This is a genomic window from Actinoplanes sp. NPDC049316 (assembly GCF_040677315.1).
In the GTDB taxonomy this organism is placed as follows: Bacteria; Actinomycetota; Actinomycetes; order Mycobacteriales; family Micromonosporaceae; genus Actinoplanes.
Genome location: NZ_JBFAQM010000019.1, coordinates 112,917 through 153,912, shown reverse-complemented (window position 1 = coordinate 153,912; position 40,996 = coordinate 112,917). Strand labels below are relative to the sequence as shown.

Annotated in this window: 36 protein-coding genes, 1 tRNA gene, 2 rRNA genes and 1 pseudogene (1 of these 40 running past the window's edge); 20 read left to right on the top strand and 20 right to left on the bottom strand. The window is 69.4% G+C overall.

The window, feature by feature from the left end; genetic code table 11:
- From AB0K03_RS26500 to AB0K03_RS26490, 3 genes are all read left to right on the top strand, one after another.
- Nucleotides 1-96 (top strand): 23S ribosomal RNA (locus tag AB0K03_RS26500); the annotation flags it as partial.
- A 130-nt stretch (nt 97-226) separates the two neighbouring features.
- Nucleotides 227-343, top strand: a 5S ribosomal RNA gene (rrf, locus tag AB0K03_RS26495).
- Between the two features lie 685 nt (nt 344-1,028).
- The gene (locus AB0K03_RS26490) at nt 1,029-1,412 is read left to right on the top strand and encodes a hypothetical protein (RefSeq protein WP_364689651.1); all 384 of its coding nucleotides are present in this window, start codon (nt 1,029-1,031) and stop codon (nt 1,410-1,412) included.
- Nucleotides 1,413-1,424: 12 nt separating this feature from the next.
- Here the strand turns inward: AB0K03_RS26490 and AB0K03_RS26485 are convergent, their stop codons facing one another.
- From AB0K03_RS26485 to AB0K03_RS26450, 8 genes are all read right to left on the bottom strand, one after another.
- A complete protein-coding gene (locus AB0K03_RS26485) occupies nt 1,425-2,819 on the bottom strand; it encodes an FAD-linked oxidase C-terminal domain-containing protein (protein WP_364689649.1) in 1,395 nt (464 codons plus the stop codon).
- A 77-nt stretch (nt 2,820-2,896) separates the two neighbouring features.
- The gene (locus AB0K03_RS26480) at nt 2,897-3,286 is read right to left on the bottom strand and encodes a hypothetical protein (RefSeq protein WP_364689647.1); all 390 of its coding nucleotides are present in this window, start codon (nt 3,284-3,286) and stop codon (nt 2,897-2,899) included.
- 194 nt (nt 3,287-3,480) lie between these two features.
- Nucleotides 3,481-4,080 carry an NADPH-dependent FMN reductase gene (locus tag AB0K03_RS26475; RefSeq protein ID WP_364689644.1) on the bottom strand — a complete coding sequence of 200 codons (600 nt, stop codon included), beginning with the start codon at nt 4,078-4,080 and terminating at the stop codon, nt 3,481-3,483.
- A gap of 48 nt (nt 4,081-4,128) precedes the next feature.
- Nucleotides 4,129-4,698, bottom strand: a complete 570-nt coding sequence (locus AB0K03_RS26470) for a hypothetical protein (protein WP_364689641.1) — start codon at nt 4,696-4,698, stop codon at nt 4,129-4,131.
- A 115-nt stretch (nt 4,699-4,813) separates the two neighbouring features.
- Nucleotides 4,814-7,210 carry a SpoIIE family protein phosphatase gene (locus tag AB0K03_RS26465; protein ID WP_364689638.1) on the bottom strand — a complete coding sequence of 799 codons (2,397 nt, stop codon included), beginning with the start codon at nt 7,208-7,210 and terminating at the stop codon, nt 4,814-4,816.
- Between the two features lie 125 nt (nt 7,211-7,335).
- Entirely contained in the window at nt 7,336-7,887 is a 552-nt protein-coding gene (locus AB0K03_RS26460; protein ID WP_364689635.1) for a DUF6461 domain-containing protein, read from the bottom strand.
- 25 nt (nt 7,888-7,912) lie between these two features.
- Nucleotides 7,913-9,163: a NucA/NucB deoxyribonuclease domain-containing protein gene (locus tag AB0K03_RS26455; protein ID WP_364689633.1), complete on the bottom strand. Its 1,251-nt coding sequence runs from the start codon at nt 9,161-9,163 to the stop codon at nt 7,913-7,915.
- 128 nt (nt 9,164-9,291) lie between these two features.
- Entirely contained in the window at nt 9,292-9,936 is a 645-nt protein-coding gene (locus tag AB0K03_RS26450) for a hypothetical protein (protein ID WP_364689631.1), read from the bottom strand.
- A 145-nt stretch (nt 9,937-10,081) separates the two neighbouring features.
- Here AB0K03_RS26450 and AB0K03_RS26445 point away from each other — a divergent pair, with 145 nt between their 5' ends.
- Nucleotides 10,082-10,387 (top strand): hypothetical protein, encoded by a 306-nt coding sequence (locus AB0K03_RS26445; RefSeq protein WP_364689628.1) that lies wholly within the window; start codon nt 10,082-10,084, stop codon nt 10,385-10,387.
- Between the two features lie 112 nt (nt 10,388-10,499).
- Nucleotides 10,500-12,983: a hypothetical protein gene (locus tag AB0K03_RS26440; protein WP_364689626.1), complete on the top strand. Its 2,484-nt coding sequence runs from the start codon at nt 10,500-10,502 to the stop codon at nt 12,981-12,983.
- Nucleotides 12,984-13,064: 81 nt separating this feature from the next.
- Here the strand turns inward: AB0K03_RS26440 and AB0K03_RS26435 are convergent, their stop codons facing one another.
- Nucleotides 13,065-15,053, bottom strand: a complete 1,989-nt coding sequence (locus tag AB0K03_RS26435; protein ID WP_364689623.1) for a hypothetical protein — start codon at nt 15,051-15,053, stop codon at nt 13,065-13,067.
- A gap of 242 nt (nt 15,054-15,295) precedes the next feature.
- Here AB0K03_RS26435 and AB0K03_RS26430 point away from each other — a divergent pair, with 242 nt between their 5' ends.
- The 3 genes from AB0K03_RS26430 to AB0K03_RS26420 all read left to right on the top strand — a co-directional run bounded on the left by AB0K03_RS26430 (nt 15,296) and on the right by AB0K03_RS26420 (nt 17,771).
- On the top strand, nt 15,296-15,568 hold the full coding sequence (locus tag AB0K03_RS26430) for a hypothetical protein (protein WP_364689620.1): 273 nt from the start codon (nt 15,296-15,298) through the stop codon (nt 15,566-15,568).
- A 96-nt stretch (nt 15,569-15,664) separates the two neighbouring features.
- A complete protein-coding gene (locus AB0K03_RS26425; protein ID WP_364689617.1) occupies nt 15,665-17,056 on the top strand; it encodes an Ig-like domain-containing protein in 1,392 nt (463 codons plus the stop codon).
- A 523-nt stretch (nt 17,057-17,579) separates the two neighbouring features.
- Nucleotides 17,580-17,771, top strand: a complete 192-nt coding sequence (locus tag AB0K03_RS26420; RefSeq protein ID WP_364689614.1) for a hypothetical protein — start codon at nt 17,580-17,582, stop codon at nt 17,769-17,771.
- Between the two features lie 71 nt (nt 17,772-17,842).
- Here the strand turns inward: AB0K03_RS26420 and AB0K03_RS26415 are convergent.
- A pseudogene (locus AB0K03_RS26415) lies at nt 17,843-18,088 on the bottom strand (hypothetical protein); the annotation flags it as partial.
- A 356-nt stretch (nt 18,089-18,444) separates the two neighbouring features.
- On the opposite strand from AB0K03_RS26415, the gene AB0K03_RS26410 reads away from it, so the two are divergent.
- The 4 genes from AB0K03_RS26410 to AB0K03_RS26395 all read left to right on the top strand — a co-directional run bounded on the left by AB0K03_RS26410 (nt 18,445) and on the right by AB0K03_RS26395 (nt 21,803).
- Nucleotides 18,445-19,857, top strand: a complete 1,413-nt coding sequence (locus AB0K03_RS26410) for a hypothetical protein (protein WP_364689612.1) — start codon at nt 18,445-18,447, stop codon at nt 19,855-19,857.
- Nucleotides 19,858-19,966: 109 nt separating this feature from the next.
- Entirely contained in the window at nt 19,967-20,164 is a 198-nt protein-coding gene (locus AB0K03_RS26405) for a hypothetical protein (RefSeq protein ID WP_364689609.1), read from the top strand.
- A gap of 22 nt (nt 20,165-20,186) precedes the next feature.
- On the top strand, nt 20,187-20,795 hold the full coding sequence (locus AB0K03_RS26400; protein WP_364689606.1) for a hypothetical protein: 609 nt from the start codon (nt 20,187-20,189) through the stop codon (nt 20,793-20,795).
- Between the two features lie 378 nt (nt 20,796-21,173).
- The gene (locus AB0K03_RS26395) at nt 21,174-21,803 is read left to right on the top strand and encodes a hypothetical protein (protein WP_364689603.1); all 630 of its coding nucleotides are present in this window, start codon (nt 21,174-21,176) and stop codon (nt 21,801-21,803) included.
- Nucleotides 21,804-22,053: 250 nt separating this feature from the next.
- On the opposite strand, the gene AB0K03_RS26390 is transcribed toward AB0K03_RS26395, so the two are convergent.
- The 5 genes from AB0K03_RS26390 to AB0K03_RS26370 form a co-directional block, all read right to left on the bottom strand.
- Nucleotides 22,054-22,473 carry a hypothetical protein gene (locus AB0K03_RS26390; protein ID WP_364689601.1) on the bottom strand — a complete coding sequence of 140 codons (420 nt, stop codon included), beginning with the start codon at nt 22,471-22,473 and terminating at the stop codon, nt 22,054-22,056.
- Nucleotides 22,474-22,867: 394 nt separating this feature from the next.
- Nucleotides 22,868-23,182, bottom strand: a complete 315-nt coding sequence (locus AB0K03_RS26385) for a hypothetical protein (RefSeq protein ID WP_364689598.1) — start codon at nt 23,180-23,182, stop codon at nt 22,868-22,870.
- Between the two features lie 32 nt (nt 23,183-23,214).
- Nucleotides 23,215-26,838: a phage tail protein gene (locus AB0K03_RS26380; protein WP_364689595.1), complete on the bottom strand. Its 3,624-nt coding sequence runs from the start codon at nt 26,836-26,838 to the stop codon at nt 23,215-23,217.
- A gap of 47 nt (nt 26,839-26,885) precedes the next feature.
- Complete coding sequence (locus tag AB0K03_RS26375; RefSeq protein ID WP_364689592.1) at nt 26,886-27,464, bottom strand: hypothetical protein; 579 nt, start codon at nt 27,462-27,464, stop codon at nt 26,886-26,888.
- 297 nt (nt 27,465-27,761) lie between these two features.
- A complete protein-coding gene (locus AB0K03_RS26370) occupies nt 27,762-29,801 on the bottom strand; it encodes a trypsin-like serine protease (protein WP_364689589.1) in 2,040 nt (679 codons plus the stop codon).
- A 671-nt stretch (nt 29,802-30,472) separates the two neighbouring features.
- Here AB0K03_RS26370 and AB0K03_RS26365 point away from each other — a divergent pair.
- A tRNA-Lys gene (locus AB0K03_RS26365) sits at nt 30,473-30,544 on the top strand.
- Here the strand turns inward: AB0K03_RS26365 and AB0K03_RS26360 are convergent.
- The 4 genes from AB0K03_RS26360 to AB0K03_RS26345 form a co-directional block, all read right to left on the bottom strand.
- Nucleotides 30,519-32,123 carry a recombinase family protein gene (locus AB0K03_RS26360; protein ID WP_364689586.1) on the bottom strand — a complete coding sequence of 535 codons (1,605 nt, stop codon included), beginning with the start codon at nt 32,121-32,123 and terminating at the stop codon, nt 30,519-30,521. The genes AB0K03_RS26365 and AB0K03_RS26360 overlap by 26 nt on opposite strands.
- 61 nt (nt 32,124-32,184) lie before the next feature.
- A complete protein-coding gene (locus AB0K03_RS26355; RefSeq protein WP_364689583.1) occupies nt 32,185-32,385 on the bottom strand; it encodes a hypothetical protein in 201 nt (66 codons plus the stop codon).
- Nucleotides 32,386-32,445: 60 nt separating this feature from the next.
- Nucleotides 32,446-32,823 (bottom strand): hypothetical protein, encoded by a 378-nt coding sequence (locus AB0K03_RS26350; protein ID WP_364689580.1) that lies wholly within the window; start codon nt 32,821-32,823, stop codon nt 32,446-32,448.
- Nucleotides 32,820-33,533 carry a hypothetical protein gene (locus AB0K03_RS26345; RefSeq protein WP_364689577.1) on the bottom strand — a complete coding sequence of 238 codons (714 nt, stop codon included), beginning with the start codon at nt 33,531-33,533 and terminating at the stop codon, nt 32,820-32,822. The genes AB0K03_RS26350 and AB0K03_RS26345 overlap by 4 nt, the downstream gene beginning before the upstream one ends.
- A gap of 433 nt (nt 33,534-33,966) precedes the next feature.
- On the opposite strand from AB0K03_RS26345, the gene AB0K03_RS26340 reads away from it, so the two are divergent.
- Nucleotides 33,967-34,821 carry a hypothetical protein gene (locus tag AB0K03_RS26340; protein ID WP_364689574.1) on the top strand — a complete coding sequence of 285 codons (855 nt, stop codon included), beginning with the start codon at nt 33,967-33,969 and terminating at the stop codon, nt 34,819-34,821.
- A gap of 62 nt (nt 34,822-34,883) precedes the next feature.
- Here AB0K03_RS26340 and AB0K03_RS26335 read toward each other — a convergent pair whose 3' ends face one another.
- Nucleotides 34,884-35,225 (bottom strand): hypothetical protein, encoded by a 342-nt coding sequence (locus AB0K03_RS26335; RefSeq protein ID WP_364689571.1) that lies wholly within the window; start codon nt 35,223-35,225, stop codon nt 34,884-34,886.
- Nucleotides 35,226-36,024: 799 nt separating this feature from the next.
- Here AB0K03_RS26335 and AB0K03_RS26330 point away from each other — a divergent pair.
- The 6 genes from AB0K03_RS26330 to AB0K03_RS26305 all read left to right on the top strand — a co-directional run.
- Nucleotides 36,025-36,780 (top strand): helix-turn-helix domain-containing protein, encoded by a 756-nt coding sequence (locus AB0K03_RS26330; protein ID WP_364689568.1) that lies wholly within the window; start codon nt 36,025-36,027, stop codon nt 36,778-36,780.
- A 225-nt stretch (nt 36,781-37,005) separates the two neighbouring features.
- Nucleotides 37,006-37,344: a pilin gene (locus AB0K03_RS26325; protein ID WP_203706102.1), complete on the top strand. Its 339-nt coding sequence runs from the start codon at nt 37,006-37,008 to the stop codon at nt 37,342-37,344.
- Between the two features lie 2 nt (nt 37,345-37,346).
- Nucleotides 37,347-38,606 (top strand): conjugal transfer protein TrbL family protein, encoded by a 1,260-nt coding sequence (locus AB0K03_RS26320; RefSeq protein WP_364689565.1) that lies wholly within the window; start codon nt 37,347-37,349, stop codon nt 38,604-38,606.
- A complete protein-coding gene (locus AB0K03_RS26315) occupies nt 38,603-38,797 on the top strand; it encodes a hypothetical protein (RefSeq protein ID WP_364689562.1) in 195 nt (64 codons plus the stop codon). The genes AB0K03_RS26320 and AB0K03_RS26315 overlap by 4 nt, the downstream gene beginning before the upstream one ends.
- Complete coding sequence (locus AB0K03_RS26310; RefSeq protein ID WP_364689560.1) at nt 38,787-39,713, top strand: PrgI family protein; 927 nt, start codon at nt 38,787-38,789, stop codon at nt 39,711-39,713. Before AB0K03_RS26315 ends, AB0K03_RS26310 begins: the two co-directional genes overlap by 11 nt.
- Before the next feature lie 101 nt (nt 39,714-39,814).
- On the top strand, nt 39,815-40,996 hold the 5' portion of the coding sequence (locus AB0K03_RS26305; protein ID WP_364689655.1) for a helicase HerA domain-containing protein. It continues 504 nt past the right edge of the window; only the first 1,182 of its 1,686 coding nucleotides appear in the window; it begins with the start codon at nt 39,815-39,817; its stop codon lies beyond the right edge, outside the window.

Below are 40,996 nucleotides of genomic sequence, written 5' to 3'. Positions count from 1 at the left end.
AAGGCTCCCAGCTAGACGACTGGGTTGATAGGCCGGAGATGTAAGCCAGGTAACTGGTTCAGTCGACCGGTACTAATAGGCCGAGGGCTTAACCATATTAAACTTTATGCTCGATATGCGTCCACTGTGTGATTCACAGCAAACAACCACCCCCCACATCGACGGGCCCGGCAGGTATGGCGGGCTGGTGTGGGCTTGGAGTGTTGGTTGTGCCGCTGATAGGTGTTTCGGTGGTTATAGCGGAGGGGAAACGCCCGGTCTCATTCCGAACCCGGAAGCTAAGCCCTCCAGCGCCGATGGTACTGCACTCGGGAGGGTGTGGGAGAGTAGGACGCCGCCGGACTCAACGTGAGGTGACGCCCGCCCGAACTTCGGTTCGGGCGGGCGTTACTGCTATATACGCGCGATGTTTGTTTGTGGCCGGCCCGGTGACGGGACCGGCCACTTTTGCGTTTCGGGGGAGGACCAGATTCGCGACGGGATCGCGCGCCCGTGCCGGCGGTGACGGGCACGGCCGCCTGGGACAGTTTGGGGCCCGCTGGGGCCCGCTGGGGGCCTCGGGTGGGCGGCTTGGGTGCGGCGGTGCGTGTCGTGTAGGGCGTTGTGGGGGCGGGTAATGGGCGGGCATGGATGTCCGGGTACTGCGGGTGGCGGCGTTGGTCGCTGTCCTCGTGGTGGGCGGGTGTTCCATGGCCGACGACGGTGGACGGGACCACAATCCGGCTCATCGTCCTGGGTATGTGCTGCCCGGGGACGGTGTTGCTCCCACGCCTGCGCGGTCCGGCCCGAGTGAGCTCGACCATGTTGTTCGGGGTGGGGACGGGTACGGCGTACGGGACGCTGTGTTCGAGCTGGTGGACGGGGCGGACGTCGTTCGGGTCAGCGTTGCGGACCTTGGCGGGCCGCTGTTCCATGTGGCCACGCCGGCGGAGTCGAAGGTTGTGCCGGCCGTACGGGTTGACGGGGACAGTGTGGTGGCTGGGCTGCGGGACAGTGGGCAGGCCGGGCCCGCTGAGGTGACTGTTCGGTTGGCTCGGGACGTACGGTGGCGGGTTCGGCTGGCCGGCGGGGCGAGTGCCGAGAGCGTCGATCTCACCGGCGGGTTGCGCGGTGGGGATGTCGAGCTCGTCGGGGGTACGAGCCGGGCCGAGGTTTCGCTTCCCGCTGCTGCCGGGACGCAGATGGTCACGATGACCGGCGGGGCCAGCAAGATGGTGGTGCACGTGGCGGGTACGGGGCCGGTGCGGGTGGCAGCTCGGAACGGTGCGGGCAATGTGACCATCGACGGCGTGACGCATTCCGGGGTGGCCGGTGGGACGGTTTTTGCGCCGCTGGGCTGGGAGACGGCGACGGACCGGTACGACATCGATGCCGCCGGCGGGGTGTCCGAGCTCAGTGTGACCCGGGACTGACGCGAGGCCCCGTCAGGTGTCGGGGGTTCCGGTTACTTTGCCGGGGTTGAAAAGGTTCAGCGGGTCCAGGGTGTGCTTGAGGGCCTGCTGCATGGCGAGGACCGCCGGTTCCTGCTCCTGACGCATACCGCCCCGCTTCAACAGGCCCACCCCGTGTTCGCCGGTGACCGTGCCGCCCAGGGCGATCGCCTCGGTGAGGATCTCGTCGAACGCCGACTGGGCTGCCGTACGGGCTCCGTCGTCGTTCGGTGGGGTGCGGATCAGGGGGTGGAGGTTGCCGTCGCCGGCGTGGGCGATCGTTGCGATGGCCAGCCCGTGGTGGGTGGCGATCTGTTCGATGCGGGCGAGCATGTGGGGGACTTTGGAGCGGGGAACGCAGACGTCCTCCGTGAGGACCGGGCCGAGTCGTTCCATCGCGGGGTAGGCGAGCCGTCTGGCCGCGAACAGGGCCTCGGCTTCGAAGTCGTCGGTGGACTGTTCCGCCCATTCGGCGCCCGCGTCGCGGAAGACGGTGGCCAGGGTTGCGGCTTCGTGGTCGCCGGCTGCGCCCGGGGTGTCGATCTGGGCGAGCAGGAGGGCCTCCGCCGTCGCCGACAGGCCCAGGTGTTTCCAGTCCTCGACCGCCTGCAGGCAGGCCCGGTCGAGCAGCTCCAGGGCGGTGGGCAGCAGACCCCGGCGGGTGGCCGCGGCCACGGCGTCGCCGGCGGCCACGACGCTGGGGAAGGCTCCGACGACCGTACGGGGGGTGCCGGCGCGGGCCGGGCGCAGGCGCAGGGTGATCTCGGTGACGACGCCGAGCGTTCCTTCGGAGCCGACGAGCAGTCCGACGAGGTCGTAGCCGGCCACGCCCTTGGTGGTGCGGTGGCCGACGCGGACCGCCGTACCGTATTCGCCGGCCGGGCCGCCCACGACGGCCTGCAACGCGAGCACGTAGTCGCGGGTGACGCCGTACTTGAGGCAGCAGAGGCCGCCGGCGTTCGTGGCCACGTTGCCGCCGATCGTCGACCAGGGCGCGCTGGCCGGGTCCGGCGGGTACCAGAGGCCGTGCTCGGCCACGGCCGCCTTGAGGTCGTCGTTGACCACGCCGGGCTGGACCACCGCGATCATGTTCTCGGCGTCGATCTCGAGGATCCGGTTCATCTTGGACAGATCGAGGACCACGCAGCCGTCGACGGCGTTCGCTCCCCCGGAGAGGCCCGTGCCGGCGCCGCGGGGGACGACGGGAATGCCTCGGGCGGCGCACTCCGCGACGATCGCCTGGACCTCCTCGGTCGTGCGCGGACGCGCCGCGGCGGCCGGCGCGCCGACGGGGGCCCATTCGGCGTCGTCGTGGCTGAGGGACGCGAGGACGTCCGCGTCGGTGACGAAGTCGAGGTGGGGGAGGGCCGCCGTCAGGGAGGAGGGCATGCCCCGACAGTACGGCCCGGCGGGGTCAGGCGCTCATGAACTGCTTCGTCGACAGCGCGCGAGCGGTGATGCGGACGTCACCGATCCAGCAGGAAGCGTTCCGGGGAGACGTTCAGGCTGCAGGTGGGTTCGAGCGGGGACCAGCCACTGGACTTGCCGGCGTCCCCGCTGCAGCCCTCCCAGCTCAGCACGCCCATCCAGGCGTGGTCGCCCTCGAACGGGTCGGGCAGCTTGAGGAACGCCTCGATGGTGTAGCCGTTCTCGAACCGCATGCTGTTGAGGGCGGCGTCCGGGGCGATGTGCAGGATGGCGCCGCGGCCGGGGTTCTTGCCGCCGTCGAAGCGGAGGCCGGCGTGGGCGGGCTGGGCCACGTGGTGGTCCGTCGACCTGGTCAGCACGTTCTGAGCGCTGTTCGCCAGCAGCCGTACCTGAAGGTTGTGGTTCTTGCCGCTCAGGTCTCGCACCACCGAGCCGTCGGTGACCGTTTGGCCGGGGCGTCGAAGCGCCAGTAGGCGACGGTGTGGCGGTCGACGACCGCGGCGGGCGGCCGGGGCGCGGGCAGCGCGGGTGGGTCGATGGCGGCGAAGCGCCGACCGAACTCGATCGCGAGGCTGAACCGGTCGGCGGGGCCGGTGAGCTCGTTCCTCGCCGTGATGACCGCTCAGGTGTCGCGCCGGCGCAGCACCATCGGGTAGAGGCTCGACTGCGCCTGCCATGTCGGGGCGGCCTGCGGTGGCGGGATGGTGAGGATGCGGGCGAGGGCCTGGAGCATGTCCAGCAGCGCCATGTGCAGCCGCGGGTCCGCGACGAGGCCGTCGGCGCCGGCCGCCTCCGGGCCGAGCGGCACCCGGATGCAGGCGGCCCGCAGCAGCCGGGACCTGCCGTGGTCGAGAACCGTTTCGAGGGTCGTACGCGCGCCGTCGTCCTGCGCCGGCGGTGACACCGACAGCCAGGCGGTGGGTTTGCCGTTCAGGTCGCCGCCCTCGATCAACCAGTCGAGCAGGTTCTTCAGCGCGCCGGGGAGCGATCCGGCGTACTGCGGGGTGCTGAACAGCAGGGCGTCCGCGGCCGCGGCGTGCCGGCGCAGCTCGGTCACGTCCGGCGGGTCCTGGTCGCCCGGCACGAACGCCGGCAGCGTCCGCAGGCCCTCGAACAGGGTGGCGGAGATCCCCGCGGGGGCGAAGCGGGCGGCCGTACGCAGGGCGGCGGTGTGCAGAGACGTCTCGCGGGTGCTGCCGGAGATCAGCAGGATGCGGGTCATGGCGGCGAGACTACGGCCCGCCGGTCACCCCGGGATGCGCTCGAGGTCTCAGCGGGCGTTCTCGTAGCGGGTCCGAGCTGGGATCCCGGTGTCCGGAACTGCTCCGGGCGGCCACGGCGTGCCGTACAGCTCGGCGCTCAGGACCACGGTCGTCCACGGGATCCACGGGCCGCGCAGCATCAGCGGCTGGGCGCCCTGGAAGTAGAGGTTCACCGACCAGTCCAGCGGGTTGGGCTGGATGAGGATCAGTGACCGGAACTCGTACGCCCGCTCGGTGTCCTCGTCGCCGAGCACCAGCCGCTGGCTCGTGATCGTGGCGACCTGCCGGCCCTGGAAGCGCCAGCCGGCGCGGGCCTCCCTGCTGCTGCCGGTGAAGAAGAAGCCGCCGCTGGCGAAGATGCTGCTGGAGTAGTCCACATCGGTCGAGAAGTACGCGGAGACGTCGGCGGGGAAGGCGCCGTACTGCTTCTCGCCGGCGTCGAGCCGGAGCGTCGGCGTGACCGGCGCGGGGTGGCCTCCGCGCTGGACGAAACGGGCGAGCAGGGCCATCGACCGCCAGCCCGCGTCCGTCTGTTCCTCGGTGTACCGCCAGGTCTGCTGAGACGGAATGCCTGTCACGGTCCGAGCCTGGCACGCGGCAGGTGCAGCGGCCACGGAGTTCGCCCGGCCGTGAAGTGAATTGTCCGTAGCGGGGAGTTACCTCGGCCGAAAGTCCCGGTCGCACCCCCCAGCCCTAGGCGGAGCGGGGCAGGCGGAACCAGACGCGTTTGCCCCCGGCGGGCAGCGGGTCCGTTCCCCAGGCCGTGGCGAGACGCTCGATGATGTGCAGGCCGCGGCCGTTCTCGCTGTCCGGGGCCGGTGACCGCTTGCGCGGCGCCTGATAGCTGGTGTCGCTGACCGCGATGCGCAGGTCGGTGTCCAGGCTCAGCTCCACGACGACGTCGCCGACGGTGTGCTGGATCGCGTTGGTGATGACCTCGTCGAGCAGCAGCAGGGCGTCGCCGCTGACCGGCTCCTGCCGCCACGCGGCCAGCAGGTCACCGGCGAAACGGCGCGCGGCCGGTGCGCTGATCGCCTCGCCGCGGAACCGTCGCCGGGCCGTACGGGGCAGCGCCGCCGGGGTGTCGTTCGTCAGGCACAGCAGGGCCACGTCGTCGCTGCGCGGCTGCGGCCCGACGCGGCTGGACAGCACGTGGTCGAGCACAGCCTCCGGCTCGAGGCTCGGAGCCGCCTGCAGGGCGGCGCGCAGCTCGTCGAAGCCCTGGTCGATGGGGTGCCGGCGGTCCTCGACCAGCCCGTCGGTGTAGAGCAGGAGGGTCGCCTCGGACGGCAGAAGGAACGTCGTGTCCTGGTAGACGGCGTTGCGCGAGACGCCCAGCGGCAGGCCGCCGCGCAACTCGAGGACCGTCGTGCCCGCGGTCGTGCGCAGCATCGGTGGCAGGTGACCGGCGAGGACCGCGGTGACTGTGCCCTCGCGGCGGTGCAGCTCGAGGTAACAGCACGTGGCGATGGCGTCGAGATGCAGGTCGAGCAGCAGCTGGTTGGCGTGGTGCATGACCGCGGTGGGGGTGTGCCGTTCGGTCGCGTACGCGCGCAGGGCGTTGCGCACCTGGCCCATGGTCGCGGCCGCCGCGGTGCTGTGCCCCGCCACGTCGCCGATCACCACGGCCACGACGTCGTCGCCGAGCGCGATGACGTCGTACCAGTCGCCGCCGACGTCGACGCCGTGCGTCCACGGCAGGTACCGGGCGGCGTGGCGCAACCCGGGGATCTGCGGCAGGACCGAGGGCAGCAGGGCCTGCTGCAGGGCGGCCGCCATGGACGTACGGGCCTCGAACAGCAGGGCCCGTTGTAGCGCTTGAGCGCTCAGCCCGGCCAGAACCATCAGGGTGTCGCGTTCCTCGGGGTCGAACGTCCGCGGCTCGGTGTACCCGACGATCAGGGTGCCCAGGACCTCGCCCGCGACCGCGAGCGGCAGGAACGCCCAGGCCTGCCGGCCGCCCGCGGGAACCGCTGCGGCCGGGTCGGGCTGCGCGGCCCGGAACTCGGTCAGGGAGGTGAGGTACTGCGGGGCGCCCGTACGCGCCACGGCCGTCGCCGGGTACGGGTGGCTCATCGCCAGCACGAGGAGGCGTTCGACGACGTCCGGCTCGTACCCGGCGTGGTAGTGCAGGCGCAGGTTGTCGTCGTGCCGGAGCAGCAGCGCGAGGCCCTGACCGCCGGCCGAGGGGCGCAGCACCGAGCCGATGGCCGCGTACACCTCGGCGGTGGTGCTGGCCGCCACGAGGGCCGTGGTGACGGTCTGCAGGGTGGTCGCGCGGGCCGCGGCCTGCTCGGCCCGGGCGACGCTGCGGGTCAGCTGGCGCTGCTGGTCGATCAGGTTGGTGATCTCGCGGAAGGACACGGCGATGTGGTCGGGGCCGGCCCGGGCGATGCTGAGCTCCCACACCTGGCCGACCTCGGGGTACGCCATCTGCTCGCGCCACGGCTCACCGCCGGTCACCACGCCGCGGTAGCGATCGATGAGGCCGTTGTCCCAGCTCTCCGGCGAGACGACGCTGAGCGGCCGGCCGATGACGTCCTGCACGGCGTGGCCGGCGAGCTTGGCGCCGAGCTGGTTGACGTACTCGCAGACGAAGTCGACGATCGTGCCGGCGTCGTCCCGGACCGCCCGCAGCAGCGTGAAGCCGTCGAAGGCGGCGTCGAGCACCTCGTAGAGCCGGGTCCCGGCGGCGGACGGCGGGGTCACGGTGACCTGGCGCAGGTCGACGAAGCGGACGCCGATGCCGTCGCCGTACGGTGCGACCCGGAGCTCGAAATGCCCGGAGACGCTGTGCCGGTCGTGATAGACGGTGTGGGTGGCCGGCCGCCGGGTCTCCACCACCTCGCAGTACAGGGGGAGGGTGCCATCGTGGACGGTCTCCGGCCAGAGCCGGCGGTAGCGGCCGCCGATCAACTCCTCGCGCGGCCGGCCGGACAGGCGGCAGCCCGCCTCGTTGATGTAGACGATCTCGAAGTCGACGATCCGGCCGTGCTCACGGACGGCCCGGGCCAGCACCCAGCCCTGCGGGTCGGCGTCCAGCATCGCCAGGAGTTCCGCCCCCGGCAGCGTCCCGGCGTCCGCCGTCACCGGCCCACCTCCTCGCCCCCGGCGGTGTCATCATGCCCCTCCCCCAGTACACACGTCACTCCCACGAACCGGGGCTCTCTTGACCGAACGGCAAGGAGGAGAACGATGTCCGCGGGGTGCAGCGGCTAGCGGCGGACGGCCGGCTCGTTCAGGGTGCTCCAGGCGGTGGCGAGAGGGCCCTCGAGGGTGTCCCGGTCCAGGTCGACGCCGGCTTCGTCGCCCACCACGGCCAGCGCCGCAACGATCGCGGGATGCTTGCCGGCGAGCGCCGCGATCCGGGGGTGCAGGCTTGCCCCGGCGCGGGGGGCCGTGCCGGGCTCGAACATCTCGACCTTCCGGCCGTCCACGACGTCGCGCACGATGACCATGCCGTCGCCGCTCTTGGTGACCTGCAGAAGACGCGTGTCCTGCGACAGCCGCGCGATCGCGGGTGCGCGATTGGCGATGGGCGCACGGTCCTCGAAGCAGAACGTCCAAGGCCCGCGATCCCCGAGGCGGAGCAGCGCCCCCCGCTCGCTGATCGGATGGGCCTGCTCAGCCTCGGCCAGGGTCATCACGGCCGTCGACCCGGCCCCCAGCGCGGCGGCCACCGCCGCCGGTTCACGATCCCGGACGAAGGAGAGGCAGAAGCCCGGATAGCGCTCCTGCCCCGCCCACGCCCATCGCTCGATGTCCATTTCGGTAGCGTATCGGCGCTGTTCGTCAGTTGACGACGGTCACCGTGTACGGGTCCAGATCGAGGACCCGCTGCGCCTGGGTGAATCGGCCCAGCTCGCCGCCGGCGCCCTCGTTCTCGCCCAGCGGCACGTGCCCGCGTACGCACTTCTCCGTCCCGGTGACCGGCTTGTTGGGGTTGGCCTCGTAGATCTGCCACTGCCCGTCCTCGAACAGCGGCACGATGTCGGCGCACAGGCCGCCGGGGGTGCCACCCTCGTAGGTCTTGGCGAACGGATACTCGTCGCACGAGTCGTCGACCACGATCTCGTCCGGGAACGGCACGAAACTGGAGTCACAGGTGCTGCGCCGGTTGGCCTCCGCCAGCGAGTCGCTCGCGAGCCGGCGCAACGGTGTCTCGGCGCCCCAGCCGTCCGGCAGCGCGACCTGCGCCCAGTAGTAGGTGACGGCGGCTGCCCCGTACAGGCTGAGCGACACCTCCAGGTCCGGCCGTGCACCCGGATAGACGCAGCCCGCGAAGTTGCCGACCGCGTTGTCGCACCGGATGTCGATGACTCCGTCCCACGACACGTTCGGCTGGGCGGGAACGGCATTGGGCACCGTGACGTACGCGTCGTACTTCGTGCGGGTGTTCGCCACGGCGCCCTTCGCGAGGGTCTCGCTGTAGTTCACCGTGCCGGACGCCGACTGCCCACGGCTGAGCAGTTTCGCCCCCGTCCACGGCGACGCCTTCGTCATGACGCAGCCCGCCGTACACGAAGCGGTGAGGCTGACCGCGACCTGGGTGACCTGACCGGTGACATTGGACAGCGTCACGGTGGTCTGCTCCTCGAACGCCGACGAGGTCGCGCTGAGCGTGATGCTGTGCACCATGCTCAGCGTGCCGGTCCCGATCACCGCGCCCTTGTCGTTGACCAGCGTCCCGGTGACCGCCGTCTTGAGGCACGACCCGAACCGGTGGTACCGCATCTCCACCGGTCCGGTCACCGCGCAGGTCGCGGCGTCGCGGGTCGACATCCGGTCGTCGTCGCGGAAGGCCGCGGGGTCGGACCGTACGCAGAACTTCGTCTTCCCGCGTGCTGCCGTGCATCTTTCACCGGAGCCCGAGGGCACCGGGGTGGTGCTTTCCTGGGCAGGCCGTGCGGCCGTCACGCCGACGGTGCCGACAAGCCTGCCGTGGTCATGGCCGGGCGCAGCCGAGGCGGCCGGCGTCCACATGCCCGTGCTCGCCGCGACGACGGCGGCGCAGACCGCGAGTGTCGTGATGCGTCGTCTCACCAGTGGAGTCCTTTCGCAGCTCGTCGAAAGCGCGCAGGAGCTCTGGGGTGAAAGTGCTGGAGCCCCCGCTCGGCGGTCACCCTAGCATTGGCATACATCGATTCGCAGCCCCGCCTGGAACGGTCGGTTCAGCGGTGCAGGACTCCGCACGCGGCCGGATCGGTCGCCTCGGCGGGCAGCTTCGGATCCAGGTCGCTCTTCCCGGCGCCGAAGTCGTACGCGCCGTTGTGGTTGTGGTCCACACCGTGGATGACCAGGACGGCGTCGCCGGCGCGGATGCCCTTGGCGGTGTCCCTGTCCGTCGTGACGTGCCGGTGGTAGTGCGCCCTGCCGTGCGGCGCGGCGGGGAACCGGTCGACGGCCAGCGCGCTGGCCGGGCTGGTGTCACCCTTGGTCGTCAGCGACACGGCCACCGGGCCGTACGCGGGTACGCCTTCGAGGGTGGTGAGGCGGAGGTCGCTGTTGGTGTCGTCGAAGAGGTTCGGACACTCGTGACGGGCCTGCGCGCCGTAGTGGATGTGTACGGCGTGCGGGGAGTCGGGGAGCAGGCCGGTGGCACGGTACGAGACCGCGAGGCGGGTGCCTTTTGCGGCTACTGCGGCCCTGCCGGAGACTCCGGACTGGTTGAGCTGGCGCAGTTTGGCGTACGTGTGAACGGTCTTTCCGGGGTGACCGCGGTGGCCGGCGGCCGCGTTCGCTGATGAGGCGGCGAGCAGGGCGCTGCCGAGCATGGCGCCGGTTGCGGCGGCGGCCAGGATGCGACGGTGGTTCATGATTCCCCCTGGGGCTCGATGAAGCCGAAACGATGATCCGTTCGGGGTTCGTCGCCGCGGGGCGGCCGGATTGGTTCCCCGCGGAGGACTCCTGGGCGTTGTACGCGTTCAGGTGCGCGCCGGCGGCGATCACCTGGATCCGGTGGTGGCTACGACATCCCCGTTGTATTGGGCGTCGTGGCGCCGGTACCGGCCGGCGGTCGACCTGTCCCACGGCTGGGGAAGCAATTCGCGCTGGCGTACCAGCTTCCGCCGCGACTACCGGCTGACGGATCGGCTGGCCTACAACGTGGATGCCGCCTTGGACCCGCAACAGGAGCATCCGGGTGGGATGCCGTTCAACCGCGATGTCGACCTGCTGCGGTATCGGTGCGCGACGCTGATCGACCACGACGAGGAGCAATGGGTGTGGGAGAACCACCACGCGGAGCCGGTACCCGGCGGCTGGTGACCTCGGCCCGGTGACTGCTTCCGTTTCCGGGGTCGCCGGGAGCGTTCGCCGAGCCGTATGGTGACCCCCTCGACCGCGTCTGGTGCGGTCGTCCGCGGGAGGATCTCACGTCATGGCTCGGTGGTCGCGGTCGAGGCTGCGCATTTTCGGCGTCGTCGCCGTCGCTTTCCTCGGTGGTTCCCTGCTCGTCCTGCCCGCCGTCTCGCAGGCCGAGGAACAACCGGCCGCTCCCGCCCGGGCGGCGGGGCGCGAGGCCGACCGGCTCACCGTGAATCCCCGCGCCGGCGGCCGTTCGGCGTTCCGTTTCAGCCCCGCCTCCGGCGACAGCAGGGCGCCCTACGCCTTCGTGTCCACCGGCGGCACGGTGCGGGCGCAGGCGCTCGGCAAGCCGTCCGCCACCGTCGTCCAGGCGAAGTCGGGTGCACCGGCGCGCGCCGCACAGGCCCGCGCCGCCGCGACCACCTACAAGACGACGCTGACCGTCAAATCCGAGAACTGGACCGCCTGGAACAAGTCCTTGAACCTGTGGAACCGGGACACGTGGACCTATGTGCCGGTCACGAACCCGTCCAACTCGCTGAGCGCGACGGTGAACCTCCCGCCCGGCAACTACTACGTCGCCGTGATGTACGGCATCTACAACGTCGACAGCTACATGCTGACGAAGTCCTTCACGGTCAAGGACAAGGCGCAGACGGTGACCCTGGCCGAGAGCTCCGCCAAGGAGGTCGCGATCAAGGTCGACGACACCTCGGCCCGGCAGGACGGGAGCGCGGTCTGGATGTCGCTGCCCAACGGCGACCTGATGGGGTTCGCCGGCGGCTACAAGGTCCGGACGTACGTGACGACGGCCTCGACGCCGGGCACCACGCTGCGCGTGCACGAGGTGCTGACGAAGTCCGGCTCGTCCGCGGCCAAGCCCACCCCGTACCGGTACGACCTGATGAAGAGCTGGGCCCACCCGCTGCCGGCGTCGCCGATCACCACGGTGAAGACCTCGTCGCTGGCGAAGACCACGATCACGGTCCGCGCGCCGGGCACCACCACGCCGGGCTCGTACCAGACCGTGCCGATGACCGGCGAGTGGACCGGCGCCTACATCGCCACGTCGATGCGGCTTCCGGCCACCTTCACCGAGTACGTGACGCCCGGCGTGACCATGTCCCGGTTGATCTCGTACGGCGACAGCCAGAACCTCTATCTGCGTGACCGGAACCTGCCGGCGGGAACGTACGCCGCGGAGACGGTCGGCGCGGGTCCCCTGGTGCCCAGCCGCCGGTCCTACGGCGACGACTCCCGGCGCGACTACAACAGGCTGCAGCTGCTGGAGAACATGACGCTCGGGGACGCCGCCGGCAACCTGGGTGCGGCTTCCTCGTCGACGACGTCCATGCGCCTCAGCAGCGGTCGCGAGGTGCTCAAGGAATCCACCGACGGATCCCTGGTCGTGGACGTGCCGTCCGCCCGGCAGACCTACCTGCTGGAGCAGACATCCACGCAGCGCGCGACCGGGACGCGTCTGTCCACCGAGGTCACCAGCGAGTGGACCTTCGCGTCGGGCGGCCCGGCGTACGGGATCCTGCCCCTGATGGACCTGAAAGTCGGCGCGTCCGGCCTGGATCAGCGCAACCGCGCCGGCTCCGCGCCGGTGGGCCTGACCGTGGTGCCGTCGACCCGGGAGAGCGCGGCCGCCGGCACGGTCGACCGGCTGGAGTGGTCCGCCGACGACGGCAGGACCTGGACCGAGCTGCCGCTGACCGCGTCCGGTGCCGGGGTGGCGGCCTCGCTGACCGTGCCGACGACCGCGGCGTACGTGTCGCTGCGGATCAGCGCGCGCAACGACGAGGGTGGCGCGCTGCGCCGCACCGTGCTGCGGGCCATCGCCGGGCCGGCCGTGCCGGGCGACGAGTCCGCCGGCGGCACCACGATCTCCAACGTCAAGGTCAACGGCGGCAAGGGCCTGTCCATCGGTACGTCGGGGGAGGTCCAGTTCACCGCGACGTTCACCGCCAGCGACCCGTCGGGCATCGCCGACGCCGGGTTCTACCTGTGGCACGGCAACTTCAACGCCCCGGACGGCATCGAGCTCGCCGGTACCGAGTGCGTACCGGTCAACCCGACGACGTCGACGTGCACGGCCACCGTCTACATCTGGGATGTGCGCTTCTCGCTGGCGAGCAACGCCCTGGCCGGGGGCTGGCGGGCGGCTGCCTGGGCCACGGCGAAGGACGGCATCGGCTTCACCGACCGCCACGGCGCGGGCAGCGTCGCCCTGAAGCGGGCCACCCGGCTGACGGCCAATGCCACACCCGAACCGGTGAAGAAGAGCAAGACCGTCACGGTCACCGGCGCCTTCACCCGCGCCGACTGGAGTGCGGGCGGCTTCAAGCCGTACGCGTCGCAGCCGGTCAGCCTCGCCTGGGCGAAGGTCAACACGTCGACGTGGAGCACGGTCAAGACCTTCAAGTCGGACTCCGCCGGCAACCTGAAGACGACGGCCACGGCGGGCTCGGACGGCTCCTACCGGTTCAGCTTCGCCTCCGACTCCGTGTCGGCGGTCTCCAACAGCCCGGCCGACTACGTGGACGTGCAGTAACGCCCGGCGGCCGCGGCGGGTCTTCTCCCGGTACCGGGAGAAGACCCGCCGGTCGCGGCTCAGTCCCGGCTCAGTCCCGGCTCATTTGGTGAAGTACAGGTATTGGTACGGGGTCCAGGTCGTGGTGTTCAGGCTGTCACCCGAGCTGCCCTTCACGTACGCCGTCCGGACTCGCATCTTGTAGCCCTTGTAGCCGGTGCCGTCGAGATAGATCGGCCCCGTGGCCGCGAAGTAGCCGTCGCCCCAGGCCCGCCACTTGCCCTTGTAGTGGAACTGCACCGAGACGTATGCCTTCCGCGGGTTCGGCGCGGCCGTCATCTTGACGCTGAACTTCGCCTGAGTCCGTACGTGGTAGTAGCGGTACTTCGTGCTGCCGATCTTGCCTGTCTTGTAGTACTTCGACAGCTTCAGCGACACGCTCACCCTGGTGCCGACGGTCGCCGTCGCGGTCTTCGGCGCGGTCCGCGCGTCACCGGCGAACACGGCGGACACCGTGGTGTTTCGGGCCAGCCGGAGACTCGCCGACACGTAACCCGCCGTGCTCGCGACCGCCCGCTTGAGCAGCCGCCGCTTCTGGTCGCCGCCGCTCGGGTCGGCCCAGATCTCCACGGTGCGGTTCTTGTACGTGGCACCGAGCCGCGCCGTGAACTTGACCGTTTCGCCGTACCCGTAAGTCTTGCCGCTGTTCGTCAGCGACAGCGTCGTGGCCTTGCGGGAGACCGCGACCGACCTGGTCGCCGTGACCGCGGAGTGCCTCTCGTCCCCGGCGTAGGAGACCCGGTAGGTCACCTTGCCCCCGGCCGACGTGGTGTCGGTGAACGAGAACGACCCGTTGGCGGCGATCGTCCGGGTGCCCAGCGGCTTGCCGGACGGGAACTCCAGGTCGGTACGGGTGACGGTCACCGGCGTGCCGGCCGCCAGCGGGAGCGAAGCTTTCAGCGTGCCGGTGATGGTGACCGGCTTCGCCCGGGTAGCCGACGCGGGGCCGGACAGCGTCAGCGCCGGCAGCGACTTCTTCGGTTCGGTGAAGACCCGCAGGTGGTGCAGGTCCGCGGTGTTCTCGGTGACGGCGAAGAGCCGGTTGCCGTCCGGCTCCCAGGCGAGCGCCCGCTCGACCAGCTCGTCGTTGCCGGTGACGGTGGGATCGGTGTCCGGCAGGACGTACGTGCGGATCGGCGCGGTGCCACCGGGCGCGAAGACCCGGACGGATGTCCCGCCGGCCGCAACCGTGCCGTCCGACGCGACGGCCACCGCCCGGACCCAGCCGTCGAAGGGATAGGACCCGGTCCGCTCCAGGTCGGCGCTGCGGGCGACGGTGACAGTGGACACGTCCGTGGCTACCACCTGGGCGGCGTCCGGCGTGAAGGCCGCAGCCCGGGTGTAGCCCTCGGTGACCGACTTGGCCGCGGACCGGGTGAAGACACCGTCGGCCACGTTGTAGACGGCGATCAGCCCACTGGAGGTGCCCGGATCGAAGGCGGCGAGTGGCCCGCTGCCGCCCCGCGCGGAGGTCAGCTGGGGCGCGCCGTACCAGGGGCTGCGGCCGCCCGTACTGTCCAGCTCCAGCGAGACCACCGGCTCTGCACCGCTGAGGTCCAGCGAGCCGATGTTGCCTTCCGAGCCGATGAACGGATCCCGGCCGTAGTCGTCGTAGCTGAACCACAGCTTGCCGGCCGCGCTCTCCAACGACAGCGGGTAGACGTCGGTGCCGAGGTCGTACCGGACGGGCTCGGTGAGAGTCGCGGCCGAGAGGGCGACGATCGCCCGGCCGGACTCGAGAGCGCCGTAGAGCTTGTCGCCGTCGGCGGAGAGCGCCAGGCCGGTGACCCGCGGCAGGCCGCTCACGGTGGCGACGACCGTTCCGTCGTACGTCGTCTCCACGATCTTCCCGCCGGTCGGATCGCTGACGAAGACGCGCTGGTGGGCGCCGTCCACGACCAGGTCACCGACGGACTTGACGGGCAGAACCTTGCCGGAGTCGGCCAGCGCCGGCGTGGCACCGGCCGCGAGCACGATGGACCCGGCCAGCACGCCCGCCACGGTGGCGGCGCCGACCCTTAGATCACGCATGTCAGATCCCCCATGGATGTCGATGTCAGGGGCGACCGTATATCGAAGATCACCTGATGTCCCTCGGCCGAAGGGACGAGACGGCACCGGATCGTCGTAACGGTTGAGTCACGCCGCCGGAATGCGAGCGTCCGTCGATCTCTCGCGTGCGCTGCCCGGCGACACGAGAACATGGGGGCACCGGTGGTACGGCGGTTGTGTGCGGTGATGGCGGCTGCGGCGGTCCTTTGGGAGCGGGCGGTGTGCCGGCACGGGCCGGCGAGGGGCAGGACGCGACGCCACCCGTGATCCAGGACATGGGTATCGCCGCCGGCACGCGGGTGAACAAGACGGTGGTGGTGGAGCCGATCGTCTCCGACGACGACCGCACCGCCGACGGCGACCTCTGCCTGGTGTTGGCCGGCGGCACCACAGTCAACTGCGAACAGCGGCCACGTCTCCGGATCCGGCACTGCTGGCAGTGCCGTTCGAACTCGCCGACGTGGCTGCCGGGAAAGACCATCCAGCGGCCCTGATCGATGCTCCTCGTTGCGCTCCGGTACCGTCCTCGACCAAGAACAACACGGGGAGCAGGGCTCATGGGTTGGCGACGCGTTATGACGGTCGGCGTGATGGCGGCAGTGATGGCCGTGTCGGCGGCGGTACCCGCCGCGGCGGACGAACCGCCCGTTGACACCACGGCCCCGCTGGTCACCGCGACGGGGCTGGCCGAGGGCCAGATCGTCGGACGCACCCAGCAGCTGCGCCCGACGTTGAGCGACGACACCGGTGTTGTCAAGGTCGAGGTACTCATCGATGAAGCGGTCAGCCGCACCTATGCTCCGGTGCCGGTGAGCGGTTTGGTCGTGCTGGCGCTGCCTGCCGCGCGTGACGGCGCGGACGTCGAGGTCACCGTTCGCGCGTTCGACGCGGCCGGCAACAGCGGATCCGCCACCACCCGGGTGCACGTGGACACCACGGCGCCTCAGGTCAGCTTCTCCCCGCCGTTCGAGTCTTTCGTGGGCGGCATCGTCAACGTTCAGGTGAGCGAGGTCCCTGACCTGGCCAAGGTCGTCTACTACGACCACGCCACCGGCAAAGCGGTCGCCTCGGCGAGCGCCGCCCCGTGGATCCTGACCTGGGACACCACCGGGCTACCGACCGGTGGACGGTGGGGCCACTTCGAAGTCTTCGACCGCGCCGGCAACGCCCGGCTCTACTACGGCTTCTACGCGGTGGACAACACCAAGCCTGTCATCGCCGTGACGTTCCCCGCGGTCGGCGGGCGCGTCGCCGGAACATCGATCCTGCAGGCGTCAGTCACCGACCAGTCCCCGGTGAGCCGGGTCGAGTGGTGGGTCAACGGCACCCTGCAGGCCAGCGGCCCGTCGTACGCGTGGGACACCCGCGGGCGTAACGAGACCGCGCAGCTTGAGGTGCGCGCCCACGACGAAGCGGGCAACACCGCATCGCTGGATCGCACCGTCACGCTGGACAACGCCGGACCGGCCGTCACCGCGATCACGCCGGCGAACCGGGCGCTGGTGCGTGGCGCGACAGTGCGCACCACCGTGCAGACGGCCGACGCCTCCGGCATCCGCGAGGCCCGCCTCGAGGGCGTCTCCTCGGACACCACGGCGCCCTACGCGGTCACCGCTGCCACCGGCCGGGACGGGCAGCGCAAGCTGTGCTGGAGTGTCACCGACCGGCTCGGCAACACCTCCCGCAGCTGCCGGCTCGTGATCGTCGACAACACCAAACCCTCCTTGAAGGTCACCGAGGCGCCCCGCAACGGGGCGAAGGTGCGCGGCACCGTCACGGTCACCGCGTCGGCGCACGACCGCAACGGCATCAGCCGGGTGGAACTGCTGATGAACGGCAACGTGATCGCCAAGGACACGAAGGCCGGTTACGCCTTCCGGATCAAAATCTCGAAGTACAGCAAGAAGATCAAGATGCGGGTGCGGGTGTACGACAAGGCGGGCAACGCCTTCACCAGCGCGACGCGTACCTGGCACCGTTAGTCCCACCGTCGTGGCGAGGACTCACTTCCAGGTTGGACCAAGACCTTCACCGATCCGCGGCTCTGCGCCGCGATCGTCGACCGGATCACCTTCGGCGGCAACATCACCGAAACCGGCACCGACCGACTCCTACCGCCTCGCTCAAACCCGCGTCCGAGCCGAACCCCGCGAGAGCACCACTGATCACGGACCGAGGGCCTGAGATTCGCCAGGCTTGCCGATCATGGACGTCATCTCTGTCAGTCGGCGCCCGACAGCGCCGTATGCGCATCCGACAGACTGTGCCAATCATCGTTCGCGAACACAGGCCCCGGTACCTCGGCCACGCGTCGCCCGGTGCCCGGACGTCGTACGTCATGACGTTGCCCGAGTCTCGTACGCAGCTCAGACCCGCATCAGAGCGAGGACGGTAGAGGCGCGCCCTTCCCGGGCCCGGGCGACAGCGGGACCACGAAGCCCGACCGGCGACTGCGCCGACTCCTGCAGGTCTGTGGCGACCGGCCGGCGTCATACAGTGCGGGGCGTGGATGCCCGAGAACGCAGAGTCGACTCGACCAGGATCGCCGGCAGCATCGCCATCGCCACCGGTCTGCTGATCACCGTCATCGGTCTGGCGACGGACGACACCCCACCCAAGGGCTACGTCTTCGCGAGCCTGCTGGTCATCATCGGCGTCGGGTTGCGCCTGGAAGCAGCGACCGCCGACCGCCGTTGACCGACCATCCCTTGCACGGGCGGCGGCGCCTGCGCGGAGCGGCAGACCGCCTGACATACGTCACGATGCGCAGTGTTCAGCAGGGTCTGCAGAGCGGTCTCCTCCGACGACTGCAGGGTGAGCTCCCAGTAGGACTTCACCGCGATCCACATCTTGGCGTAGGTGCGCCGGTACGAGGTGAGCGACGGTTGCCAGGTGGAGGGGTCCTGGTCGCCTTTGGCCTGGTTGACGTTGTCGGTGACAGCGATCAGCTGCGGGCGGCTGAGGTCGTTGGCGAAGCTCTGCCGCTTGCTGGTAGTCCAGCTGCTGGCGCCGGATCACGGTGCTGCGTGAGGCGTTGACCTGGTCTTCCAGGCGGCGGGTCGCCGCTCAACGCACGACGGCGCGGATCCACCCTCCCCCATGTCGCCGGCCCGGCAGTATTGCATCGCCGGTGGCCCGGCCGCTGTCCCTGCCCGACGCGCGCCTTGCCGTCGCGATCCGTCCGGGGCACAGCACGCCCTGGGGCGGCCGACACGCGATGTTGCGACGACCGCCGTGCACCCCAGCTGAGGGTCCATGACCGCGGGCAGGGGTCTGTCGGCATGTCGACTGGCACGGCCCCGAGACCGCACCATCGGCGACGGACCTGGTGTAATCGACGACCGTAAGATCCAGCGGTCGGGGGCGCACAGTGCAACAACCATCTGAGGTCCGGGCGGCTTTCCAAGCTCCGGTCGGCGACGCCCGGCCGGCGGCGGGATGGCTGAACCGGCGGCGCAAAGTCATGCTGATCGCCGCGGGTGTGCTGACGGTCGCGGCGCTGGTGGCCGGCGTCGCGACGTTCACCGCCGACAACCACACACCCGCGGCCGCGGCGCCGACGCAGACCGCCTCCGACACTGCGACCAGCCCTTCTGCGTCGGCCTCGAGCGAGGCGGAGCCCGACGACCCGGGCACGCTGGCCATGCAGATCCTCAACCGCGGGACAGCGGCCCTGCTCAAGGGTGACGAGGCGGGCTGGCTGGCCATCGTCGACCCGAGCAAGCCGAAGCTGCGCGCCTACTACCGCGACCTCTACACCTCGCTGCGCGGTCTGGGCGTGACGCAGCTGCAGTACCGCCGGCTGATCCCCAAACCGGTGGGTTGGGAGGACGCCAGCTGGGACGAGGATTTCTACCTGACCTACTGCTTCAGCATGTCGTCGTGCCCGCCGTTCAAGTACCTCAACCCGGGCGGCCCCGGCGCGCCGATGATCACCCAAGGCCTGACCATCCGCAAGCTCGCCGGCCGCGACTACCGGATCACCAAGGTCGCCAAGGCCAAGCAGGCCAGTGAGGGCTGGCAGTCCACGCCGTGGCAGGTCGACCGGCTGGTCCTGGCCAAAGGCAAACGCGTCACCGTCGCCGCGTCCCGCGGGAACGCCGGCCGCCTGCGGCAGGTGCTGGCCGCGGCCGAGCAGGCCGCCACACGCGCCGACCACTACGCGAAGCTGATCGGTAATCCGCAGTCGCGCTACCGCGTCTATCTGGCCACCGACCGGCAGTGGCGCACCTGGTACGGCGGCCCCCACGGCCGGTGGGCCATCGGCTACACCACCTTCCCACAGGGCGTGCTGAGCGAAATCGTGCTGCGCACGAGCGAGGCCGGCAGGGGCCGCGACCTGGAGAACCTGATCCAGCACGAGATGGCCCACGCCGTCACCCTCGGCGGCCTCGACCTCGGCGCGCAGAGCATCGTCAACCCGGACATGTGGCTGCAGGAAGGCATCGCCGAATACATCGCCTACGCCCCCCGCCCGGCCACCGCCACCACCCGGCTGCCCGAAGTCCGCCAGACCCTGCGCAGCACCCGCCGGCCGACCAGCGTCGCCCTGGGTGAACTCGACAACGACGCCAGCCTGCGGCAGAGCAGCGTCTTCTACGGCCTGAGCCACTTCGCCGTCGACTGCATCGCCCAGAAGTACGGCGAAACGAAACTCCTCGACTTCATCGACCTGACCCTGGGCCAGAACATGGGATACGACAAAGCCTCCGAACAGGTCTTCGGCACACCGTTTCGACCCGTCGACCGAGCCTGTATCGCATGGATGCAACAGCAGGTGTGACCGCACTGCGCCTGGCCCGCGACCCGGCCGCCACCGATGCGCCCCTGCCCGGGCGGGGACGTCGAAGCGGACGTCCGGTCTTGCGGTCCGTCTCTTCGACAGTGGGCCCATGGTGAGCGTTGAGACCGCCGAGATGATCGCCGGGAGTCGTCTGGTGACCGCCCACGCCTTGTTCGAGCTCAGCATCACCAGCTACGTCGTCGACCTGCTCAACAACGCCCGCGACGCGACCGCGTCCATCGACAACGTGGAGAAACTCGTCGGCCCATCGGCCGGCACCTGGCCGCAGGCGGTCACCCTTGGCTGAGCCCACCAGCGTCCACCGGCGGGTGTCCGCGCACCTCGTCGGCGCATGGATCTTCGCTGCGGTCGCGGTCGTGGTGTTCGCGTGGCTGACGGCCGGTCCGTACGCCCGGCACATACTGCGGCCCTTGCCCAGCGAGGCCGACACCACCCTGCGCGACTGCCGGGCCGTTCCCGCATGCGCGCCAGACGCCGCCCATCTGGTCAACCAGCAGGTCAGCATCCTTGCGCAGGCCCGAACGTTGACCTACATCTCGGCGTGGTCGGTGGCCCTCCTGGCGGCCGTTCTCGTCGCTGTATCGACCGTGCTCCATTTGAGCCGACGCTACGAGCTGGCCACCCGTCTGCTGGGGGTCGCATGGAAAGTGCAAGCTGTCTGGGCAGCCGTGCTTCTCCTCGCCCAGGCAGCTGTGCTCGGAGCAGCGGCACACACGTTGGCGGGCATACCGGAAGCCGCCCGCATGTTCACCGCCACCAAGGCCTTCGAAGCGCCCTTCACCGACGCAGGAAACCTCTACTACTTCGCGTGGTTCATCGTCGTCGGCTCCGCTGCCGCAGCAGTGACCCGCACACTCAGCAGCCCGGACGGGCCGCGTGGATCTGAGCCGACGGCTGAGCCCGCCCAGCACCAGTGAGTCCTGGAGTGGGCGTACCAGCTCTGCCGAGGCGATCATCGAAGCGCCGACCGGTCGATGCGGGCCGAGAACAGAGCGCGATCGTGGAATGCGGCGTGTAGACGCTCGGCAGTCGGCGCAGCGCTGCAGGGTCGGAACTCCCTGCCACGAAGGTGCCACTCTCGGAGCTGACCTTGGTCCGAAATGAAGTCGCGACCAGGGTGGATCAGAATGGGTGACGCGCCCTGGTGTCGTACACCCGCTGCGACGAGGCGCTGGAAGCTCGCTCTGTATCACTGAACCTGATCCGGTTCGTAGACGAGCCGGGCAGGGCTCGGGCCTCGGGTGGGGCGGTCAATGCGGTCGCAGGCGTCGTCTTCGGCCCGTTAGCCTCGTGCGGTGATCACGCTGACGCCGGTGCTGGAGCGGTGGTCCGCTGACTGCCCGTTCTGGCCGGCCGAGCAGACCGACTTCTATTTCGCGGTTCCGCGTATGCCGACCTTGCAGCAGGTAGGTGCGGTGGTCTGGACGTTGATCGGCCGCAGCGTGACCGCCGATGACCTCTCGCTCACCGCGGCGAATGCGGCCGAGGCGATCGAGAAGTATCTGACCAGGGACGACGAAGCTTTCGCGCCGGGTGGGTTGCGGGTGGGTAGCGACGATGTCGTCATCGATCCCGGCTGCTGCGTCGGCCTCGACGAATGGCGCGACTGGCTGCGCGTGATCGGCGGTGAGGTGATCGATCTCGGCCACGACCCCGACGCGTTGATCGAGCACCGAGGGCCGGTGGTCCGTGTTTGGAAGAGCGGCGGTCAGCTTCCTTCAGGGTCGGTCCTCGACCCGGGCGAACCACATATCGACATCTCGCGCTATGCCCTGCCGACGCTGCTGGTTGCGGTTCAGCAGGACCTCGTCGGTTTCCTGGACGCTCTGCAGCCATGGGTGCGGGGCATCCGCGCCGATTTGGCGGACCCGCTGGCCGCGGCCGTGGACCGACGCCTGCAGATCAGCGCGCCTCTCAGCGTCTGACGCAGGGTGTGCTCCTTCCCGCGGAGCGGCCAGATTGCCACGAAACCCGAAAGTGGCCCGTCCATTGTGGAAGCGCGCTGCTCGATGGGTGATCGTCTGTTCAGGAGCGGCCATGTTTCGCCCCGTCCAACCAGAGAATGACCAGCTTAAACCTGAGATAGCCGTCCGGACGTCGGCCCAGTTCGAACGTCACGACATCGAGCATGACGAAATACGGAAACTCACAAACCGGCCTCTGAGGTAGTCCTGCTCATGGAATCAGCGTGAGGCTGACGCTGATTGCCCGCAGTTCCGCGCTGCTGCGGACGATTGTGAGATCGGCTGTGGTTCCCGCCATGGGCTTGGTGAGGAGTCCTTCCGTCACGGTGGCGGTCCACCCGGCGGCTTGGGCGGCTGTGATGCCGGCTGTCACCGCGGTCGTGACTGCGGCGTCGTCCGGAAGTGTGTAGACCTCAAGAAGGTTGGCCTGGCGGCGCTTGCCTTCGAAGGTTCCGCCCGCGCGGTAGCCGACCTCGAAGGTGCGGGTGGGGCTCCCTCCGCCGGCGGGTGCCCAGGTTGCCATGGGGTCTTGCTTCAGAGTCGGCAGGTACGTGTCGTCGGCGAGGTCGCTGCAGCCGGTCAGGCTGAGGAGGGCGGCGGCGCAGGCGGCCGGGAGGCGGAGACGGGTCAAGGGAGATCCTTTCGGCCGCTGGGCCGCTGGGCCCGTAGCGCCACCCCTATGGGGTGACGCTACGGGGCGCACTGCCCTCGGAGTCGTCCTCCGTGAAGTTCAGCCCACCGGCTCCGGCCGCCTGCCTGAGGCGCAACTTGACCTCTTTGTCCCGTTTTCGGGCTACCGGGATGCTATTAGTGATCCGCTCGTAGAGAATGTTCTGTGTCCACCACTTCAGGCCCTCGCCAAATTCAATCGATATCATGATCAATGGCGCCAGCATGCTGTCGGGACCTTGAGAGCATCGCATTAGGAGTGACGTCCCGGCGGTGGTCCGGAGCGAGCCTGGGACCGCCGCCGGGACGTTGCGGTGACTACGGTGGCCCGGATAGCACTGGCCGCCGTAGTACAGTCAGCTGCCAGCGACTGCGATAGCACGCAGCACGCGAAAGTGTTGTAGGACGTCCTCTGCCTCGGCGTCCCGAGTGGTTTGCTCCAGGGCCTCGATCAAGCGAGACACTGCGTTCACGAGCGCAGATCGCACATCGGTACGGAGGTCGTCAGGCAGCTGACGAACATCGAGATACCCGATACTTGCGCCCTGCGCGATGCGGTGCTTGACCGTCCGTTCCTGCTCTGACGAGTCCGGCATGACGGCCATGATCTTCGCGAACACTCGGTTCTGCACCCACCATTCGTGATCGGCGCTGAATTCCACTGCCATCATTCCGCTATCACCTTCCCCCAAGCCGGCAAGATTCAGAACCCGATTCTGACGATATCCTTCCGGTCCGGATACTTGTCTTTGATATACTTATCCATCGCCATCCGGGTGTCCACCGGATAGCCTCTCATGTCGACCACGGTGTAGGTGTTCCCCTTGGTCAAGTGCTTATCAAGTGACTTGCGAAGGTCACTGACCGGTGAGGCGGGGAAGGCGGGGCCGTCACCCATTGCATCGTAGGTGTGGCCGTACTGGTCTTTCCAGTCGTAATCGTCGTTTGTCCGAGATGGTGGCTTGAAGATGCGGTTCCGGAACTGTGGGAAGGCCGACGAAAGCTCGGTAGCCGCTCGGACCTCGCTGAGGTTGTCCAGGTTCTGGATCTCCTTGGTGGCTTTCTTGACGCGCTCCAGTTCCCGTAGTGCGCCCGCGACCCGCCTCAGGCCGGGCAGGGTGCCGGCGATCGGGAGGGCGCTGGCCGCGCTCTGTGCGCCGCCCCAGAGGTCGCCTTCTGCGAACTTCAGCACGGCGTCCTCGCCGTCGAGGAACTCACCGAGTCCGGGGACGAGTCCGCCAAGGGCGAGCATCAGTTCGAACTTCGGCTTCATCTCCGCAACGTGGCGCTCGATGTCTTGGCGGTAGACCTCGAATGCGACGTCGCAGAAGTCCTCCTTCGAGGGGCCGTACATGATGTCGCAGAAGTTCTTGTCGTTCTGCAGTGCGTCGGCGATCGGGTCACCGCCGTGGCAGGGGAACTCCTGGATCAGCGAGGGACGGCACGGGATGTTGATGTTGCCGTCCTTGTCCCGCAGACCGATCCGGCGCTCTGCTTCCTCCTTCTCGAACATGTCGGACGAAATCTTCAGCGCTTCGAACGCGGCCGCAGACGCCTCGCCGGCGCTCTTGCCGGCCCTGATCATCGAGTCGTGCGCGTTCTTGGCAGCCTTGTTGGCTCGAGCCGAGGCGTCCTGCGCGCGGGCGGCGGACAGCGCCGCTCGGGCGGCGGACTGTGAGGCGCGGTCGGCGGCGGCGTCGGCCGAGTCGGCGGCGTTGCGGGCCGTCCGGGCCGAGGCTGCCGCCTGATCCGCGGACTGACGTGCACTCTTCGCTGAGGAGGCCGCGTTGTTGGCGTATACCTGGGCCTGCGCCGCGGACTGTTCGGCAGCGGCTTTAGCCTTGTTGGCGGCAGCCGAGTCCTGCTCCGCATGGCTGGCAGCCTGCGCCGCCCAGTTGGCCAAGCTGCGCGCGGTGGCGGCGGACTGCTGGGTCTGCTGCACGTAACCCATGGCGGTGTTCTGATGGGCAGCTGCGGCCTGGTCGCGTTGACGTGCCCGGTGCTGCGTGACCTCGATGAAGTGCCGCCGGAACCTGCTCGGACCGTCCAGAGCGATGTTGGCTGCCGCGGCGACTTCTGGGCCACCAGCGTTCTTGATTTTGAGGATTTCGATGCTGTCGTCGGCCTCCAGCGCCGCGTACTGGCCGTTACGCAGGAACTCGTGGCGGTCGGCGGGAGTGCCGTCGAGGGCGCGGTTGGCGGCGGACTGGAATGTCGGCCCTTTGTGTTTCGCCTGGAGCCGCATGATTTCCAACTCGTCGGCCTGGTCCTTGCCTGGGTACTGCCGGGTGTCCAAGAAACGGACCACGTCCGCGTGTGTGCCGGCCAACACCGCTTGGGCCGCGTCCCGGAAGGGGATGTTGTCCTTCTCCTCATAGAGGTACTGGACGCGGGCCCGGTCATCGCGCTCCGCGGCACTCAGCCGGCCGGTGCGGAGAAAGTCCATCACCATCACGTCGTCGCCGGCCAGGGCGGTCTGCGCCGTGGTCCGGGTCCAGGGGCCACCGTTCTCCATCAGGCGCATGACGGCTTCCCGGCCGATCGCGGCACCCGCTGCGGGGTCTGCTTCCGCGGTGGCCCGGGTGATCAGCGCGTTAGTGTCGGCGCTGACCCGACGCAGCTCAGGGGTATCCCAGGGCAGAAGCTTCGGTGAATCGACCTCCTCGGCGGCCAGTTCCTGGGCAACTTGCCGGGCCTGGTCGGTCTCGATGCGCAGCCGTTCGGCGTCGGCGGCGCGGGCCGCGGACTCGACCTGAACCGCCCGCGCAGCAGAGTCCTCAGCAATCTTCGCGGCGGCGTCCGCCGCGATGGCCGCATCGCGGGCCTTGCGTGCCGCGTTCTTGGCCTTGCCAGCCTCCGCCGCCGCGGCGTCGGCCGCGTCAGCGGCCCGTTCGGCATGGGTGGCCGCATTTCGTGCGGCGTCTCGCGCCTGCCGTGCCGCGGTCGCGGATTCTCGGGCGAAGCCCTGCGCCGCGTTTGCCGCACGGCGTGCCTGCGCGGCCAGCCTCCGGGCCTTGGCGGCCGCTTGCTCCGCCTCGCGCTTCGCGGACTGGGCCACGTTGTTCTGGCGGCTCGCCTCCTCGGCGGCATTCGCGGCGTCCTCGGCCGCCGCCACCGCGCCGAGCGCGCCGTCGATCGCCTCGAGTGCGCGATCGGCTGCGACCCCGGCGGCATCGGCGGCATCGGCTGCTCGACGCGCCCCGGCAGCGACATCGCGAGCCTTGCCTGCGGCATCGCGAGCCGCGCTGGCCTTGTTCTCGTCGGTGAGCGCACGAGCTGCGGCGTCCTGCGCGCTGGACGCCGCACGTCCGGCGAGCGACGCGGCAGTCGCCGCCCGGGCGGCCGCGTTCGATGCGACCCGGGCCGCGTTATTCGCCGCCCGTGCGGCGCTCAGCGCCTCGCTTGCCGACTCGGCTGCGCGCCGGGCGGCGGCCGCCGCCCGGCTGGCCGCGGCGGCGGACTCCTTGGCGGACTCCTTCGCTGCGGCGGTCTCCGCTGCGGCCTTGCGAGCCGCAGCGCGGGCCGCATTGGCCGCGGCCGCCGACCGCTGTGCCATCGCCACCGCGGTTTCGGCCTGCTCGGCCGCCTCCTGGCGGGCAAGCGCCGCGTCATTGGCAAGCTGGCTCAGCGTGAGGATTTCCTCGTCCCGTGCCCGGGCCACGAACTGGCCGGACTCGAGGAACTCGCGAACATCGTCGATGGTGCCATCCAGCGCGGCGTTGCCGGCCGCCTGCACCTGCGGCCCGCCGGAGTCGGCAATTCGTCCAGCGAAAATCCGATCGTCGTACTCTGCAGCCACGTACTGACCGGTCGCGAGGAACTCGGCGACCTGATCGTCGCCGGCGTCCAACGCCGCGTTCGCGGCGGAGGTCACGGTGGGGCCTGCACCTTGGGCCACTCGGCCGACACGGATCCGCTCGTCGTTGACCCAGGCGGCGCTCCAGTCGGAAACGAGGAAGGTCTTGACGTCCTGCGCCGAGCCGTCGACCGCGGTCTGGGCAGCCTGGTTGAGGGTCGGCCCGTCCAGCCCCATGATGATGCTGACCTTGGTCAGGTCGTCCTGCTCGTCGGCGGGCGCGAGCTCCTGAGCGAAGAACCGTGACACGTCGGTGTCGGCGCCGACCAGTGCTCGCCGGGCCGCACTCGACACGGCAGGGCCGCCGGTCAGGTACAGGTCGATCAGACGGGCCCGATCCGGGGGCGGTGCCGGTTCGGCCGCGGCGGCGGGTGCCGACAGCAGATTTGCGGTGACCAGTAGCGCGGCCAGTGCCGCCGCCGCGTTGGGCCAGATGGCTCGCAGATCTCTCGGTCTATGGTCGGCCAGCATCAGTTCTCTCCCCGTGGATGTGACTTGCGTGATCCGTGCGGTTCAGGTCAGGGCTGGGCGCGAAGCTCGAGCAGGACGGCCGGTTTGCCGCCCTCGACCCCTACCCCGACGGATTCCCAATCGCCCTCGGCAACGTGCACGGGCTCCTGCGGCACGCCCTCGATCGAGACCGTGGCCTCCACGGCGTTCTGGTCGCCGCCCCGCACGGCGAAGGAGTTCGGGATCTCAAGCTGCAGCCAGCCACCATTTGTCCCGAGCACCTTGAAGCAGTACATGCCGCTGATGCCCGGCGTGATGTCGTTGCGGCGCACCCGGATGACGTTCTGGTCGGTGCCGCAGGTGACCATCATGAGGTGACCGTCACCGCGGATCAGCTTGATCTCGGTGATGTTGGCAGCACCGGGGTACGAGTAGTCCTCTACAAGCGACGGCGGGGAGTCTTCTTCGGCCGCGCTGGCGATCTGCCCCGCGATCAGCGGACCGGCCACCGCGGCCGCGGTGACGGCGACGCCGATCGCCACCCAGTGGCCGGTCCGGCCGATGCGATGAATTACCGAGTACATGGAACCTCCATAGGTGATCGCACGAACGAGTTCAGTGCTCGGCAGGCCGACCGATCCGTCCAAGGATGGTGACGTGTCCCTGCGGCACCCAGCCTGCAAAGGGTGGGCCGGTGCCGAGGGGCCGTGTTGCAGCGTCCGCGCACATGCGCTCCCAACCCGAGATAGCAGCGATCCATCTGGCGGTGTGTCGGTACATGCCCCACCACCCTTTCCGCGCCATAGCCGTTTCTCGACAGTCCCCACCGCGACGCAGTTGCGTTACCTTCAACTTTCGGTTCCGGTACTGATGCCTACCTGCACCGCCGTGGCTGCCAGGCTCGTGCCTGGGCGCGAACTCGGCGGCCACAGGTGAGTCACGTGCTATTGGATGATGGTGATGTCGTCCACGTAGCCGCGGTATCCGCCGGTGTTGGTCGGTTGGTCGTAGCCGACGGTGATCTGGGTGACCTGCTTGCCGTTGGCAACCGTCCCAAGCGGAACGTCGACGAGGTTCCAGGTGTCCAGCTTGAGATTGGCGCACTGTGATGCCGGGTGCACGGCAACGCCATGCTGGTCCTTGGCGCCTGAGCCACGCAGGTTCGCCTCCACGCCGCTGGACTGGTCCTTGAAGATCAGGTCGACGGCGACGCAACTGCTGTTGCTGCCCGATACCGACACTGAGCCCGACGTGGCGGAGCTCTGCGGATAGATCCAGTACGACAGCCGGGTCGTCGGCGTGACGAAGGTGTCGCTCGGCGCGAACGCCTTGGTGTAGGCGTACGACTTGGTGGCGCTGGTGTCTTTGCCGGAGTAGAGCAGGACGTTGTCGCCGCTGTGAGCCGTCGGCAGCGGCCCTTTCTTCAGTTCCGGCCCGGTCAGGGAGCAGCAGACACCGCCAACGTTCGTCATGCCGCCGTGCGGAAAACCACCTGTATCCACCGTATTGGTCCAGGCCAGCTGTGTCTGGCCGGCCTCTACCGACGTGGAAAACTTCGGCCCCGCCGACACGTCGCTGAGCTTGAGGTCATCGATGTAACCTCGGTATCCACCGGTGCCGGCAGGTTGGTCGTAGCCGACGTCTACCTTGAGAATCTGCTGGCCGGCGGCCACCGCGCCGATCGGTACGACGACCTCGTTCCAGGTGTCCAAGGTGAGCTTGCCGCACTGGCCGGCGGGGTGGATCGAGTTACCGCGTTGGTCTTTCGCGCCAGAGCCCCGCAGATACGTGCCATTGCTGAAGATCAGATCGACCGCCACGCAGGTGCTGTTGCTGCCCGACACCGACACCGAGCCCGATGTGGCGGAGCTCTGTGGGTAGATCCAGTACGACAGCGTCGTTTCCGGTCGCACGGTGACGTGGGTGAGCGAGAAGGCCTTGGTGTAGGCGTACGACTTGGTGGCGCTGGTGTCCTTACCGGAGTAGAGCAGGACATGGCCGCCGCTATGAGCAGCCGGCAGCGGCCCCGTCACCAGTTCCGGCCCGGTCAACGAGCAGCAGACACCGCCGATGTTCTGCATGCCGCCAGCGCCGGCGCCCGTATTGTCGATGGAGTTCTTCCAGTTCAGCCGGGTGTCGTCCGGTTCGAAGGAGGAGCCGAAACTCAGCAGGTGGGTGGTGACCCAATCACCCAGACCGTCCAGACGCGTTTGCGTCGCGCTGTTCTCGCTGCTGGCGCCGCTGCCAAGACAACCGCCCTGACCGCCGGTCTGCGTCAACGCGACCAGTTCCACACCATCGTCGCTCTCGCGCAGACCGGGGCCGCCCGCGTCACCCTTGCACGGCCCCACCTGGTCCGCGTTCTTGCCCACGATCTCGATGCGGTCCGCGGACACCTCGGTCACCGCGAATAAGCCGGTGTGCATCGTGTCGGGCACCCACTCCTGGGCGTTCCGCCCGTACCCGGCCACGCGCAGAACCTCATCCGCCCTCGGTGCGGTCTTGGCGAACTTGACCGGTGTCACACCGTTCACCGCAGTGGCCAACTGCGCGAACACCACATCACGATCAGGATGCGGCACCACATGCACCACAGAGGCCACCACACCCGAACCGGTCCCTGACACCTCAGCACGACCGACCGTCACCCTCGTCAGCCGCGCCGGAGCGCCGATACGCATTGGCGCACCGTCCTCAGCCAGACAACGCTTGGCCGTCACCACCCACCAGGCATCCACCAACGCACCGGTACAGGTCCGGCCACCAGCAGCGGGATCACCGACATGCACCTTGACCACAAACGGATACTCACCCGGCGCGTCCGACGGACCCGACCGTACGGTCGCAGCATGCGCCGGTACACCCGAGCAAGCCATCTGCACCACCAACGCCAGCAACACACAGGCGGCCAAGGTGCGAACCACCGCGCCGAAGTGAAAGCGAGACCTTACGAGCGCGACGGCTACAACCGACGACGCGGTCATTGCCAACCCCCCAAGAAGTGACGGTCGCAGAGAGGCGCCTCGTCGATCCCCCCGACGGAGTTTGCTGACTTCCTTCAAGATCCACTTAGGCGCCCGCCCACGACCTCCAGCTGCTGGACGCGCTGCGGCCACCGACGGCTCAGCAGCGAAGCCAGCCGCTCCCACGGTCTTCAAGACGGCACTCAACGTCGCGACCGGCCGGTTGAGGCCGAAAGTGGACAGGCGAGCGAGACGGCCGACCGGCCGCCGGGCATACGTCATCGATGTTCCCCCGTGTACTGGGCGACACTTGGCGAGGATGCGAGCTTCGCTCCCCAAGATCGCTTGCTTCAGACACCGTATAGAAGGTCTGCTATTTCACGCAAGGTCGACCTCCGCTCGCACCCCGTTAAGTGAGTTCCGGACCGCCGGTCGGCGTTCGCATCTCGCCGGTCTTGTTCATGGCCGACGCGGTAGTCCTCGCATCCGGCGCGTAGGGCACCGGGACCTACCGCGAGGAGTGGTGGGCTGGCGAGGGGCCGTCGGACTCCGGCGCCGAGAAGGTCACGAACGGACGGCCTGCAGGCGGCTGTCGTCGGTGCCCGGACCATGCCCGCTACGGAGCTGCGGTTTCACGCCCCGGCGGCCCGCTGCCCCGCCTCGGGCGGGACTGTCGGGTAACCTGATCGCGCGGGCCGCTAGCTCAATGGCAGAGCTGTGGACTTTTAATCCATAGGTTCAGGGTTCGAGTCCCTGGCGGCCCACCGTGGGTCTACGCTCGCGAACCGCCTGCGAGCTGGGCAAGTGCGCCCCGGCCGGATTTCCGGCCGGGGCGCCTTCTTTGTTTGTGCCGCCAATGGCGCTGAGGGTGTGGGCGATGTCGACCCGGAAGGTGGGCGTGGCGGTCGACGTCGTGGTGTTGATCTCGATCTTGTCCAGAGCGAGTTCGCAGAGGGCCTTGCGCTGGGCGACGTGACCCATCGTGATGATCCTGGTGATGTTCGTGTTGATGCTCGCCAGCTCGGTCTTGGTGATCTTGTCAGGGGTATTATCGAGCTCGAACTGGAGTTGGTCGCGGCTGCGGCGCAGGTCTGTTAGTTCGGCGGAGAGTTTCTTGACCCGCCGCTCGATCACGTCCCGGCCGATCGCGCCTTCCTCGTAGTCCGTCATGTATCGGTCAACGGCCTTTTCTTTCTGAGTCATCTTCGAGCGGATGGCCGCAAGCTCGGCTTCGAGCTTGGAGCGGACCGCCTCGTGGTGGTCTTGGGCGCCGCGGACGGCCTCCATCATCAGGTCGGTGTTGTTGATGTAGAAGTCGCTGAGAGCGTCCAGGACGATGGCGTCGAACCGGTCGGCGTCGATGCGAGGCGCGGGGCAGCGGTCGGTGCCGTAGCGGTTACGGGTCCAGCAGGTGTAGTAGCGGTAGGCGCGGCTACGGCCATGGGCGACGGTGCCGAGGTACGTGCGCCCGCACAGCGGACAGCGGATCTTGCCGGTGAGGTGGTACTCCGAGGCGGCGCCGGCTGCGGTGGCGGGGTTTTCGCCGCGCTCGATGAGCAGGCGCTGGGCCAGGTCGAACGTCTCGCGGTCGACGATGCCGGGGTGGGCGTTTTCGACCTCGACGTCGCGGAACAGGACGGTACCTATATATACGGGGTTGCTGAGGATGTCGGCGATCGTCTTGAAGCTGTAGAGGGCTCCGCTGCGGCGCCGCATGCCGCGCTCGTTGATCTTTTTGGCGACCATGCGGCAGCCGACGCGGTCCTGGGTGTAGATGCGGAAGATCTCCTGGATGGTCGACATCTCCGCTTCGACCGGCACGAGGTGCTGTGTGTCCGGGTCGGTGAGGTAGCCCTCCGGCGCGACGCCGAGCGTCCACTGGCCTTTGCCAGCCTTGCGCTCCATGCCGTTGACGACACGGTCGATGATCATCTCCCGTTCGAACTCGGCGAAGACGCCGAGCATCTGCACGAGCATCCGCCCGGCGGGAGTGGAGGTGTCGAATGGCTCGGTCGCGGAGCGGAAGACCACTGCGGCGGCGTCGAGTTCTTCGAGCAGGGCGCTGAGGTCTCGGATGCGGCGGGTGAACCGGTCGACTCGGTACACGAGCAGAACGTCGTACAGGCCAGCACGGGCGGCCATGAGCGCCCGACTAAGGTTCGGACGGTCGATCTTGGCGCCGGAGGCGTCGTCGGAGTATTCCTGCACGAGCGTCCAGCCGTCTTGGGACTTGATGTAGGACTTCAGCTTCGAGGTCTGGGCTTCGATGGTGAAGGGCTGATTCTCCTCGTCGGTGGACCGCCGGGTGTAGATGGCGACCCTGACGGTGCTGGTGGGCAGCACGGGAGTGGCCCGGGTCGGGCGTCGGCGTCGTGGCATGACGGCTCCTTCGCTTCGGGGTGGGTTACCTGCGGCGCAGGCGACAGCGCCGGGTCGGGGTCTGGGCTGGGGCGAAGACGGCGATGGGTTCCCAGCCGAGGGATTCGGTGACGACGCGTACGCGCTCGGCCTGCTCCTGTATCGACTGGTCGCTGGTTGGCTTGGCGGCGACGCGGATGTAGGTGGCGACGCGTAGGTGTCCGCGGGTGGGTTGGCGGTGCTCCATGGGGTTCTCCTTGGGGGCGGGGCCGCCGGGTGGAGAGCCCGGCGGCCCGTGGTGACCGAGTCAGTCAGCTGACGGCTCGGCGGGCGGAAGCGCGGCGCCGCGGACCTGGCGGAGGTGGTCCAAGACCATCGCGGTGAGGAGGGCGACGGCGTCTCTGCGCTGTTCGGGAGTCATCGGTGTGGTGTCGGGCCGGGTCAGCGTGAGGTGCACGAGTTGGTTGCTGCCGGGCGTCCAGTTGGTGCGCTGCAGCGGCGCGGTGACTGGCGGCGCGGCAGCGTAACTTGACTCATTTGCTGGCGAGCTCGGCCTGTCGGCTGTGTCGTCACGCGACAGGTCTCTGTCGCGGTGGCCTGGCGTCGTGTCGCTGGCGACACGACGCGACGGCTTGTCCTGACGCCCATCGTCGAGATCGCTGTCGCGGCGGCCGGGAGGCGTCATGGTCGCCGGCCCGGGTGGCCGAAGATCACCAATGTCGTGCTGGCAGTCGGTCGTGCGGCGTCGGCATGGTTGTCGTGGTCTGGCGCGGTGCCGGAGGTGGTCGTGTAGGTGAAGGTGTCGCGGCCGTCGGTGGCGGGCAGCGGCACGATGTCGTGCAGGTGGCGGAGCCCGGCGGCCCGCGCAGCGGGCAGCAGGATCCGTTCGTGCTCGGCGTACCGGGTGCCGGGCTGATCAGTGGCGGCGGCGGTGACGGCGACGATGGCGCTGCCGTCCGCTGCGAGGTGTTGCTGGCAGGCGCTGAGCAGGTTGTCCGCGTCCTGGCCGGGGTCGGCGGAGGGCCGGGGCCAGCGCAGCACGATGAGTGTGGTGGCCTGGGGTGACTCGGGCGGTATGGGCAGGTCGGCGAGGTCGGTGACGGCCAGGTAGTGGCGGCCGGCGGTCTCGGCAGCGTGGCGCAGGGCGTCATCGGCGTCGAGGTCGACGATGGTGCCGTGGACGTCGCTGTAGATCGCAACGAGGTGGTGCGCCAGCCGCGGCGTCAGCGGGCTGTCGCCGGCGCCGGAGTCCTCTGTCGCGTCCGTGTCGTCGGAGGCGGTGCGCCAGACGATGACCGTCGCCCGGTTGTGGTCGTCGTCGCGGGCGGCGACGCGATTCGCCGCCGCGGCCGAGCCGGTGGACGTTGTGGGCAGGTTGCGGTCGTGGGCAGCCATAAGCGGGTTGCCCCCATGCCGACGAGCCGTGTTCGCACTTGACTAAGGCGTCGCGCAAGCCATCTACGCGGCCTTGAGGCCGCCGCCCGCAGCCAACAGCCACCCAACAGATCAGCCTGGTGCAGTGGTTCACCCAACAGCTGGACCGCTGTTGGGCGGCAACCCACCCAACAGCGGAATGCCGCGGCCGGCAGCAACCCAACAGACCGGTCGCGTCGGCGTCCCGTCTACCCAACAGCCAGGGGCGTCGCCCAACAGCCACCGTGTCGGTCTGTTGGCTGGAGGGCGACTCCGTGGACTTCGAGCGCGGTCGTCCGCGGCACCGGCGGCTGCCGGGAGCTGGACCGCTGCCCGTGCGACGAGTCGGCTGCGTCCAACGGGAGGACATATAACCTTTGGCCGGCTGATGGCCCGGGACCGTAACGTGTGGCCAGTGACTGTGGCCTACCGTCCCCACCGGCGGCGCGACGAGCTGCTGATGCACCAGGTCCATGCCGCCCAACACGTTCTCGCGCGTCGTGGCGGCCCGGCCTGCCCGGGAGGATTTCCGCAGCTCACCGCCATTGCGAGGTTCATCTGCCCGTGCTGCGGCCAGGTGGTCAACGCCGACCGGGCCAGTGAGGACCACGCACCGATCCAGGCGGGCACCTTCACGATGGGCCCTGCTACGACCACGGTCCTGACCTGCGCGCCGTGCAATAACCTGCCCGGCCGTAGCTATGAGGCCGCTGCCGGCCACAACGACAAAGCCCCGGAACTCGACCTCGACCTGCCCGGGATGAACAGCGCGGTGTATGGCCGGCGCCGGGTCCAGACGCACCGCACGCTGCGACTGTTCCTCGTACGCGAAGAGACGCCGTTCGTGCGTACGGATTTCAAAGCCGGGTTCCTGCTGGCGTTCGCGGCGCTCGGCTACGAGTGGGCGTTGTCGCCCGGCGCCCGCCTGATCGCGCCCTCGCTGCACCCCGACGCCGCAGAACCGGCACCGGCACACGCGTATCTGATGCGCAGCACGATCGATTCGCCGCTGCAGAGCGAGAACGCGGTGATGGAGGTAGCCGACCCGCAGGCCTGCGTCATCGTGCGGGCCGCGACCGGCCTGTCCGTCGTCCTGCCCGCCGCCGACCGAACCAGCGTGCCCGCCGTGCAGGGAAATCTACGGGCGAGGTTCTACCCCTGGCCGTTGACCGGCTCGCCGGGCAGGACCGGCAGCCACGTCGACCGCGAGCACCGCGCCGGGCACCTGTTCCACCTGGATTTCTGCGACGCACCGGATCACGTCCGCTGAATGGACGCCGCGCACACGTAGGTCACGAGCCTGACTGCGCAAACTGGAGCGCCCGGGCCGCCTCATCGCGAGTCGTCGCGGCGGCGATTCGCCATCCGCGCATGGAACTCGCCGATGACCTCTGCTCCGGCGGCGTCTAGATCAGCCCGGCGTCGCCGATACACAAGCCACCCGACCAGCGCGACGCCGAGCGTCAGCAATGCAAGGACAGCAACGGCACCGACGGCGTACCAGGTCAGCCCGATGAGCCAGCCGGGACCGTCACCGGCCTGAAAGCCCAGGAAGGCGAGCACGCCGGCCGCGCAGAACGCGATGACCAGGCCAACCGCGCCGTGGACAGCCAACTGAGCCAGCCGATGCCGAATGTGGGCGGTGTGGTCGGGTCGATACACCCGGGCGGACATGCCGTTCATTGTGCAGTGACTCAGTCCGGGCTGTCAGCCTCCCCGTTTGAGGCGACCCCGGTCGCCGTGCGCCAATCGACCCGGCGTCGGGCGTCCTTTGCATCCACGCGTCGGCCCCGGCACGTCGTGTTGGGTACACCCGCTTCGGCCGGCTCCGCGCTACCCAACAGCGGCGCTGCTGTTGGGTAGCCAACACAACACGGCGATGCTGCCGGCTGTAGTCCACCCCACAGCCCAACGCTGTTGGGTGCGCTCACCCAACAGCAACAGCGTCGAGTGCCGGCCCTCGTCCAACGCCGGGGTCTGCACCCAACAGTCACATACGCACGCTCCGGGACGTCGACGCGCGCCGCGCGCCCCCGGCCTCAACACGCACGCCCGCGCGGACCGTCCCACCCCGTCAAGATCCGTCGTGTTCGAGCTCTGTCCGTGAGTCCACGTCCTCAACGCGATCACGGAGCCCGAGCGTCCGCACCGGCGCTGCGAGTCGCCTGATACACGGGCACTCCGCGACGTCATCGGCCAACACGGCCCAACAACATGCTGACCTCGGCTGTTGGACGGCAGTTGCCGGCAGCACCTGGCGCGGCCGGTCATGCCGGACTGGCGTTGGGCGGCCGTGACCACGGCCAACACCACCGCAGCCTGGTCGACGTATCCGGCCAGTGTTGGGCTGACCTGCCTGAATAGCGGTCCGCGCGCCGGATTTTGCTCGGTGCACCGCCCATTTGGGAGCTCCGCAGTGACTACCTCTTCCTGGCCGTCGACGCCGCTGGACGCGGCGGAGAAGGCATTCGCCATGCTGGCCGAGGCGCCGACCCACGTGCCGTTCGACGCACGGGGCTTCGAGGGACTGCCCGACCGCATCCTGCCCCTCGACGAGCTGCGCAAGGTCCTGCTCGCGGCCGGTACCGGCCATCAGGTCCGCGACGCAGTCTGGCGGGAACTCGTCATCCGCGCCCGCCGCGACGGCCCGGCCTGGCGCGTCGCCGCGGTCGGGATGGCCATGCCCGGCCTGCGCCGGCAAGCCGGTCTGCTAGCCGCCGGCTGGCACGGCGACACACACGACCTCGACGCCGAAATGCTGGTCGGATTCATGGAGCGCTTGGCCACGGTCGACCTCGGCGAGCCGCGAGTCTGCGGCCGGCTTATCGATGCCGGCGTCCGCGCCGCCCGCAAAGTCCGCGACGCCGAGTCCGACACCATGCTGATCCGCACCGGCGAACCCGGCTCGCTGCTGCCGATCCGGCCGTGGGACCACCCCGATCTCGTGTTGGCCCGCGCCGTGGCAACCGCGGTCATCGACCGCGAGGAGGCCCGGCTCATCGCCGCCACCCGCCTGGACGACTACACACTCGCCCGCATCGCCGCCGAGCTCGGCATCTCACCGCAGACCGCCTCGGCCTGGCGGGCTCGGGCAGAAAAGCGCCTGCAGCGGGCGATCGGCGACGGCGAGCTGTCGTTCGTGCCGCTGCGCTCGCGGCGTCAGCGACCCAACAGCAGCCCTCACGCTTCCCGTGTTGGGTCGCTGTTGGCTGCGCGAGCCGCGGCGTAGGCCGCGTTGGCCACCCAACAAAAGGCCTTGGTGGGCAAGACATCGGACCGCAGGGCGGTCGGTGTCCGCGCCCCGGGGATCGTCGCGGCGCCGGCCTGACCGGGCCGTGTTCGCACCCGATCCCGTAACGGCCGGAAGGAGCCAAGCTCCCACGGCCCCGCCCGATTCCCGGTGGCGCACCTCAATCCCAGCGATCGCCCCGAGAAGGGGCGGGAGGTGCCCACCATGTTGCGACGCAACATTTCCCGTCTGCTCGTCATCACCACGGCCACCGCCTCGGCGGTGGCCGTGGCCGTTCCGGCCTACGCGGCCGAGCCGCAGATCCTGGCAGCCAACGACCTGCCCACGATCATCACCAACATCACGACCTGGATCGTCGGCTTGCTCATCGGTGTCGCGACCCTGTTCCTCACCATCGGCGGCCTGCGCTACCTCGCTGCGGGCGGTGACCCGACCGAGGTCGAGAAGGCCAAGTCCGCATTCAAGTCAGCCCTGATCGGCTACGCCCTCGCGGTCCTCGCGCCCGTCCTGCTCGCCATCGTGAAGGGCTGGATCGGGGGCTAACCATGGGTTGGGTCACCGGCGAGCTGATCGAGACCATCGTCAAGTGGTGCGCCGAGATGATCGTCGGCGGCCTCAACATCCTCTGGAACCTGCTGGCAGCAACGGTGTTCGTCTCCCCGGACGTAACCGTGCTGCCACAGGTCCAGGCCGTGTCCAGCACATCACTGGCCATCGTCAACACCGTCTACGTACTGGCGATCCTGTGGATGGCCATCCTCGTCATGGGCCGCGACACCATCCAAAGCCGCTACGGCCCGGGCGAGCTGATCCCGCGGCTGGTCATCGGTCTGATCGGCGCCAACCTTGCCATGCCGCTGTGCGCGCAGCTCATCGGCCTGGCCAACGCCCTGACCAGCGCACTGACATCCCAGGACATCACCTCGCCGAACTCGATGCAGCAGATGCGAACCGTCGTCACCGGGTCGCTGGCCAACCAGACCGGCAACGACCCGGGCGGCTTCCTGCTCATCCTGCTCGGCCTGGTCATCGCCATCTTGGTCGGCATGCTCGTTGTGCAATGGATCATCCGGCTAGGACTGCTGATCGTGGCCGTCGGGGTCGCGCCGATCGCGCTGGCGCTGCACGGGACCCCGCAGACCGAGCCCGCAGCGAAGCTGTGGTGGCGCACGATGCTCGGCACCCTTGGCACCGTCGTCATCCAGGCGGTCGCACTGCACACGACCCTAACCGTGTTCTTGAGCCCGCAGGCGAACCTGCCCGCATTGGGTCTGCCGGGTGATCCCGACGTGGTTATGAACCTGTTGATCGTGCTGTGCCTGTTGTGGGCGATCCTCAAGGTGCCGAGCATGATGCGCCGCTACGTCACCAAGTCCTCGCCCAGCCAGGCGGGGATGATCCTGCGCGTCGTGCTTATCCAGCAGCTGACCCGTGGGCTGAGCCGGGCCTTCGGCGGCAGCCGTGTCGCCTCCGGCGCCGGTGCGGCCCGCCGCGGCGCTGGCGGGCCGGGCGTACGCGGCGGCGGTGACCCGCCATGGCCGACAACAACACCACGCGGCGGCGGTTCACGCCCGATCCCGCGTTCCACTTCGGCGGTGCCCGCTGCGCGGTCGGCGCCCACAGCACCCCGAGTGCCGTCGCGTCCACCGACGGGTGCCGGCCCTGGCGTGGTCGGCACCGCCTACCCGACCGGCCGACCGGTCAAGCCCTACACCGCGGACGAGATCGCGGAAGGCGTCGACGTCTACACCCGCCGACTCAAGAGCCGCGGCAGCACCCCAGCAACCGGAAGGAATCGTCCATGAACACCGACATCGTTGCCCCCGCACCCGCGGACACCTACCCCGACACCGGCCGCACCCTCGTTGCGGTCGCCTGGCCCACCGGCCGTCCGATCTACGCCTACACCGCCGAGGAGATCGCCGACGGCGTCGACGTCTACACCCGGCGGCTGAAGGCCGCCGCAGCCGAGGCGGGTGCGGCAGATGCGCGCTGACACCGAAGCCGCACCGCGCGCCCGAATTCCTGCGGACGTCGACCAACCTGACAAGATCATCTACGGGCTGACTGCCCGGCAGTTGGCGATCGTGGCGGTCGCCGTTGCGATCGCTTACGGCCTCTTCAAGGGCTTGGGCCCGCTGCTGCCGCAGCCGATCCTGATCGCCATCATGGTGCCTCTCGGCGGCGCGGCGATCGTGCTCGCGCTGGGTCGCCGCGACGGGCTGACGCTGGACCTGTGGCTGCTCTCGGCAGTCCGGCAGTCGCGTGCGCCCAAGCATCATGCCGCCGCTGCGGCCGAGCCGGTGCCGGCGTGGGCACCGGGGCCGGGCATGGCGGTGCCCAAGCTGCGGCTACCCGCCCGGGCCGTCTCCGAAGCCGGCGTCATCGACACCGGCGAGCAGGCCGTGGCGCTTGTGGCGGCCAGCACCGTCAACCTGGCCCTGCGCTCCGGCGATGAGCAGATGGCGCTGATCGGCGCCTACGGGCGGTGGCTCAACGGGCTCTCCGGCCCGGTGCAGCTGGTCATCTCTGCGCAGCGGGTGGACCTGTCCAGCCATGCGCAGCGGGTTGCCGACCTGGCCGCGACCATCGGCAACGCGGCGCTGGCCGATGCCGCGTACGACTACGCCGAGTTCCTCGACCAGCTGGCCGAACATCGCGACCCGCTGTGGCGCACGGTCACGATCGCGGTCACGGCCAAGGCCGACAAGGGCCGCGACACCGAGGTCCTGCGCCGGGCCGATCACGCCGCCACCGCACTGGCCGCGCTGGGCGCGCAGACCGCCGTCTTGGACGGGCCGACCGCCACCGCGGTGCTTACCTGCGCCACCGATCCGTATGCCCCGGTCGATGTCACCTGGCCCCGGTCGCGTCCAGGCGCGCCGGTAACCGGACAGGGAGAGCTGACGTGAACTTGTTGTCCCGCAAACGAAAAGTCAAGATCGCCAACACCGAGAGCCCTGCCGAACAGGCCGGGCTCTCGTCCGTTCTGGGCCCGGCCGGCGTGCTGAACATGCCGCGCTATCTGCAGGTCGGCGACGGCTACGCCGCCGTGTTGATCGTGACCGGCTACCCCGCCGAAGTCGGGGCGGCCTGGCTCGATCCGCTACTGGGCTGGCCCGGCCGCCTCGACGTGGTGGTCTACGTCGACCCGCTCACCCCGCAGGTGGCCGCAGCCCGGCTGCGCAAGCAGCGGGCCCGGCTGGAGTCCAACCGGCGCACCGACACCGAGAAGGGGCGGCTGCTCGATCCCGCGGCCGAGGCCGCCGCCGACGACGCCGCCGAGCTGGCCGACCGGATCGCCCGCGGGCACTCCAAGCTGTTCCGCGTCGGGCTGTACCTGTGCGTGCACGCGACGACCGTGGAGGAGCTGCAGGAGTCGATCGCCCACGTGCGGGCCGTCGCGGCCTCAGTGCTGCTGGACACCCAGCCGGCGACCTGGCGGCAGCTGCAGGGCTGGATCTCCACGCTTCCGCTGGCCACCGACAACCTCGGCATGCGGCGGGTCATGGACACCGAGGCCATCGCCACCATGTTCCCGCTCGCGTCGCCGGACCTGCCCGCCCCACTGCCCGGCGAGCCGGCCCCGGCCGGCGGCATGCTCTACGGCCTCAACCCCGATTCGGCCGGAATCGTGTGGTGGGACCGGTGGAACCAGCACAACGCCAACAGCGTCGTGCTGGCCCGCAGCGGGGCCGGCAAGTCGTACTTCGTCAAACTGGAGGTGCTCCGGTCGCTGGCCGACGGCGTCCACGTCTCGGTCATCGACCCGGACAACGAGTACCACCGGCTGGCCGGTGCCGTCGGCGGCATCACGATCCACCTCGGCGCCGGCGGTGTCCGCCTCAACCCGCTCGACATCCCGCCCGGCGACCGCCGCGACGACGCGCTGACCCGCCGGGCGCTGTTCCTGCACACCCTCATCGCAGTGCTGCTGGGCGAACAACCCCCGCCGGCCGAACGCGCTGCGCTCGACAAGGCGATCATCGCCGCGTACGCCACCGCCGGGATCTCCAACGATCCCAACACCTGGCAACGGCAGGCGCCGCTGCTGCGCGACGTGTCAACGGCGCTCGCGGCCGACGGCAGCGACGCCGCACTCACCCTCGCCGCCCGGCTGACCCCCTGGGTCTCGGGCAGTTTCAAGGAACTGTTCGACGGTCCGACCACGACCGTCCCGCACGGGCAGCTCGTC

Excerpts from the sequence above, each read along its gene's own strand:
- AB0K03_RS26485 (WP_364689649.1), bottom strand. The coding sequence starts at position 2,819 with ATGCCCTCCTCCCTGACGGCGGCCCTCCCCCACCTCGACTTCGTCACC.
- AB0K03_RS26475 (WP_364689644.1), bottom strand. The coding sequence starts at position 4,080 with ATGACCCGCATCCTGCTGATCTCCGGCAGCACCCGCGAGACGTCTCTG.
- AB0K03_RS26460 (WP_364689635.1), bottom strand. The coding sequence starts at position 7,887 with ATGGACATCGAGCGATGGGCGTGGGCGGGGCAGGAGCGCTATCCGGGC.
- AB0K03_RS26450 (WP_364689631.1), bottom strand. The coding sequence starts at position 9,936 with ATGAACCACCGTCGCATCCTGGCCGCCGCCGCAACCGGCGCCATGCTC.
- AB0K03_RS26440 (WP_364689626.1), top strand. The coding sequence starts at position 10,500 with ATGGCTCGGTGGTCGCGGTCGAGGCTGCGCATTTTCGGCGTCGTCGCC.
- AB0K03_RS26435 (WP_364689623.1), bottom strand. The coding sequence starts at position 15,053 with ATGCGTGATCTAAGGGTCGGCGCCGCCACCGTGGCGGGCGTGCTGGCC.
- AB0K03_RS26425 (WP_364689617.1), top strand. The coding sequence starts at position 15,665 with ATGGCGGCAGTGATGGCCGTGTCGGCGGCGGTACCCGCCGCGGCGGAC.
- AB0K03_RS26405 (WP_364689609.1), top strand. The coding sequence starts at position 19,967 with ATGGTGAGCGTTGAGACCGCCGAGATGATCGCCGGGAGTCGTCTGGTG.
- AB0K03_RS26385 (WP_364689598.1), bottom strand. The coding sequence starts at position 23,182 with ATGATGGCAGTGGAATTCAGCGCCGATCACGAATGGTGGGTGCAGAAC.
- AB0K03_RS26380 (WP_364689595.1), bottom strand. The coding sequence starts at position 26,838 with ATGCTGGCCGACCATAGACCGAGAGATCTGCGAGCCATCTGGCCCAAC.
- AB0K03_RS26370 (WP_364689589.1), bottom strand. The coding sequence starts at position 29,801 with ATGACCGCGTCGTCGGTTGTAGCCGTCGCGCTCGTAAGGTCTCGCTTT.
- AB0K03_RS26355 (WP_364689583.1), bottom strand. The coding sequence starts at position 32,385 with ATGGAGCACCGCCAACCCACCCGCGGACACCTACGCGTCGCCACCTAC.
- AB0K03_RS26350 (WP_364689580.1), bottom strand. The coding sequence starts at position 32,823 with ATGACGCCTCCCGGCCGCCGCGACAGCGATCTCGACGATGGGCGTCAG.
- AB0K03_RS26345 (WP_364689577.1), bottom strand. The coding sequence starts at position 33,533 with ATGGCTGCCCACGACCGCAACCTGCCCACAACGTCCACCGGCTCGGCC.
- AB0K03_RS26335 (WP_364689571.1), bottom strand. The coding sequence starts at position 35,225 with ATGTCCGCCCGGGTGTATCGACCCGACCACACCGCCCACATTCGGCAT.
- AB0K03_RS26330 (WP_364689568.1), top strand. The coding sequence starts at position 36,025 with ATGCTGGCCGAGGCGCCGACCCACGTGCCGTTCGACGCACGGGGCTTC.
- AB0K03_RS26325 (WP_203706102.1), top strand. The coding sequence starts at position 37,006 with ATGTTGCGACGCAACATTTCCCGTCTGCTCGTCATCACCACGGCCACC.
- AB0K03_RS26320 (WP_364689565.1), top strand. The coding sequence starts at position 37,347 with ATGGGTTGGGTCACCGGCGAGCTGATCGAGACCATCGTCAAGTGGTGC.
- AB0K03_RS26315 (WP_364689562.1), top strand. The coding sequence starts at position 38,603 with ATGAACACCGACATCGTTGCCCCCGCACCCGCGGACACCTACCCCGAC.
- AB0K03_RS26310 (WP_364689560.1), top strand. The coding sequence starts at position 38,787 with ATGCGCGCTGACACCGAAGCCGCACCGCGCGCCCGAATTCCTGCGGAC.